This is a genomic window from Achromobacter sp. JUb104 (assembly GCF_024806975.1).
GTDB lineage: Bacteria > Pseudomonadota > Gammaproteobacteria > Burkholderiales > Burkholderiaceae_B > Achromobacter > Achromobacter spanius.
In genome coordinates this window covers 340368-398038 of record NZ_JANUEY010000003.1, presented here as the reverse complement: position 1 = coordinate 398038, position 57671 = coordinate 340368, and the positions used below count along the sequence as shown (strand labels likewise).

General features: G+C 64.4%; 45 protein-coding genes (2 of these 45 cut by a window edge). 26 read left to right on the top strand and 19 right to left on the bottom strand.

Annotation, left to right across the window (positions count from 1 at the left end):
* The 9 genes from M2361_RS22300 to M2361_RS22260 form a co-directional block, all read left to right on the top strand.
* Positions 1-623, top strand: partial view of a GntR family transcriptional regulator gene (locus M2361_RS22300; RefSeq protein ID WP_100857264.1) — the 3' portion only. 157 nt of this gene lie to the left of the window's left edge; only the last 623 of its 780 coding nucleotides appear in the window; its start codon lies beyond the left edge, outside the window; it ends in the stop codon at positions 621-623.
* Between the two features lie 121 nt (positions 624-744).
* Positions 745-1161 (top strand): succinate dehydrogenase, cytochrome b556 subunit, encoded by a 417-nt coding sequence (sdhC, locus tag M2361_RS22295; protein ID WP_259251832.1) that lies wholly within the window; start codon positions 745-747, stop codon positions 1159-1161.
* The gene (gene sdhD / locus M2361_RS22290) at positions 1162-1545 is read left to right on the top strand and encodes a succinate dehydrogenase, hydrophobic membrane anchor protein (protein ID WP_100857262.1); all 384 of its coding nucleotides are present in this window, start codon (positions 1162-1164) and stop codon (positions 1543-1545) included.
* 3 nt (positions 1546-1548) lie between these two features.
* Complete coding sequence (sdhA, locus tag M2361_RS22285) at positions 1549-3327, top strand: succinate dehydrogenase flavoprotein subunit (RefSeq protein WP_259251831.1); 1779 nt, start codon at positions 1549-1551, stop codon at positions 3325-3327.
* An 18-nt stretch (positions 3328-3345) separates the two neighbouring features.
* The gene (locus M2361_RS22280; protein ID WP_006218127.1) at positions 3346-4062 is read left to right on the top strand and encodes a succinate dehydrogenase iron-sulfur subunit; all 717 of its coding nucleotides are present in this window, start codon (positions 3346-3348) and stop codon (positions 4060-4062) included.
* A gap of 37 nt (positions 4063-4099) precedes the next feature.
* The gene (locus tag M2361_RS22275) at positions 4100-4360 is read left to right on the top strand and encodes a succinate dehydrogenase assembly factor 2 (protein WP_006218128.1); all 261 of its coding nucleotides are present in this window, start codon (positions 4100-4102) and stop codon (positions 4358-4360) included.
* Between the two features lie 20 nt (positions 4361-4380).
* The gene (gene gltA, locus M2361_RS22270; RefSeq protein WP_050449832.1) at positions 4381-5691 is read left to right on the top strand and encodes a citrate synthase; all 1311 of its coding nucleotides are present in this window, start codon (positions 4381-4383) and stop codon (positions 5689-5691) included.
* A gap of 110 nt (positions 5692-5801) precedes the next feature.
* Positions 5802-6914: a hypothetical protein gene (locus M2361_RS22265; RefSeq protein ID WP_259251829.1), complete on the top strand. Its 1113-nt coding sequence runs from the start codon at positions 5802-5804 to the stop codon at positions 6912-6914.
* A gap of 159 nt (positions 6915-7073) precedes the next feature.
* Positions 7074-7973, top strand: coding sequence for a LysR family transcriptional regulator (locus M2361_RS22260; RefSeq protein ID WP_259252648.1), 900 nt, complete (start codon positions 7074-7076; stop codon positions 7971-7973).
* Between the two features lie 23 nt (positions 7974-7996).
* Here M2361_RS22260 and M2361_RS22255 read toward each other — a convergent pair whose 3' ends face one another.
* From M2361_RS22255 to mdeB, 3 genes are all read right to left on the bottom strand, one after another.
* The gene (locus M2361_RS22255; protein ID WP_259252647.1) at positions 7997-8449 is read right to left on the bottom strand and encodes a DUF2214 family protein; all 453 of its coding nucleotides are present in this window, start codon (positions 8447-8449) and stop codon (positions 7997-7999) included.
* A 153-nt stretch (positions 8450-8602) separates the two neighbouring features.
* The gene (locus M2361_RS22250) at positions 8603-10900 is read right to left on the bottom strand and encodes an NADP-dependent malic enzyme (protein WP_100857258.1); all 2298 of its coding nucleotides are present in this window, start codon (positions 10898-10900) and stop codon (positions 8603-8605) included.
* 491 nt (positions 10901-11391) lie between these two features.
* Positions 11392-14079 carry an alpha-ketoglutarate dehydrogenase gene (mdeB, locus tag M2361_RS22245; RefSeq protein WP_259251828.1) on the bottom strand — a complete coding sequence of 896 codons (2688 nt, stop codon included), beginning with the start codon at positions 14077-14079 and terminating at the stop codon, positions 11392-11394.
* Between the two features lie 218 nt (positions 14080-14297).
* Between mdeB and M2361_RS22240 the strand changes: the two genes are divergently transcribed.
* Entirely contained in the window at positions 14298-16355 is a 2058-nt protein-coding gene (locus M2361_RS22240) for an OPT family oligopeptide transporter (RefSeq protein WP_259251827.1), read from the top strand.
* A gap of 129 nt (positions 16356-16484) precedes the next feature.
* Here the strand turns inward: M2361_RS22240 and M2361_RS22235 are convergent, their stop codons facing one another.
* From M2361_RS22235 to puuE, 4 genes are all read right to left on the bottom strand, one after another.
* A complete protein-coding gene (locus M2361_RS22235; RefSeq protein WP_259251826.1) occupies positions 16485-17990 on the bottom strand; it encodes a nucleobase:cation symporter-2 family protein in 1506 nt (501 codons plus the stop codon).
* A gap of 230 nt (positions 17991-18220) precedes the next feature.
* Positions 18221-19450, bottom strand: coding sequence for a M20/M25/M40 family metallo-hydrolase (locus M2361_RS22230; protein WP_259251825.1), 1230 nt, complete (start codon positions 19448-19450; stop codon positions 18221-18223).
* Positions 19451-19455: 5 nt separating this feature from the next.
* Positions 19456-21234, bottom strand: coding sequence for a 2-oxo-4-hydroxy-4-carboxy-5-ureidoimidazoline decarboxylase (gene uraD / locus M2361_RS22225; RefSeq protein WP_259251823.1), 1779 nt, complete (start codon positions 21232-21234; stop codon positions 19456-19458).
* 11 nt (positions 21235-21245) lie between these two features.
* On the bottom strand, positions 21246-22190 hold the full coding sequence (gene puuE / locus M2361_RS22220) for an allantoinase PuuE (protein WP_259251822.1): 945 nt from the start codon (positions 22188-22190) through the stop codon (positions 21246-21248).
* Between the two features lie 197 nt (positions 22191-22387).
* On the opposite strand from puuE, the gene uraH reads away from it, so the two are divergent.
* Together uraH and M2361_RS22210 are read left to right on the top strand one after the other, a co-directional pair.
* Entirely contained in the window at positions 22388-22750 is a 363-nt protein-coding gene (gene uraH, locus M2361_RS22215; RefSeq protein WP_259251820.1) for a hydroxyisourate hydrolase, read from the top strand.
* Between the two features lie 215 nt (positions 22751-22965).
* A complete protein-coding gene (locus M2361_RS22210) occupies positions 22966-24171 on the top strand; it encodes a urate hydroxylase PuuD (RefSeq protein ID WP_259251819.1) in 1206 nt (401 codons plus the stop codon).
* Positions 24172-24250: 79 nt separating this feature from the next.
* On the opposite strand, the gene M2361_RS22205 is transcribed toward M2361_RS22210, so the two are convergent.
* A complete protein-coding gene (locus M2361_RS22205) occupies positions 24251-25267 on the bottom strand; it encodes a 1-aminocyclopropane-1-carboxylate deaminase (RefSeq protein WP_259251817.1) in 1017 nt (338 codons plus the stop codon).
* A gap of 194 nt (positions 25268-25461) precedes the next feature.
* Here M2361_RS22205 and M2361_RS22200 point away from each other — a divergent pair, with 194 nt between their 5' ends.
* The 8 genes from M2361_RS22200 to M2361_RS22165 all read left to right on the top strand — a co-directional run bounded on the left by M2361_RS22200 (position 25462) and on the right by M2361_RS22165 (position 37447).
* Positions 25462-25932: an Lrp/AsnC family transcriptional regulator gene (locus M2361_RS22200; protein WP_100857249.1), complete on the top strand. Its 471-nt coding sequence runs from the start codon at positions 25462-25464 to the stop codon at positions 25930-25932.
* A gap of 331 nt (positions 25933-26263) precedes the next feature.
* Complete coding sequence (locus tag M2361_RS22195) at positions 26264-29131, top strand: 2-oxoglutarate dehydrogenase E1 component (RefSeq protein ID WP_259251816.1); 2868 nt, start codon at positions 26264-26266, stop codon at positions 29129-29131.
* A gap of 103 nt (positions 29132-29234) precedes the next feature.
* Entirely contained in the window at positions 29235-30467 is a 1233-nt protein-coding gene (gene odhB, locus M2361_RS22190; RefSeq protein WP_259251815.1) for a 2-oxoglutarate dehydrogenase complex dihydrolipoyllysine-residue succinyltransferase, read from the top strand.
* A gap of 129 nt (positions 30468-30596) precedes the next feature.
* Positions 30597-32024 carry a dihydrolipoyl dehydrogenase gene (gene lpdA / locus M2361_RS22185; protein WP_259251814.1) on the top strand — a complete coding sequence of 476 codons (1428 nt, stop codon included), beginning with the start codon at positions 30597-30599 and terminating at the stop codon, positions 32022-32024.
* Positions 32025-32105: 81 nt separating this feature from the next.
* On the top strand, positions 32106-33197 hold the full coding sequence (gene zapE / locus M2361_RS22180; RefSeq protein WP_259251813.1) for a cell division protein ZapE: 1092 nt from the start codon (positions 32106-32108) through the stop codon (positions 33195-33197).
* A gap of 159 nt (positions 33198-33356) precedes the next feature.
* A complete protein-coding gene (locus M2361_RS22175) occupies positions 33357-33890 on the top strand; it encodes a sigma-70 family RNA polymerase sigma factor (RefSeq protein WP_404976449.1) in 534 nt (177 codons plus the stop codon).
* The gene (locus M2361_RS22170; RefSeq protein WP_259251812.1) at positions 33883-34842 is read left to right on the top strand and encodes a FecR domain-containing protein; all 960 of its coding nucleotides are present in this window, start codon (positions 33883-33885) and stop codon (positions 34840-34842) included. Before M2361_RS22175 ends, M2361_RS22170 begins: the two co-directional genes overlap by 8 nt.
* A gap of 112 nt (positions 34843-34954) precedes the next feature.
* Positions 34955-37447 (top strand): TonB-dependent siderophore receptor, encoded by a 2493-nt coding sequence (locus M2361_RS22165; protein WP_404976448.1) that lies wholly within the window; start codon positions 34955-34957, stop codon positions 37445-37447.
* Between the two features lie 4 nt (positions 37448-37451).
* Here the strand turns inward: M2361_RS22165 and M2361_RS22160 are convergent, their stop codons facing one another.
* The 8 genes from M2361_RS22160 to M2361_RS22125 all read right to left on the bottom strand — a co-directional run bounded on the left by M2361_RS22160 (position 37452) and on the right by M2361_RS22125 (position 46899).
* The gene (locus M2361_RS22160; protein ID WP_259251810.1) at positions 37452-38471 is read right to left on the bottom strand and encodes an extracellular solute-binding protein; all 1020 of its coding nucleotides are present in this window, start codon (positions 38469-38471) and stop codon (positions 37452-37454) included.
* A gap of 36 nt (positions 38472-38507) precedes the next feature.
* Positions 38508-40160: an iron ABC transporter permease gene (locus tag M2361_RS22155; RefSeq protein WP_259251808.1), complete on the bottom strand. Its 1653-nt coding sequence runs from the start codon at positions 40158-40160 to the stop codon at positions 38508-38510.
* Positions 40157-41206 (bottom strand): ABC transporter ATP-binding protein, encoded by a 1050-nt coding sequence (locus tag M2361_RS22150; RefSeq protein ID WP_259251807.1) that lies wholly within the window; start codon positions 41204-41206, stop codon positions 40157-40159. The genes M2361_RS22155 and M2361_RS22150 overlap by 4 nt, the downstream gene beginning before the upstream one ends.
* Before the next feature lie 43 nt (positions 41207-41249).
* Complete coding sequence (locus M2361_RS22145) at positions 41250-42074, bottom strand: inositol monophosphatase family protein (protein WP_259251805.1); 825 nt, start codon at positions 42072-42074, stop codon at positions 41250-41252.
* A gap of 9 nt (positions 42075-42083) precedes the next feature.
* A complete protein-coding gene (locus M2361_RS22140) occupies positions 42084-43661 on the bottom strand; it encodes an FAD-dependent oxidoreductase (protein ID WP_259251804.1) in 1578 nt (525 codons plus the stop codon).
* A complete protein-coding gene (locus M2361_RS22135) occupies positions 43658-44782 on the bottom strand; it encodes an FAD-binding oxidoreductase (RefSeq protein ID WP_259251803.1) in 1125 nt (374 codons plus the stop codon). The genes M2361_RS22140 and M2361_RS22135 overlap by 4 nt, the downstream gene beginning before the upstream one ends.
* 27 nt (positions 44783-44809) lie before the next feature.
* Entirely contained in the window at positions 44810-45742 is a 933-nt protein-coding gene (locus M2361_RS22130; protein WP_259251802.1) for a 4-hydroxyproline epimerase, read from the bottom strand.
* Positions 45743-45984: 242 nt separating this feature from the next.
* Positions 45985-46899, bottom strand: a complete 915-nt coding sequence (locus M2361_RS22125; protein WP_100857234.1) for a dihydrodipicolinate synthase family protein — start codon at positions 46897-46899, stop codon at positions 45985-45987.
* Positions 46900-47121: 222 nt separating this feature from the next.
* On the opposite strand from M2361_RS22125, the gene M2361_RS22120 reads away from it, so the two are divergent.
* The 5 genes from M2361_RS22120 (at position 47122) to M2361_RS22100 (ending at position 51505) form a co-directional block, all read left to right on the top strand.
* The gene (locus tag M2361_RS22120) at positions 47122-47754 is read left to right on the top strand and encodes a DUF4198 domain-containing protein (RefSeq protein ID WP_259251801.1); all 633 of its coding nucleotides are present in this window, start codon (positions 47122-47124) and stop codon (positions 47752-47754) included.
* 23 nt (positions 47755-47777) lie between these two features.
* Complete coding sequence (locus tag M2361_RS22115; protein ID WP_259252644.1) at positions 47778-48059, top strand: DUF3649 domain-containing protein; 282 nt, start codon at positions 47778-47780, stop codon at positions 48057-48059.
* Positions 48056-49672: a PepSY domain-containing protein gene (locus tag M2361_RS22110; protein ID WP_259251800.1), complete on the top strand. Its 1617-nt coding sequence runs from the start codon at positions 48056-48058 to the stop codon at positions 49670-49672. Before M2361_RS22115 ends, M2361_RS22110 begins: the two co-directional genes overlap by 4 nt.
* On the top strand, positions 49669-49992 hold the full coding sequence (locus tag M2361_RS22105; protein ID WP_100857230.1) for a DUF3325 domain-containing protein: 324 nt from the start codon (positions 49669-49671) through the stop codon (positions 49990-49992). The genes M2361_RS22110 and M2361_RS22105 overlap by 4 nt, the downstream gene beginning before the upstream one ends.
* A gap of 160 nt (positions 49993-50152) precedes the next feature.
* Positions 50153-51505, top strand: a complete 1353-nt coding sequence (locus M2361_RS22100) for a tryptophan--tRNA ligase (protein WP_259251799.1) — start codon at positions 50153-50155, stop codon at positions 51503-51505.
* Between the two features lie 89 nt (positions 51506-51594).
* Here the strand turns inward: M2361_RS22100 and M2361_RS22095 are convergent, their stop codons facing one another.
* Both M2361_RS22095 and tex read right to left on the bottom strand, forming a co-directional pair.
* Positions 51595-52101, bottom strand: a complete 507-nt coding sequence (locus M2361_RS22095) for a hypothetical protein (protein ID WP_259251798.1) — start codon at positions 52099-52101, stop codon at positions 51595-51597.
* A 318-nt stretch (positions 52102-52419) separates the two neighbouring features.
* Entirely contained in the window at positions 52420-54798 is a 2379-nt protein-coding gene (gene tex, locus M2361_RS22090) for an RNA-binding transcriptional accessory protein Tex (RefSeq protein WP_259251797.1), read from the bottom strand.
* Positions 54799-55012: 214 nt separating this feature from the next.
* Between tex and M2361_RS22085 the strand changes: the two genes are divergently transcribed.
* On the top strand, positions 55013-57151 hold the full coding sequence (locus M2361_RS22085; protein WP_259251796.1) for an ATP-dependent DNA helicase: 2139 nt from the start codon (positions 55013-55015) through the stop codon (positions 57149-57151).
* A gap of 105 nt (positions 57152-57256) precedes the next feature.
* On the opposite strand, the gene M2361_RS22080 is transcribed toward M2361_RS22085, so the two are convergent.
* Positions 57257-57671 carry the 3' portion of an outer membrane protein assembly factor BamD gene (locus M2361_RS22080; RefSeq protein WP_259252643.1) on the bottom strand. It continues 374 nt past the right edge of the window, so only the last 415 of its 789 coding nucleotides appear in the window; its start codon lies off the right edge, out of view — the gene reads right to left on this strand; the stop codon is at positions 57257-57259.

Sequence of the window (57671 nt, the reverse complement as noted above, 5' to 3'; positions counted from 1 at the left end):
AAATCGATCTGGCTGCCCGTTTTCAGGTCAGCCAGGGTACGGTGCGCAAGGCGGTTGATGAGTTGGCCGCCGAGCACATGCTGCTGCGTCGCCAAGGCAAGGGCACCTTTGTCGCCACCCACCACGAAGCCCGCGTGCGCTACCGTTTTCTGCGCCTGGCCGCCGATGAAGAAGGCGAGGCCGGCCGCGCCGAAAGCCGCATCCTGGAATGCCGGCGCCTGCGCGCGCCCGCCGAGATCGCCCGCGCCCTGGACCTTCGGGCCGGCGAAACAGTCGTGATGATCCGCCGCCTGCTGTCCATGGGGCAGACACCCACCGTGGTGGACGACATCTGGCTGCCTGGTTCCATTTTCCGTGGTCTCACCCTCGAGCTGCTGACCGCCAACAAGGCGCCGCTCTATGGTTTGTTTGAATCCGAGTTCGGCGTGAGCATGGTGCGCGCGGACGAGAAGCTGCGCGCGGTGATCGCGCCGGCCGAAGTCTGTCCGCTGCTTAATGTTTCCGCCGGCACGCCGTTGTTGCAGGTAGATCGGGTGTCTTACACCTATGGTGACCGCCCCATGGAAATCCGCCGGGGTTTGTACTTGACCGATCGATACCACTACCGCAATAGTCTGAATTGATGAGCTTTTACACTACGATTTGATACCAACCCAATCTCTGGGCGAAAATAGCGTGTTTGCCCGAAAGGGCCACGGCACTTTCGCCGTCACGATTCCCTAGTTCAGAAACACCGAGGCCGTCATGTCCGACACCGCTGCCAAGCCACGTCCGCAGTTTCGCAATATTGGGCTTGCCCAAGTTGCGTTCTCCTATCGCCTGCCCCTGGCCGGCAAGCTGTCCATCCTGCACCGCATCAGCGGCATTTTGCTGTTCCTCTGTTTGCCCTTGGTCATCGTGCCGCTGTTCGCAGCAAGCGTGGCCGCTCCGCAAACGTTCGCCTGGATCGCCTCCATCGCGGCCAACCCGATCGTCAAGCTTGTCTTCCTGGTCCTCGTCTGGGGCTACCTGCATCACTTCTGTGCCGGCATCCGCTACCTGCTGCTTGACCTGCACATCGGTATCGACAAGCTGTCGGCCAAGAAAAGCGCCGGCGTGGTCTTCGGTGTCAGCCTGGCGCTGACGCTGGTGTTCGCCCTCAAACTGTTCGGAGTGCTGTAAATGGCCGCCGCTAAAAACTACGGACCCAAGCGCTTGGTCGTCGGCGCGCACTATGGCGTCATGGATTTCATCATTCAGCGCATCACCGCCGTCATCATGGCCGTGTATACGCTGGTGCTGCTCGTTGGCATCTTGATGATGCCTGCCTTCACGTATGAACACTGGGTCAAGCTGTTCAATTTCTACGTGGGCTTCATTCCGGTTGGCCAGATCCTGGCCTCCCTTGCATTCATTGCGTTGGCCTGGCATGCCTGGATTGGCGTGCGCGACATCTGGATGGACTACGTCAAGCCGGTAGGCCTGCGCCTGCTGTTGCAAGTGCTGACGATCCTCTGGCTGATCGGTACGGTCGTTTACTTCGCGCAAATCCTCTGGAGCATTTAAGCCGTGGTCTCTGTCATGAAATCCTTGCCGCGCCGCCAGTTTGATGTGGTGGTCGTTGGCGCCGGTGGAGCCGGCATGCGTTGTTCGCTGCAACTGTCCCAAGCGGGGCTGTCCGTTGCCGTGCTGTCCAAAGTGTTCCCCACGCGTTCGCACACCGTTGCCGCACAGGGCGGCGTGAGCGCCTCGCTGGGCAACATGAGCGAAGACAACTGGTACTGGCACATGTACGACACCGTCAAGGGGTCGGATTGGCTGGGCGACCAGGACGCCATCGAATTCATGTGCCGTGAAGCGCCGAACGCCGTGTACGAGCTCGAGCACTTCGGCATGCCGTTCGACCGCAACCCCGACGGCACGATCTACCAGCGTCCGTTCGGCGGCCACACTGCCAACTTCGGTGAAAAGCCGGTGCAGCGCGCCTGTGCCGCCGCCGACCGCACCGGCCACGCGCTGTTGCACACGCTCTACCAGCGCAACGTTGCCGCGCGCACCCAGTTCTTCGTCGAATGGATGGCGCTGGACCTGCTGCGCAACGAAGCCGGCGACGTTGTCGGCGTGACCGCCCTGGAAATGGAAACGGGCGAAATCTACATCCTGGAAGCCAAGACCACGGTGCTGGCCACCGGTGGCGCCGGCCGTATCTGGGCCGCTTCCACCAACGCCTTCATCAACACCGGTGACGGCCTGGGCATGGCGGCGCGCGCGGGCATCCCGCTGCAAGACATGGAATTCTGGCAGTTCCACCCGACCGGCGTGGCCGGCGCGGGCGTGCTGATCACCGAAGGCGTGCGTGGCGAAGGCGGCATCCTGTTGAACAAGGATGGCGAACGCTTCATGGAGCGCTATGCGCCCACGCTGAAAGACTTGGCCCCGCGTGACTTCGTGTCGCGTTCGATGGACCAGGAAATCAAGGAAGGCCGCGGTTGCGGTCCGGATGGCAGCTACGTCGTCCTGAAGCTGGATCACCTGGGCGCCGACGTCATCAACAAGCGTCTGCCCTCGATCCGCGAAATCGCCATCAAGTTCGGTAACGTCGACCCGATCAAGGAACCGATCCCCGTCGTCCCGACCATTCACTACCAGATGGGCGGCATTCCGGCCAACTATCACGGCCAGGTGCTCTCGCGCGAAAATGGCGAGAACAAGGTCGTCAACGGCCTGTACGCCATCGGCGAATGCGCCGCGGTGTCGGTGCACGGCGCCAACCGCCTGGGCACGAACTCGCTGCTGGACCTGATCGTGTTCGGTCGCGCCACCGGCAACCACATCGTGAATTCGCACCCGGAGCGCCAGCGCGCGCACCAGGAACTGCCGAAGCAAGCCGTGGAATTCTCGCTGGACCGCGTGAACAAGCTGGAATCGCGTACTTCGGGCGAAAAGACGCAAGACATCGGCAACGCCATCCGCTTCTCGATGCAGCGCCACTGCGGCGTGTTCCGCACGCTGGAACTGCTGAACGAAGGCGTGGCCCAGATCGAAGATCTGGCCAAAACCGCCGACAACATCTACTTCAAGGACAAGTCCAAGGTGTTCAACACCGCGCGCGTCGAAGCGCTGGAACTGGCCAACATGACCGAAGTGGCCCGCGCCACGATCAAGTCGGCCGCTGCCCGTACGGAAAGCCGCGGCGCTCACGCGCTGGACGACCACCCGACGCGCGACGACGAGAACTGGCTGAAGCACACGCTGTGGTATTCCGAAGGCAGCCGCCTGGATTACAAGCCTGTGCAGATGAAGCCGCTCACCGTTGAGTCCTTCCCGCCCAAGGCGCGTACCTTCTAAGTCCGGATAGAGCCCATTATGAGCACCAAGAGAATCGTCAAGTTCGAAATCTACCGCTACGATCCGGACAAGGACGAGCGCCCGTACATGCAGAAGCTGGACGTTGAACTCCAGCCCACCGACAAGATGCTGCTTGATGCGCTGGTGCGCATCAAGAACGACGTCGATGACAGCCTGGCCCTGCGCCGTTCGTGCCGTGAAGGCGTGTGCGGTTCGGACGCCATGAACATCAACGGCAAGAACGGCCTGGCCTGCACGACTAACCTGCGCGAATTGAAGGAACCCATCGTTCTGCGTCCGCTGCCGGGCCTGCCCGTCATCCGCGACCTGATCGTGGACATGACGCACTTCTTCAACCAGTACCACTCGATTCGTCCGTACCTCATCAACGACGCGCCGCCGCCCGAAAAAGAGCGCCTGCAGTCGCCCGAGGCACGCGAAGAATTGGACGGCCTGTACGAGTGCATCCTGTGCGCGTGCTGTTCCACTTCCTGCCCGTCTTTCTGGTGGAACCCGGACAAGTTCGTCGGCCCGGCCGGCCTGCTGCAAGCCTACCGTTTCATCGCGGACAGCCGCGACGAAGCCACCGGCGAGCGTCTGGACAACCTGGAAGATCCGTACCGCTTGTTCCGTTGCCACACCATCATGAACTGCGTCGACGTCTGTCCCAAGGGGCTGAACCCGACCAAGGCAATCGGCAAGATCAAGGAACTGATGGTTCGCCGCACGGTCTAGTTTCTAGTGTGAAGACTTTTGTTTTTATGGTGTAACGATGAGCAGGCTAACTGAACTGGAGCGGGCGCGTCTGCGTTGGCGGGCGCGCCGCGGCCTGCTCGAAAACGACTTGATCATCACTCGGTATCTTGACGCTTACGAGGCCGAACTTACCGATGATGATGTGGCCGCATTGACCCAGCTTTTCGAGATGGGAGACAACGATCTTCTCGACCTGCTGCTGGCCCGCAAGGAACTCGAAGGCGACCTGGACACCCCCAGGCTTCGGGGCATTATTGGCCAGATGCGCGCACTCTGATTAATGTGAGAGGAATAAACATGAACCTGTCTGACAAAAAAGCCACTCTATCCTTCTCGGATGGCAGCGCACCCATTGAGTTCCCTGTCTACAAGGGCACGGTCGGTCCGGATGTGATCGACATCCGCAAGCTGTATGGCCAGACGGGCATGTTTACGTTTGACCCCGGCTTCATGTCCACCGCGGCTTGCGAGTCGGGCATCACGTACATCGACGGCGACAAGGGCGAACTGCTGTACCGCGGCTTCCCCATCGAGCAATTGGCCGTCAACTGCGACTTCATGGACATCTGCTACCTGATCCTGAACGGCGATCTGCCGAACCAGGAACAGAAGGCCGACTTCGACTCGCAAGTGACCCATCACACGATGGTCAACGAGCAGCTGCACTTCTTCCTGCGTGGCTTCCGCCGCGACGCGCACCCGATGGCCGTGCTGACGGGTCTGGTTGGCGCGCTGTCCGCGTTCTACCACGACTCCACCGACATCACGAACCCGCAGCATCGCCACATCTCGGCCATCCGCTTGATCGCCAAGATGCCGACGCTGGTTGCGATGGCGTACAAGTACTCGCAAGGCCAACCGTTCATCTACCCGCAGAACGACCTGTCCTACACGGGCAACTTCCTGCGCATGATGTTCGCCACGCCGTGCGAAGACTACAAGGTCAACGAAGTCGTTGAACGCGCGCTGGACCGCATCTTCATCCTGCACGCCGACCACGAGCAAAACGCGTCGACCTCCACCGTGCGCCTGTGCGGTTCGTCGGGCACCAACCCGTTCGCCGCCATCTCGGCCGGCGTGGCTTGCCTGTGGGGCCCGGCTCACGGCGGCGCCAACGAAGCTTGCCTGCAAATGCTGGAAGAGCTGCAAGCCAATGGCGGCATCGACAAGGTCGGTGAGTTCATGGAGAAGGTCAAGGACAAGAACTCGGGCGTGCGCCTGATGGGCTTTGGCCACCGCGTCTACAAGAACTACGACCCGCGCGCCAAGCTGATGCAGGAAACCTGCAAGGAAGTGCTCTCTGCCCTGGGCCTGGAAAACGACCCGCTGTTCAAGCTGGCCATGGAATTGGAACGCATCGCCCTGTCGGATCCGTACTTCGTCCAGCGCAAGCTGTACCCGAACGTGGACTTCTACTCGGGTATCGTCCAGCGCGCCATCGGCATCCCGACCTCGCTGTTCACGGCCATCTTCGCGCTGGCCCGCACGGTGGGCTGGATTGCCCAGTGGAACGAAATGCTGTCGGATCCCGACTACAAGATCGGCCGTCCGCGCCAGCTCTTCACGGGTTCGGTCACCCGCGACGTGCCCCCGATGGACAAGCGTTAATCCGCTTTTCCTTTCGGCAAGTGAATGACAAGAAACCGCCTTCGGGCGGTTTTTTGTTGCCTGCGCAAGGGCAGCCATGAGTCGGCGGCAATGCGGATATCATGCTGGCCATGATTCCCGTCTCACTGCCATCAGCCAATTTCTACCTGTTGCTTTCGCTGGGCTTGCTTGCCGGCGTCGTGCTGGCCGCCTGGGGCCTGGTGCTGGCCGTCAGCGCCGGCCATCGCCGCACGGTCCGCAAGTATTGGAAGACGTCGGCCGCGCTGTTCGTGGTGTTGGCGGCGCCCTTTGCCTTCTTCGTGTGGGTGCACACCATCGTCTGGCAGGTTGAGCGCGAGAGCGAGCGGGCCGAGGCGGCGCGCAACGTGACGCTGGAACAAGCAAGCACCGTGGGCGGAGTGGCCTTGCCCGCCGGCACACGGTTGAAGTTGCAAGACGAAGGGCAGTTGGAAACGTATGTTGAGGCCGAATTTCCGGCGCCCGTTCCCGTTTTCGGCGTGCAGGCCATGCGGGTACGCCGCTATCTGGACACCGAATACGAAAAGGACACGTACGCGCTCATTGGCCGGTATCCGCGTAGCGTCATCCTGACAGGGCAGGGCGACCAGGCGGTGCAGGGGTGGCGCTGCGACAGCGCGCATGACATCGAATTCGATACCGAACCCGACGGCGCGATGAAGGCCTTGAGCCAGTGTCGGCTGGGTAGCGGCAACGAGATCGACGGCGTTGCGATCCATGCGGGCTCGGTGCTGTACGGCTCGAACGGCACGGTCTATGTGGACGGCTCGACCGACCCGGACCGCTGGCGCGTCGACGTCAAGGATCCCGTGGCGGTGCCGGTGTTCGGGCTGATGTTGAGCGAGCCCCGGCTATACCTGGATGCCGAACGGCGCTTGCTGCGAGTCAGCGACGCCGAGCTTGCCTGCCGCGTGCGGCGGGGCGGCTTTGACTATGCCGAGGGCACGCAGGTCAAGACCATCAGGCGCGTGATCGATGGGCAACGCGAACCCTTTCCCGGCGTGCTGGTGTTCAGCCCGGCGGCGGGGCAGGTGGCCAGGCATGAAGGCCATGCCGACGTGCCAGAGGGTATGTCGGTCATGCAGGCATTCGATGGCACGCTGGCCGGCATCGTGACGAACGAGGAAGTCGGCGTCTTTAAATTTGCGACCTTCTCCGTCGGCGACGAGGAGTCCAAGCCGCCCACGCGGGCGCGCTGTCCGTAGCGGCATGATGCCCTTGCGTATGCATGTGCGCTTGCGGCGCGCGTTAAGAAATTCTTAAAAGTCTGTTCCGACAATGCGGGGTGCCGGAGGCGGTGTTGCGCCGGTCAAGCCGTTAACGGAGTGACGCCGGATGAGAGTGTCGTGAGAAGCCTGCACAGCATGGAGCTGTTTGCAGAAGTAGCCAAGGCCCGCAGCTTCAGTCGCGCGGCGGCCGTGCTGGGGTTGCCGAAATCAACGCTGTCGCGCCGCGTAGCGCAATTGGAGCGTTCGGTAGGCCTGAGCCTGCTGAACCGCAGCACCCGCAAGGTTGAACTGACTGGCGCGGGCGAACTGTATCTGGAGCGCTGCCTGCGCATCGTGCAAGAGGCCGAGGTGGCGCATGAAGAACTGCAAGCCTTGACCGCGACGCCGTCCGGGCTGCTGCGCGTGAACATGCCGGCCGCCTTTGCCACCGATGTCATGGCGGATATTTTCCTGAGGTTCTCGCGTCGATATCCGGATGTGGCTTTCCACGTGAACCTGGCGAGCCTCGAACATGTGGATCGCGTGGCGGACCCGTGCGACCTGACGATCAAGATTGGTGAACTGCCGGATTCGTCGCGCATCGCGCGTTGCCTGGGCGCCCTGAACGTTCATCTATACGCGTCCGAGGCCTATCTGGCGGCGCATGGCACGCCCGAGCATCCCGTGGAATTGTCGGCGCACGAGTGCATCGGGTTTCGCGCCCAGGCAACTGGCGCGCCCACCCGTTGGCCGCTGGCTCGCGGGAGCGAGCAGATCAGCGTCGTGCCCGCTAGCCGGTTTTCCGTCAACGAAGCCGGCATGGCGCGTCGCTTGGCGATGTTGGGCGCGGGCATTGCCGCGCTGGGCGGAGACCAGGCCGAGCTGCTGCAATCAGGCGCTTTGCGCCGCGTGTTGCCCGATTGGACGGTAGGACCGTTTCCCGTGCATGTCGTGACCGAAACGCGCTTGCTGCCGGCCAGGGCCAGGGCATTCGTCGATTATCTGATTGAATGCCTGGCGCAAGGCTGGCAGGCGCCCGTGTTGAACGGTGGCTAGCACCGTTGAACGGTGCGCCGGCGCTACACGCGGATGTGGCGCGCCATCAGCACGGCGAAGAGCGGCAGGAAAATGAACAGGTGCGCTTCGATCATCACCCAGCGGCGCACGCGCTTGATCTCGGGCAACGTGGGCACGAAGCCGGCTTGCTGACGCGCCTGCTTTGCCCAGCGGAAGACGGCCAGCGTGGGCGGGATCGAACAGAGCGCGATGATGACGAACAGCGTGATCTTGGCGTGAAACCACGGGCTGCTCATGTAAAAGGCCGCGCCCTTCGCGCCCTGCGTCAGCCGCAGTAATCCGGTGATCAGCACCAGCACGGCGCTGACGCCATACAGGCGGTCGTAGATCACCAGGCGCTTCACGCCACTGGCGCTCAGGTCGGGGCGCAGCAGCACGGCTTCGGCGGTCAGCACCACCACCATTACAAAGATCGCCAGGTAGTGAAACCAGGCATATAGCGCATCGGCCAACATGTCGTCTCCAGGGAAAAGGTCAAGCATGGTTTTACCACCGGCCCGAGGCGCGGCGTCGATCAGGCAGCATGAAAATGCGGCTTCGGCGATAAAAAATGCGCCATGAAAAAAGGCGCCCCGAAGGGCGACTTTGGCGTCAAGACTAGCGCGTGATCAACGGCGCTTCTTGGCGGCGTCGGCGGCTTCCTGCTGCGCGTCCACCACGGCCAGGGCCGTCATGTTGATGATGCGGCGCACGGTGGCGCTGGTCGTCAGGATGTGCACGGGGCGCGCGGCGCCCAGCAGGATGGGACCCATCGCGACGCCATTGCTGCCCGTCATCTTCAGCATGTTGTACGTGATGTTGCCGGTGTCCAGGTTCGGCATGACCAGCAGGTTGGCGCGACCCTTGAGCGTGCTGTCCGGGTAGGCCAGCACACGGATCTTTTCCGACAAGGCGGCGTCGGCGTGCATTTCGCCGTCCACTTCCAGGTCGGGCGCGCGTTCCTGCACCAGCTTGCTGGCGGCGGCCATTTTCTTGGACGATTCCGTGACGCGGCTGCCGAAGTTCGAATGCGACAGCAGGGCAATCTTCGGCACCACGCCAAAGCGCAGCATTTCATCGGCGGCCTGGATGGTGATGTTGGCCACTTCTTCCGACGTCGGATTTTCATTGACGTGGGTGTCGGTGACGAACAGCGTCTGGTCAGGCAGCATCAGCACGTTCAGGGCGGCGTAGGTCTGGCCTTCCTTCTTGCCGATGATTTCGTCGACATACTTGAGCTGGTTGTCGTACTTGCTGGCCACGCCGCACAGCAGCGCGTCGGCGTCGCCGCGACGCAGCAGCATCGCGCCGATCAGCGTGTTGTGCTTGCGGATCATCGCCTTGGCGATGGCCGGCGTCACGCCTTCGCGGCCCTTCAACTGGTAGTACGCGGTCCAGGTTTCGTTGAAGCGTTCGTCGTCTTCCGGATCCACGATTTCGAAATGCTCGCCGGCCACCAGGCGCAGGCCGGCCTTGGTGATGCGCATTTCGATAACCGACGGACGGCCGATCAGGATCGGGCGGGCCAGCTTTTCGTCAACCACGGTCTGCACGGCGCGCAGCACGCGCTCGTCTTCGCCGTCGGCATAGATGACGCGCTTGGGCGCCTTCTTGGCCTGGGCGAACAGCGGACGCATCAGTTGGCCCGAGTGGTACACAAAGCCCATCAGCTTCTGGCGATAGGCTTCGATGTCTTCGATGGGGCGGGCAGCCACGCCGGAATCAGCAGCGGCTTGGGCCACGGCCGGCGCAATCTGGAAGATCAGGCGCGGGTCGAAGGGCTTGGGGATGATGTAGTCGGGGCCGAACGACAGTTCCTGGCCGGCGTAGGCGCGGGCCACTTCATCGTTCTGCTCGGCTTGCGCCAGTTCGGCGATGGCTTTCACGCAAGCCAGCTTCATTTCTTCCGTGATGCGCGAAGCGCCGGCATCCATGGCGCCGCGGAAGATAAAGGGGAAGCACAGCACGTTGTTGACCTGGTTCGGGTAGTCCGAACGGCCGGTGGCGATGATGCAATCCGGGCGGGCGGCCTTGGCCACTTCGGGGCGGATTTCCGGTTCCGGGTTGGCCAGCGCCAGGATCAGCGGGCGGTCGGCCATGGTCTTGACCATGTCGCCTGTCAGCACGCCAGAGGTCGAGCAGCCCAGGAACACGTCGGCGCCGTTGACCACGTCGGCCAGCGTGCGCGCATCGGTCTTTTGCGCGTAGCGCTTCTTGTTGGCTTCCATGTTTTCATCGCGGCCGTCCCAGATGACGCCACGCGAATCCACCACGAAGATGTTCTCGCGCTTGACGCCCAGGTGAACCAGCAGGTCCAGGCAGGCGATGGCGGCAGCGCCGGCGCCCGAGCACGCCAGCTTGACCGAGCCGATGTCCTTGTTCACGACCTTCAGGCCATTCAGGATGGCGGCCGACGAAATGATGGCGGTGCCGTGCTGGTCGTCATGGAAGACGGGGATCTTCATGCGCTCGCGCAGCTTCTTTTCAATGTAGAAGCACTCGGGCGCCTTGATGTCTTCCAGGTTGACGCCGCCCAGCGTGGGCTCCAGCGCCGCGATGATGTCGACCAGCTTGTCGGGGTCGTTCTCGGCCAGTTCGATGTCGAACACGTCGATGCCGGCAAACTTCTTGAACAGGCAGCCCTTGCCTTCCATGACCGGCTTGGCGGCCAGCGGCCCGATGTTGCCCAGGCCCAGGACGGCGGTGCCGTTGGTGATCACGCCCACCAGGTTGCCGCGCGAGGTGTACTTGGACGCGGCGTCATCGCCCTGGTCGAAGATGGCCATGCAAGCGGCCGCCACGCCGGGGGAGTAGGCCAAGGACAGGTCGTCCTGGTTGGCCAAGGTCTTGGTCGGGACGACCGAGATTTTGCCGGGAGTGGGATAGGCGTGGTAATCCAACGCCATTTTGGTAAGAGTTTCGTCCATGGGATCGGGGCCTCTGAGGCACTAACTGAGAAAGAAAACGGGATGAAAAACGAATGACAAGCGGCGGGCTCGCGGCCCGCCGGTTTCTTTGCGAAATGCTTAGGGAACACCCGTATTTCACCAGAAAGCGCGGGCGCTTGGTTGTTGCAGTGCAGCGATCAGGCGCGTTTGATCAAGAACGGGTCGGATTATGTTTAGGTGGCGACGGGTTGGGTGATCGGCTCCCGGGGGATGGGCGATCGGTTCCCATCGGTCGGGTGATCGGCGCCCATCGAATCGTAGGATGGGTGTAGCGCGCGATGGCCGGCACAAGAACACGGTGCGGACCGCGCGAAACCCATCAAGCAGCGGCTGAACGACAGACGCGATAGGCAAGAAAGCTGTGGCTGCGGGTTTGTGGCTGCTCTATTTAAGAATTCCGCCGTTGCTTGATGGGTTTCGCGCGATCTTTGGTGGGGTTCTTGTGACCGGTCTTTCGCGCTACACCCATCCTACGAGGTCCATGGTGGGGTTTTGCGGGCGCGGGTGTTCAGCTTGTTGCGCAGCTTGTCGGCGTCTGTTTGTCGGCCCAGGCTGTCCAGCGCGTAGAGCGTGATCCAGTCGGCGCTGACTTCGAAGAAGTCGCGCAGTTGCGCGCGGGTGTCGCTGCGGCCAAAGCCATCGGTGCCCAAGGTGCGATACGGGGCCGGGACCCAGGCGCGGATCTGTTCGGGCACGGCGCGCACGTAGTCGGTGGCGGCGATGACCGGGGCGTCGCTGTCGCCCAGGCAGGTGCGAACCCAGTCCGCGTCGCTGGCGGGGTCCAGGCCCAGCACGCGGGCGCGTTCGGCTTCGCGGCCGTCGCGGGCCAGCTCGGAAAAGCTGGTGACGCTCCAGACCTCGGCGTCCACGCCGTATTGCTCGCGCAGCCGCTCGGCGGCCATTTCGGCCTCGCGCAGCATGGGGCCCGCGCCCAGCAAGCGGACGTCTGCCTGCTTGCGCGCAGGCCGCAGGCGGTACATGCCGCGCAGGATGCCTGCGCTGACGCCGTCGTCGGCGGGCATGTCGGGCTGCGCCAGGTTTTCGTTGGTGACGGTCAGGTAGAAGAATTCGTCGTGCTGCTCGTCCAGCATGCGGCGCATGCCGTGTTCGACGATGACGGCAACCTCGTAGGCGTAGGCAGGATCGTAAGCGCGGCAGTTCGGCACGGCGGCGGCCATGATGTGGCTGGAGCCGTCCTGGTGTTGCAGCCCTTCGCCGCCCAACGTCGTGCGCCCGGAGGTGGCGCCGATCAAGAAGCCACGGGTGCGCTGGTCGGCGGCGGCCCAGATCAGGTCGCCGATGCGTTGGAAGCCGAACATCGAGTAATAGATATAGAACGGCAGCATCGGCAGGCCATTGACCGAATAGCTGGTGCCGGCCGCCGTCCACGACGAAATCGCCCCGGCTTCGGTAATGCCTTCTTCCAGGATCTGCCCGTCGCGCGCTTCCCGGTAGTACAGCACCGAGCCGATGTCCTCGGGCTCATACAACTGGCCTTGCGCCGAATAGATGCCGATCTGGCGGAACAGGTTGGCCATGCCGAAGGTGCGGGCCTCGTCGGCCACGATGGGCACAATGCGCGGGCCCACGGTGCCGTCCTTGAGCAGCGCGGTAAGCATGCGCACGATGGCCATGGTCGACGACATTTCCTTGCCGCTGGCCGTCAGGGCGAAGCGCGCCCAGTGTTCGGCGGGGGGCGGCGTCAGGCGCGGGGCTTCGGTGCGGCGGCGGGGAATGTGGCCGCCCAGCGCGGCGCGGCGCGCTTGCAGGTGGCGCAGTTCGGCGCTGTCTTCGGCGGGTCGGTAGAACTTCAGCGCCAGGCAGTCGGCGTCCGAGATCGGCAGGGCGAAACGGTCGCGAAAGGCCAGCAAGGCTTCGTCGTCCAGCTTCTTTTGCTGGTGCGTCGTCATCTTGCCCTGGCCCGCCGCGCCCATGCCGAAGCCCTTTTTCGTTTGCGCCAGGATCACGGTGGGCTGGCCGCTGTGCTTGGCCGCACGGTGATAGGCGGCATGGATCTTCACCATGTCGTGGCCGCCTCGGTGCAGGCGATCGATGGCCTCGTCGGTCCAGTCCGCCACCAGCGCGGCCAGCTCGGGGTGCTGATTGAAAAAATGCGCGCGATTGAACGCGCCGTCGTTGGCGGCGAAAGTCTGGAACTGGCCGTCGACGGTGTTTGAGAAGGCGCGGGCCAGCGCGCCATTGGCGTCGCGGGCAAGCAGGGCGTCCCAGTCGCTGCCCCATACCAGCTTGATCACGTTCCAGCCGGCGCCCGCGTACAGCGTTTCCAGCTCGTCGATGATGCGGCCGTTGCCGCGCACCGGGCCGTCCAGCCGTTGCAGGTTGCAGTTGACGACGAACACCAGGTTGTCGAGCTTCTCGCGCGCGGCAAGCGTCAGGGCGGCGATGGATTCCGGCTCGTCCATTTCGCCGTCGCCAAAAATGCCCCAGACCTTGCGGTCGCTGGCGGGCGCAAGCGAGCGGTGCTCCAGGTAGCGCATGAAGCGCGCCTGATAAATCGCGTTGATGGGGCCGATGCCCATGGACCCCGTCGGGAACTGCCAGAAATCGGGCATCAACCAGGGATGGGGGTAGGACGACAGCCCGCGCAGGCCGCGCGCGGTGGCGTTGATTTCCTGGCGGAAATGCGCCAGGTCGTCTTCGCCCAGGAAGCCTTCAAGAAAGGCGCGGGCGTAAACGCCGGGTGCGGAGTGCGGCTGCATGTAGACCAGGTCGCCCGGGCCATCGGCCGATTGCGCGCGGAAGAAGTGGTTGAAGCCCACTTCAAACAGGTCGGCCGCCGAGGCATAGCTGGCGATGTGGCCGCCCAGCTCGCCGTGCGCCTGGTTGGCGCGCACCACCATGGCCAAGGCATTCCAGCGGTTGATGCGGGCGATGCGTTCTTCCACGGCCAGGTTGCCCGGAAACGGCGGCTCCTGGCTGGCGGGAATCGTGTTCAGGTAGGCGGTGCGCGTTTGGCTGTTGGCGCGCAGCCCCAGGGACGCGGCGTGCCCCAGCACGCTATCCAGCACATAGCCCGCGCGCTCGGCGCCGTCGGCCTCAAGCAGCGACTGCAAGGCGTCGCGCCATTCGGCGGTTTCCGTGGGATCGGCGTCAGACCCGGTGTGATGGCCGGGGGCGGGGTGGCTCGCGTCGCGCATGGGTGTTGTCTCCTGTTATCGCTCAATCCTAGACCTGTGTGGGTGGCATGAGTCATCAAATTCACAGGGAGATGCCGGGGATTTCAGCATAATCTTTTGCCGATGTTCCCCTTGCCGGCAGCTTCTGCGGCCTGGCGGCGCTTACTCGTGGTGACCACTGGGTGGACGCCTAAGCGCTAGAATGCGCGGTTTATTCGCATTCACAACGGGAGACTTCAATGACTCAACCCGTCAGCGTCCCTGCAAACGTCACGCTACCGGAACTGACGTTCCGGGGCATTTTGCTGGGCGCCCTGATTACCGTGATCTTCACGGCCTCGAACGTCTTCCTGGGGCTGAAGGTGGGCCTGACGTTTTCGTCCGCCATTCCGGCGGCGGTCATCTCGATGTCGGTGCTGCGCCTGTTCAAGGACGCCAACATCCTCGAAAACAATATGGTGCAGACGCAGGCCTCGGCGGCCGGCACGCTGTCGGCCATCATCTTCATCCTGCCGGCGCTGGTCATGATGGGCCACTGGCAGGGCTTCCCGTTCTGGCAGACGCTGGGCATTTGCGCGGCCGGCGGCATGTTGGGCGTGATGTTCACCATTCCGCTGCGCCACGTGATGGTGGTGCAGAGCAACCTGCCGTACCCGGAAGGCGTGGCCGCGGCCGAGATCCTGCGCGTGGGCAGCGCCGAACGGGCGCAGGATGCGGCCGAGGGCGATGCCGCGGGCAAGGCGGCGGGCAAACCCGTCGCGACCGGCATGGGCGATATCGTCGCGGGCGGCGTGGTGGCCGCGGTGGTCAGCTTTGCGGCCAACGGCTTGCGGGTGCTGGGCGATAGCGTCAGCGGTTGGTTCGCGCTGGGCGGCGCGGTGTTCCGGCTGCCCATGGGCTTTTCGCTGGCGTTGCTGGGGGCGGGCTACCTGATCGGCATCGTGGCGGGGCTGGCCATGCTGACCGGCCTGATCATTTCCTGGGGCATTGCGGTACCGGTGCTGACCGCCATGGGCGACATGCCGGCCGGGCAATCCCTGGCGCAGTACGCCACCGGCCTGTGGTCGTCGCAAGTGCGCTTCATTGGCGCGGGCGTGATCGGCGTGGGCGCAATCTGGACGCTGGCGACTCTGTTCGTGCCGATGGCGCGCGGCGTCAAGGCCTCGTTCTCGGCATTGACCAAAGCGGGCGCGGCGCGTGCGGGCCAGGCGCCGCGTACGGAACGCGACTTGTCGGCGGGCTGGATTTCGATCGTGACGCTGGTGCTGGTGGCGGTCTTGGTCATCACCTTCCAGGTGTTCCTGGCGGGCGCGCCCGTGTCGGCCGGCGCCATCTGGAAACTGGTGGCCTATGCCGTGCTGTTTGCCTTTGTGTTCGGCTTCCTGGTGGCCGCGGCCTGCGGCTACATGGCGGGCTTGGTGGGGTCGTCGACCAGCCCGATTTCGGGCGTGGGCATCGTGGCCATCGTGCTGGTGTCGCTGTTGATGCTGGCCCTGGGCGGCGAATTGCTTCAGGCGCAAAACGGCGTGCAGATGGCGATTGCGCTGTCCATCTTCAGTACCTCGGCGGTGGTGGCGGTGGCGTCCATTTCCAACGACAACCTGCAGGACTTGAAGACGGGTTGGTTGGTCGGGGCAACGCCGTGGCGCCAGCAGGTGGCGCTGCTGATTGGCTGCGTGGTGGGCGCGGCGGTGATTTCACCCGTGCTGGATCTGCTTTACAACGCCTACGGTTTCGCGGATGCGATGCCGCGCGAAGGCATGGACCCCACGCAAGCGCTGTCGGCGCCGCAGGCCACGCTGATGCTGGCAATTACGCGCGGCATTTTTACGCATCAACTGAATTGGACGATGATCCTGATCGGCATGGCCGTGGGGGTTGCGCTGATCGTGGTGGACGAAATCCTCAAGCGTACCTGCCGCGTGGCGCGCATTCCGGTGTTGGCCGTTGGCATCGGCATCTACCTGCCGCCGACCGTGGCGGCGCCGATTGTGGCGGGCGCGGTCCTGGCGTGGTTGCTGGAGCGCGCGTTGCGCCGCCGTGCCGCCGCCGCCGGAACCCCGTATGAGCAATTCGCCGATGCGCCGAACCGGCGTGGCGTGCTGATCGCCTCGGGCCTGATCGTGGGCGAGAGCCTGGTTGGCGTGCTGATGGCGGGGATTATCGGCGCGGCCGGTACTGATGCGCCATTGGCGATCGCGGGCGAGGATTTCTCGGTCGCGGCGTCTTACCTGGGGCTGGCCGTCTTTATCTTGGTGGCGGTCATGTTCTGGCGTCGGGTGATGCGCCTGGCATAAAGGGCCGGTGACGGAGGGGGCTGTGAACTAGGCGGACTGGTGAACAGATGAGGGCTGTGAACGGACGGACCTCGTGAACACATCGCGGCCTGCCCCGACGGGGCCCGGCCGCGATGCTCCACAACCCGATCAGTGTTCCTCGGCCTGCAGTGCCGCGGTGATGATGGCGCGTTCGTCATGCGTGGCGCCGTTAAGGAACAGGTTCAGCAGCACGGCCGACAGCGACGCCAGCAGAATGCCGGACTCGATCAGCGTGTGCAGCGAGTGCGGCATCCATTGTTTGAAATTGGGCGCGATCAGCGGCACCATGCCGATGCCGATCGACACCGCCACGATCATGGAATTGTGGCGGTTGCCCTTGAAGTCCACCCCCGACAGGATGCGGATGCCGGTGGCGGTCACCATGCCGAACATGACGATGCCGGCGCCGCCCAGCACCACGGTGGGCAGCGATTCCACCAACGCGGCCATCTTGGGCAGCAGGCCCAGCACCAGCAGGATGATGCCGCCCGCCACGCAGACAAAGCGGCTTTTCACGCCGGTCACCGCGACCAGGCCCACGTTCTGCGAAAAGCTGGTGTACGGGAATGTGTTGAAGATGCCGCCGATGAGCGTGCCCAGGCCGTCCGTGCGCAGCCCGCGCGCCATGTTCTCCTGGCTGATCTCGCGCTCGGTCATTTCGCCCAGCGCCAGGAACATGCCGGCGGATTCGATCATCACCACCACCATGATCAGCGCCATGCTCAGAATCAACATGGGGTCGAACCTTGGCATGCCGAAATGGAAGGGCAGGACGATGTCGAACCAGTCTGCCTGGCCGATTTTCTCGAACGTCATGATGCCGGTGGCCGAGGCCACGATGGCGCCGATCACGATGCCCAGCAACACCGAGATGTTGGCAATGAAGCCGCGCGTGAATTTGACGATCAGCAGGATGGACGTCAGCACCAGCACGGCGATGCCGAAGCCGGTCAGGTCCGCATAACGCGGGTTGGGCATCGACGGCATGATGGCAAAACCCTGGGGCACGGGCGGAATGGCGCTGCCCGGCGAGGTGACGTCGGCCAACCACTTTGCGTAGATGGGGTCCACGATAACGGGCGCGGTGGGGCCGGACGGGTTGCCGAACACCCAGTTGATGCCGACCCGCATCAAGGTGATGCCGATGACCGTGATGATGGTGCCCGTTACCACGGGCGGAAAGTAGCGCAGCATGCGGCTGATCATCGGGGCGACCAGGATGGAGATGATGCCCGCCCCGATGATGGTCCCGAATAGCAGTTGCGCCCCGCCCGGGCCGGGGTTGGCATTGGCCATTGCCACCATGGGGGCCACCGCCGCGAACGTGACGCCCATCATCACGGGCAGTTTGATGCCGAACCACTGCGTGGCGCCCAAGGTCTGGATCAAGGTCACCAGGCCGCAACAGAACAGGTCCGCCGAGATCAGCATGGCGACTTCGTCGGGCGTCAGGTTCAGGGCGCGGCCGACGATCAGCGGTACGGCCACCGCGCCGGCATACATCACCAACACGTGTTGCAGGCCCAGCGCCGCCAGCTTGCCCGAGGGCAGACGCTGGTCAACGGGGTGGATGTCTTGAGACGCGCTGGAAGGCGCGGGCGATGCAGCCTGCATGGGAAAGTCTCCTGGCGGAGTGAAATGTCGGTCGGGAAAATCCTGAAAAGCAGTTCTTGTGTACGAGGAATGTATACAGCTAGGAGGGGTTCTCGAAATAGAGGAAAACCCGAATCAAATAGACATTATTAGTTACGTTATGTAGGAAAATTCGGGGTGTACGGCAGTGGGTGAGACATGACGCCGCGTATGGGCGGCGTCATGGGTTGCCGTAACTCGGGTTGCCGAACTCAGACCGGTTGAAGCAGGTCCGACAAGGTGCGCGCGATGACCTTGGTGGCCCGGCGCAAGTCTTCCAGCACGACGCGTTCGTCGTTGCGTTTGGCGTGGGATTCCAGCACGGTGCGCGGGCCGGCGCCGTAGATCACGCCGGGAATGCCGGCCTCGCCGTACAGGCGCACATCGGTATAGAGCGGCGTGCCCATGGCGGGTATGGGTTCGCCAAACAGCGCTTCACCGTGCTTCTGGATGGCGTCCACCAGCGGCTGGTTGCCCGGCAGGGGGCGCATCGAATTGGCCAGCAGCAGGCGCTTGATGTCGATCGAGATCCCGGGCGTGGCGGCCGCCGCTTCCTGGATGATCCGGCGGATGTCCGCTTCCACTTCAACGGCGTTTTCTTCGGGGATCATGCGACGGTCCAGCTTGAAGCTGACCTTGCCGGGCACCACGTTCGTGTTGGTACCGCCTTCAATGCGTCCGACATTCAGGTAGGGATGGCTGATGCCGGGCACGTCCGACGTAATGTCCTGGTAGCGCGCGTTTTGTGCGTACAGCGCATTCAGGATCTTGACCGCGCCTTGCAGCGCGTCCACGCCGGTGGAAGGAATGGCGGCATGCGCCATCTTGCCGTGCACCGTCACTTCCATTTGCAGGCAGCCGTTGTGCGCGGTGACCACTTCATAGCTGAACCCGGCGGCGATCATCAGGTCGGGCTTGGTCAGGCCTTGCGACAGCAGCCAGCCGGGGCCCAGCAAGCCGCCGAATTCTTCGTCATACGTAAAGTGCAGTTCAACGGCGCCATGGCTGGGTTTGGCCACGGCTTCCAATGCGCGCACGGCATAGGTGAAGCTGGCGAAGTCGCTTTTGCTGACGGCGGCGGCGCGGCCATACAGGCTGCCGTTTTCAATTTCAGCGCCATAGGGGTCGTGCTGCCAGCCGTCTCCGGGGGGCACCACGTCGCCGTGGGCGTTCAGCGCCACGCGCCTGCCGGGGCCGTATTCGCGCCGCACGATCAGGTTGGTAATGGATTCCATGCCGTAGTCCCGCACCTGTTGCGTGGGGACGGCGTGCGCTTCGGCTTCAAGGCCCATTTCCTTGAGCAGTTCGGCGGTGCGGACCGCGTGCGGGGCGTTGTTGCCGGGTGGTGTGTCGGTGGGTACGCGCACCAGCGATTGCAGGAAGCGCACCTGCTCGTCGAAGTGGGCGTCGATCCAGGCGTCTAGTCGTGCGTAGTCAGTCATGGCGTTTAGCGTTTGATGTCGTTGGCAAGATCATCCAGCAGGCCTTGCATGGCTTGCGCGGCCAGTTGGATGTCGTCTCGGGTGGTGGATTCGCGGGGGTTGTGGCTGATGCCATGGTTCTGGCCACGCACGAAAAGCATGGCTTGGGGCATGACTTCGTGCAGCTTCATGGCGTCGTGCCCGGCGCCGCTGGGCATGCGATGCACCGGCACGCCCAGCGCGTCGACGGCGCGTTCCCAGCGCTGTTGCCATGCGGGGGCGCTGGGCGCGGCCGCGGCGCGCATGGTTTCTTCCAGCGCATAGCGCAGGCCACGGCGTTGGCAGATGGCGTCAAGTTCGGCCAGCACGTCGTTCACCAGCGCGTCGCGTTGCGGATCGCTGGGGGCGCGCAGGTCCAGGCTGAAGCGGCATTCGCCCGGCACCACGTTGATGGACCCGTTGGGCACTTCCAGCATGCCGATGGTGCCGACCGAATCGCCGTCACGCGCCGCGCGCTGTTCCACATACAAGGCCAGCTCGGCCGTGGCGGTGGCCGCATCGCGGCGCCGGTTCATGGGCGTGGTGCCCGCATGGCAGGCCATGCCGAAGATCTGCGCCTGGTAGCGCACGCTACCGTTGATGGACGTGACGATGCCCAGGGGCAGGCCCATTTCGTACAGCACCGGCCCTTGTTCGATGTGGACTTCCACAAACCCCAGATAGCGCGACGGGTCGCGGCGCAGCTTGGGGATGTCATCAATGCACAGGCCGGCATGCAGCATGGCGTCGCGCATGGTGACGCCCTGGGCGTCTTGCTGGTCCAGCCATTCGGGTTTGAAGTGGCCGATCAGTGCACCGGATCCCAGGAAGGTGGCGCGGTAGCGCTGGCCTTCTTCTTCGGCAAAGCCGATTACTTCAAGGTGGTAGGGCAGGCGGCGGCCCTGGCGGTGGAGTTCGCGCACGCAGGCCATGGGCACGAAGATGCCCAGGCGGCCATCGTATTTGCCGCCGTTGCGTACGGTGTCGTAATGGCTGCCGGTCATGAGCGTGGGGGCGTCGGCGTGGGCGGCGCGGTAGCGGCCCACCACGTTGCCCACCGCGTCGATTTCCACTTCGTCAAAGCCGCAGTCGCGCATCCAGTGCGATATGCGTTGCGCGCACGCACGGTGCGCCTCGGTCAGATAGGTGACGGTAAGCTGGCCCTTCTCGGCGTAGCCGGGGTCGCTATGGATGCTGAGGCGTTCCTGCCAGTCCCAGATGTCGTTACCCAGGCTCAGGTCCACGCCGAATTTATCCGCCAGGCGGATCTCGACGATGCGGTGGATGTTGCGCAGCGCTTCCTGGCGTTCAACGTCGGGCGGGTTGTCGAGCCGGCGCGCGAATTCATCGATGATCTGCTGGCGGTTCAGACCCGTGCCGCGCGCGCCGCGTACGGCCAGGATGAAGGGAAAGCCGAAGCGCGCGTTGTAGTCGGTGTTCAGTTGCTGCAAGCGCGCCAGTTCGTCGGGCGAGCAATGCGTGAGCCCCGCTTGGTCCTGTTCGTTGGTGGATTCCGCGGTCAGGCTGTTTTGCAGCATGGCGCGGCCGGCCAGTTCCGGGTGCGCGCGGATCAATGCCAACTGCGCTTCGATATCGGCCTGGTCCAGCACCTGCCGCATCTGGTCTTGCAGATGCGCCAAGGACCGGAAAGGGCGCGCCGCCAACGCTTGCCGCGCGATCCACGGCGAATGTTCGTACAGGCCGTCAAGGATGGCTAGCGCCGCCTCGGGCGGGGCGGCATTGAGTTGTTCCAGCGTGTGGGCCATGGTTGTCGCGCTCAACGGTTGGGAAGGTAGGGATGGGTGGCTTTCCAGTGCCGGGCGATATCCAGGCGGCGGCACACCCAGACGCGGTCGTGGCTGGCGATGTGGTCCAGAAACCGTTGCAACGCCGTGATGCGGCCCGGGCGCCCCAGCAGCCGGCAATGCATGCCGATGCTGAGCATCTTGGGCGCTTCGTCGCCTTCGGCGTAGAGCACGTCGAAACTGTCTTTCAGGTACTGGAAGAACGGGTCGGCGTGCGAGTAACCCTGGGGCAGGGCAAAGCGCATGTCGTTGCAGTCCAGCGTGTAGGGCACGATCAATTGCGGCACGACGGCGCCGTCGCTTTTTTGTACCTGCATCCAGAAGGGCAGGTCGTCGCCGTAGTAGTCGCTGTCGTATTCAAAGCCGCCGTAGTCCGCCACCAGGCGGCGCGTGCGGGGGCTGTCGCGCCCGGTGTACCAGCCCAGCGGCCGCGTGCCCGTCAACTGCGTGATGGCGTCCATCCCTAGGCGCATGTGTTCGCGCTCGGTGGCTTCGTCCACGTTCTGGTAGTGCACCCATCGCCAGCCATGGCAGGCGATTTCGTGGCCCAGTTCGGTGAATGCTGCCGTCAGTTCGGGATGGCGCTGCAAGGCCATGCCCACGCCGAATACCGTCAGCGGCAGTTGCCGTTTTTCGAATTCGCGCAGGATGCGCCACACGCCGGTACGCGACCCATATTCATAGATGCCTTCCATGCTGAGATGGCGGTCGGGGTAGCTGGCCGGGTTGAACATTTCCGACAGGAATTGTTCGGAGCCAGGGTCGCCATGCAGCACGCTGTTTTCGCCGCCTTCTTCGTAATTCAAAACGAATTGCACAGCGATGCGAGCCCGGCCCGGCCATTGCGCGTGGGGCGGATTGCGGCCATAGCCGACGAGGTCGCGGGGATACGGAAGCGTGGAATCGTAGGTGTTCATGAAGGAATGGGCACAGAGCGGTGGGGCACAGAGCCGTGGGGCACAAAGCCGATAAGCGCGGCAGGGCGCGGGTGGGCGGACGGTTTCATGATGGGCTAAACAATAGCTGGAAAGCAATTAGCTGTATACAATTTATGTACATCATTAAGGATAACCATAAGATCGCCGGGCACACCGCCCGACGCACAGGAGACATCATGGGATTGACCACGCACGTACTCGACACCATGCACGGGTGCCCGGCCGAGGGCATGGCGGTTGCGCTGTATGCCACCCAGGCTTCCCCCGACGGCGCTTCGGCCACGTTGCTCAGCCGGTTCACCTTGAACCACGACGGCCGCAGCGCCAAACCACTATTCAACGACGCAGAACTGAAGGTAGGCACCTATCGGCTAGTGTTCGATGTGGCCGGTTATTTCAAGGCGCGCGGCGTGGCCTTGCCCGAGCCCAATTTCCTGAACCAGGTCAGCCTGGATTTTGGCGTGGCACATGCCGATCAGCACTATCACGTGCCCTTGCTGGTCAGCCCCTGGAGCTATTCCACCTATCGTGGGTCATGATGGCCCTATCCCGGCATCAGGGTATTCCTGATGCCAGGACGGCCAGCCTTCCGTAGCTTTGTAAACAAAACCTGCATACAATTTCGCGGATCTTGATCGCAGCGGTGCGGGGCTTATCAACCAGGCCTTGTGCGCGATCTATCTCTGCTTACAGCGCCCGCGGTGGTAGGCAGTGCGGCGGAGCCTATCAAGGCCCGCCCACTGCGGGGGCGTGAATGGAAAGCTACTACCTGGATTGGGTCAACCTGTTGCTGCGTTGGGCCCACATCATTACCGGCATCGCGTGGATCGGCACCTCGTTCTACTTTGTGATGCTGGACAACAGCCTGGAAAAGCCGCAAGACGCCGAGTCGCTCGACAAGGGCGTGGGCGGCGAGCAATGGGCGGTACACGGCGGCGGGTTCTACAACATGCAGAAGTACGTGGTGCAGCCCAAGAAGCTGCCCGAACATCTGCATTGGTCATTCTGGGAAAGCTACAGCACCTGGCTGACCGGCTTCGCGCTGTTCACCGTGTCGTACCTGTGGAATGCCAGCACCTATCTGATTGACCGGTCGAAAATGGATTGGCAGCCCGGCACCGCCGTGGCGGTGGCGCTGGCGTTCTTCGTCGTGTTCTGGATTGTTTACGACGGCATCTGTCGTTTGTTCGGCCGAGGCAAGCATGGCGACACCATCGTGGGCGTGCTGGTCGCGGTGTTCATCGCCCTGGCGTCCTGGCTGGCCTGCCATTGGTTCGCGGGCCGCGCCGCGTTCCTGCTGGTTGGCGCGATGATGGCCACCACCATGAGCGGCAACGTGTTCTTCTGGATCATCCCCGGCCAGCGCAAGAACGTGGCGGCGATGCGGGCGGGCAAGCCGGTCGACCCGGTCCATGGCCAGCGCGGCAAACAGCGCAGCGTGCACAACACCTACTTCACGCTGCCGGTGGTGTTCACCATGATGAGCAACCACTACAGCTTTACCTACACCCATCAGTACAACTGGATCGTGCTGCTGCTGATCATGCTGGGCGGCGCGGCGATACGCCAGTTCTTCGTGGTGCGCCATCGCTTCAAGCTGGGCAACGCGCGCAACCCGCTGCCGTATGTGCTGTTGGGCGTGGCGGTGCTGGGCTTGACGATTGTGGGGATGCGGCCCGCGCCCGTGGGGGCGTCAGCGGCGGTGGCCGCGCCCGCCGAGGTGGCGTTTGCCAAGGTGCGCCATGTATTCGACCAGCGCTGCCTGCTTTGCCACGGCGAGCAGGTGCAGATGAAGAACGTGCGCCTGGATTCCGTTGAGCAGATCGCGGTTCACGCCCAGGCCGTGTACCAGCAAGTGGTGGTGTCGAAAATCATGCCGATGGCCAATTCCACCGGCATGACCGACGACGAACGCGCGTTGATCGGCGCGTGGTTTCAAGCCGGCGCAAAGACCCGGTAGCCGGGGCGGCGGGGCCGGTCAGCGCAAGTCGCCGGCTGGCCAGCCCATGGCCCCGAAGCCGGTGGGCGGGCCGTCGGCTTCAGCCGTTGCGGTACAGAAAGCTGTAGGCGTTGATCGCCGGCACCCCTCCCAGGTGCGCATACAGAACCTTCGACCCAGCCGGAATCTCGCCTCGGCGAACCAGATCCATCATGCCCTGCATCGACTTCCCCTCGTACACGGGGTCGGTCATCATGCCCTCCAGCCGCGCGCAGGTGCGAATGGCGTCGTTGGTTTCGGCCGACGGCAAGCCGTACGCGGGATAGGCGTAGCGCGTATCCAGCACCACGTCGCTGTCGGCAATGCCTGCTTCCAGCCCCACCATATCCGCCGTGCGGCGAGCGATGCGCAGGATCTGCGCGCGGGTTTGTTCCGGTGTGGCCGATGCGTCGATGCCGATGACGCGGTTGGCCCGGCCGTCTGCTGCAAAGCCCACCACCATGCCGGCCTGCGTGCTGCCGGTGACGGCGCAGACCACGATGTAGTCAAACTTGAAGCCTAGCTCGGCTTCCTGGCGCCGCACCTCTTCGGCAAAGCCCACATAGCCCAGCCCGCCCAGTTCGTGATCGGACGCGCCGGCGGGAATGGCGTAAGGCTTGCCGCCCCGCTTGCGCACGTCTTCCAGCGCCTCTTCCCAACTGCGGCGAAAGCCGATGTCAAAGCCTTGATCCACCAGGCGCACGTCGGCGCCCATCAGGCGGCTCATCATGATGTTGCCGACGCGGTCATACACGGCGTCGGAATAGTCCACCCAGTTTTCCTGCACCAGCACGCAGGCCAGGCCCAGCTTGGCGGCCACCGCGGCCACCATGCGGGTGTGGTTGGATTGAATGCCGCCGATGGTGACCAGCGTGTCGCAACCTTGTTCCAGCGCCTGCGGGATCAGGTATTCCAGCTTGCGCAGCTTGTTGCCGCCAAAGGCCAGGCCGCTATTGCAGTCTTCGCGCTTGGCGTAGATGTCGACCTTGCCGCCCAGGTGCGCGGACAGGCGTTCAAGTTTTTCGATGGGGGTGTCGCCAAAGGTCAGGCGATGTCGGGGAAAACGTTGCAGATCCATGCGGACTCCTGATGAGGGCATTCCGGCCGGCGAGTGAGGCTCGGATGGGAAAAATCATAGGAATCGCGGGTGGAAGTGGTCAATTGCGTATTGAAGGCCAGATGAAATATAAAAATCGATGAGTAATCAGATTTTCGATTTAATATTTTTTCAAATCCGACATTAACCAGATAATATTTTTGGGGACGTATTAAATGGCCGCGCTTTCTGGACTGGACCGTATCGACCGGCACATTCTTCGCGTCTTGCAGGACGACGCGCAGATCACCAACCTGGATCTGAGCGCGCGCGTTCACCTGAGTCCCGCAGCGTGTTTACGGCGCGTGGAAAAGCTGAAGGCCGAAGGCATCATCAAAAAGACGGTGGCACTGCTTGAGCCGGCCGAGGTCGACATGGCCACGCTGGTCATCGTCGGGGTGGTGCTGGACCGGTCCACGCCGGATTCCTTCACCGACTTCGAGGAAGCGGCGCGCGGCATCAGCGGCTGCCTGGAATGCCACCTGGTGGCGGGCGAGTTCGACTACTTCTTGATGCTGCGCATACGCGACCTGGAACGCTTCAACAAGCTGCATGCGGGCGAGATCATCAAGCTGCCCGGCGTACGCCAGATTCGCACCTTTTTTGTGTTGAAAGAGATCTTGTCGACGACGGCCTTGCCGGTGTGACGCGGCTAATGCACAACACTCACGCATCGAAGTGCTCAGCAATGACGCACTGCGGCATTTTGGAATGGCAGAAATTGATGGCGCGTAGACGTCGCAATGTCAGGGGTTGGCCGGACATTCCACGGCCGCATGCAGGCATTCCGAAAGGGCTTTTTGCGCCACAAAAATGTCTCAAGACGCCCGTAAACTCAAAGGGTTATACTGCTCGGCATACGGCTTTCAAGGCTTGTACGCGCCTTCTGCCCCCTGCGATCCGCTAAACGGGAAGCCCGTGTCGCGGAAGGTTTTTCCTGCATCGTGTCGAGTGAAGCACTCGTAAAGGTGAAGCGATATGTCTTCGGAAATAGAATCTCTATCCACGTCTTATCTCTTTGGCGGTAACGCGCCATATGTTGAGGAGCTTTACGAAGCCTACCTCGACAATCCCGGTTCGGTTCCTGATAACTGGCGCGAATATTTCGACCAGTTGCAGCACGCTCCCGCTACCGACGGCCAAGAGTCCACTCGTGACCAGGCCCACGCTCCCATCGTCGAATCGTTCGCCCAGCGCGCCAAGGCCAATGCCTTTGTGCAACGCTCTGCTGAACCCGATCTGAGCGTCGCCAGCAAGCAGGTGTCGGTGCAATCGCTGATTGCCGCCTACCGCTCGCTGGGCTCGCGCTGGGCTGACCTGGATCCGCTCAAGCGCCAAGAGCGCCCGCCGATCCCCGAACTGGATCCGGCCTTCTACGGCCTGACCGAAGCCGACCTGGATCAAACCTACTCGGCCACCAACACCTACTTCACGACCGCCAGCACCATGACGCTGCGCGACATCCTGAAGGCGCTGCGCGACACGTATTGCCGCAGCATCGGTGCTGAATTCACGCACATCTCCGACCCCGCCGCCAAGCGCTGGATCCAGGAACGCCTGGAAACCACGCTGGGCGCGCCGGCCTACTCGGCCGAAGAAAAGCGCCACATCCTGCAGCAGCTGACCGAGTCCGAAGGGCTCGAGCGCTTCCTGCACACCAAGTACGTCGGCCAGAAGCGCTTCTCGCTGGAAGGCGGCGAAAGCTTCATCGCCTCGATGGACGAAGTGGTGAACCACGCCGGTGAAAACGGCGTCCAGGAAATCGTGGTCGGCATGGCCCACCGTGGCCGCCTGAACCTGCTTGTGAACATCATGGGCAAGATGCCCGGCGACCTGTTCGCCGAGTTCGAAGGCAAGCACGCTGAAGGCCTGACCGACGGCGACGTGAAGTACCACAACGGCTTCTCGTCCGACCTGTCCACCCGTGGCGGCCCGGTCCACCTGTCGTTGGCGTTCAACCCGTCCCACCTTGAAATCGTCAACCCCGTGGTCGAAGGCAGCGCGCGCGCTCGCCAGGAACGCCGCGGCGACGCCGAAGGCAAGACCGTGCTGCCGGTGCTGGTGCACGGCGACGCGGCTTTCGCCGGCCAAGGCGTGGTGATGGAAACGCTGAACCTGGCCCAAACCCGCGGCTACGGCACGGGCGGCACGCTGCACATCGTCATCAACAACCAGATCGGCTTCACCACCTCCGACCCGCGTGACTCGCGTTCGACGTTGTATTGCACCGACGTGGTCAAGATGATTGAAGCCCCGGTGTTCCACGTCAACGGCGACGACCCCGAAGCCGTGGTGTTCGTCACCAAGCTGGCCCTGGACTACCGCCTGCAATTCCGTCACGACATCGTCGTGGACATCGTTTGCTTCCGCAAGCTGGGCCACAACGAGCAAGACACCCCGTCGCTGACGCAGCCCCTGATGTACAAGCGCATCGGCCATCACCCCGGCACGCGCAAGCTGTACGCCGACAAGCTGACCACGCAAGGCGTGCTGGCTGAAGGCGAAGCCGATCAACTGGTCAAGGACTACCGTCAACTGATGGAAGACGGCCAGCGCACGATCGAACCCGTGCTGACCGACTACAAGAGCAAGTACGCCATCGACTGGTCGCCGTTCCTGGGCGCCAAGTGGACCGACCAGGCCGACACCGCCGTGCCGCTGGCCGAACTCAAGCGCATCGGCGAACGCATCACGACGGTTCCGGAAGGCTTCACGGTGCACCCGCTGGTCGCCAAGCTGCTGAACGACCGCCGCACGATGGCCAAGGGCGAACTGAACCTGGACTGGGGCATGGGCGAACACCTCGCCTTCGCCACCCTGGTGTCCTCGGGCTACGCCATCCGCATCACCGGCCAGGATTCGGGCCGTGGCACGTTCACGCACCGCCACGCCGTGCTGCACGACCAGAACCGCGAACGCTGGAACGACGGCACCTACATTCCGCTGCAGAACGTGTCGGACGGCCAGGCTCCGTTCACCGTCATCGACTCCGTGCTGTCCGAAGAGGCGGTGCTGGGCTTTGAATACGGCTACTCCAGCGCTGAACCGAACACGCTGACCATCTGGGAAGGCCAGTTTGGCGACTTCGTCAACGGCGCCCAGGTCGTGATCGACCAGTTCATCAGCTCCGGCGAAGCCAAGTGGGGCCGCCAGTCGGGCCTGACCCTGATGCTGCCGCACGGCTACGAAGGCCAAGGCCCCGAGCACTCGTCGGGCCGCATCGAGCGCTTCCTGCAACTCTGCGCCGACAACAACATGCAAGTGGTCCAGCCGACCTCTGCCTCGCAGATCTTCCACGTTCTGCGCCGCCAGATGATCCGCCCGTTCCGCAAGCCGCTGGTGCTGTTCACGCCGAAGTCGCTGCTGCGCAACAAGGACGCGGGTTCGCCCCTGACCGACCTGGCCGGCGGCAGCTTCCAGCCGGTCATCGGTGAAGTCGACGAAGCCATCGACGCCAGCAAGGTCAAGCGCGTTCTGGCTTGCTCGGGCAAGGTGTACTACGACCTGGTCAACGCCCGCCGCGAGCGTGGCGCCGACCACGTCGCTATCGTCCGCGTCGAGCAGCTGTACCCGTTTGCGCACAAGTCGTTCGAGACCGAACTGCGCAAGTACCCGAAGGCCACCGAAGTGATCTGGGTTCAGGACGAACCGCAGAACCAAGGCGCCTGGTTCTACGTTCAGCATCACGTGTACGAGAACATGGTGGAAGGCCAGAAGCTGGGCTACGCCGGCCGCGCCGCGTCGGCATCGCCGGCCGTGGGCTACCTGGCCAAGCACCAGGAGCAGCAGAAGGCCCTGATCGAAACGGCTTTCGCGCCCAAGTTCAAGGTCATGTTGACGAAGTAACCCTGACTTGATGCACGCGCCGCGCGCGGCAAGCGATTTGGAACCCGGTTTCGAACCTTGCCGCGCAGCGTGACCAGAACACAAACTTTACGGAACAAACAAAATGGCTATTACCGACGTCGTTGTCCCCCAACTTTCCGAATCCGTCTCCGAAGCGACCCTGCTGACCTGGAAGAAGCAGCCGGGCGCTGCCGTTGAAGCGGACGAAATCCTGATCGAAGTCGAAACCGACAAGGTTGTGCTGGAAGTGCCGGCTCCCGCTTCGGGCGTGCTGGCTGAAATCGTCAAGGGCGATGGCAGCACCGTGACCTCGGGCGAAGTGCTGGCCCGTATCGACACCGCCGCCAAGGCCGCCGCCGCCGCGACCGCGCCGGCCGAAGCCCCCAAGGCTGCTGAACAAGCCCCCGCTGCTCCCGCCGCTGCCCCGGCCTCGTCGGCCGCTGCCGGCGTGGCATCGCCCGCCGCCGCCAAGATCCTGGCCGAGAAGGGCGTTGACGCCGCTTCCGTGTCGGGCACCGGCCGCGACGGCCGCGTGACCAAGGGCGACGCCTTGGCCGCTGGCGCCGCGCCCGCCGCCAAGGCTGCTCCGGCCAAGGCCCCGGCCGCTCCGGCTCCGACCACACTGTCCCTGGACGGCCGTCCGGAACAGCGCGTACCGATGAGCCGCCTGCGCGCCCGCATCGCCGAGCGCCTGCTGCAGTCGCAACAAGAAAACGCAATCCTGACCACGTTCAACGAAGTGAACATGCAAGCGGTCATCGATCTGCGCAGCAAGTACAAGGACAAGTTCGAAAAGGAACACGGCATCAAGCTGGGCTTCATGTCGTTCTTCGTCAAGGCCGCTGTGGCCGCGCTGAAGAAGTACCCGCTGATCAACGCGTCGATCGACGGCAAGGACATCATCTATCACGGCTACTTCGACATCGGTATCGCTGTCGGCAGCCCGCGTGGCCTGGTGGTGCCGATCTTGCGCAACGCCGACCAACTGTCCATCGCTGAAATCGAAAAGACCATCGCCGACTTCGGTCGCCGCGCCGCTGACGGCAAGCTGGGCATTGAAGAAATGACCGGTGGCACGTTCTCGATCTCCAACGGTGGCGTGTTCGGTTCGATGCTGTCGACCCCGATCATCAACCCGCCGCAATCGGCCATCCTGGGCGTGCACGCCACGAAGGATCGCGCTGTTGTCGAAAATGGCCAGATCGTCATCCGTCCGATGAACTACTTGGCCCTGTCCTATGACCACCGCATCATTGACGGCCGCGAAGCCGTGCTGGGCCTGGTCGCCATGAAGGACGCCCTGGAAGATCCGCAGCGCCTGTTGCTGGACCTGTAATCTCGACGCCCCGCGCGGCGCCGCACCGGGCCTTCCGGATCGCGGCGCCCCGGCCGGCCCACGGCTGGCCTCCGGCTCGCAAACACCGGGCGGGGCGTGTTCCACCCCACACTCAATCGCGAGAACACTATGTCCAAACAATTTGACGTCGTCGTGATCGGCGCAGGCCCTGGCGGCTACATCGCCGCCATTCGCGCAGCCCAACTGGGCATGTCGGTCGCTTGCATCGACGCCTGGCAAAACGGCCAAGGCGGCCCGGCTCCCGGCGGCACCTGCACCAACGTCGGTTGCATCCCGTCCAAGGCGCTGCTGCAATCGTCCGAGCACTTTGAACAAGCCAACCACCACTTCGCCGAGCACGGCATCGAAGTCAAGGGCGTCAGCCTGAAGCTCGACACGCTGATCGGCCGCAAGAACACGGTGGTCAAGCAGAACAACGACGGCATCCTGTACCTGTTCAAGAAGAACAAGGTCACCTTCTTCCACGGCAAGGGCCAGTTCAGCGGCCAAGTGGAAGGCGGCTGGGCCATCAAGGTCACCGGCACCGCCGAAGAAGACCTGATCGCCAAGCACGTGGTGGTGGCGACGGGTTCGTCGGCGCGTGAACTGCCCGGCCTGCCGTTCGACGAAAAGGTCGTGCTGTCCAACGACGGCGCACTGAACATCGGCGCCGTGCCGAAGACGCTGGGCGTGATCGGCGCCGGCGTGATCGGCCTGGAAATGGGCAGCGTGTGGCGCCGCCTGGGTTCGGAAGTGACCATCCTGGAAGCGATGCCGGAATTCCTGGCAGCCGCTGACGGCCAAGTGGCCAAGGAAGCGCTGAAGGCGTTCACCAAGCAAGGCCTGAACATCCAGATGGGCGTGAAGATCGGCGAGATCAAGGCCACCGCCAAGTCGGTGACCGTGCCCTACGTCGACGCCAAGGGCGCCGAGCAGAAGCTGGTGGTCGACAAGCTGATCGTCTCGATCGGCCGCGTGCCCTACACCGGCGGCCTGAACGCCGACGCCGTGGGCCTGAAGCTGGACGAACGCGGCTTCGTGGCCGTGGACGGCGACTGCAAGACCAATCTGCAAAACGTCTGGGCAGTGGGTGACGTGGTGCGCGGCCCGATGCTGGCGCACAAGGCCGAGGAAGAAGGCGTGGCGGTTGCCGAGCGCATCGCCGGTCAGCATGGCCACGTCAACTTCGACACCGTGCCGTGGGTCATCTACACGTCGCCGGAAATTGCCTGGGTCGGCAAGACCGAGCAGCAACTCAAGGCCGAAGGCCGCGAGTACAAGGCCGGCAGCTTCCCGTTCCTGGCCAACGGCCGCGCCCGCGCGCTGGGTGACACCACCGGCTTTGCCAAGGTGATTGCCGATGCCAAGACCGACGAAGTCCTGGGCGTGCACATCGTGGGCCCGATGGCCTCGGAACTGATCTCGGAAGCCGTGACCATCATGGAATTCCGTGGCGCCGCCGAAGACATCGCCCGCATCTGCCACGCGCACCCGACGCTGTCGGAAGCCGTGAAGGAAGCCGCTCTGGCCGTGGACAAGCGCGCGCTGAACTTCTAAGCGTGCTTGACCGGAGCTAGACAGGGGGCGGGTTCAAGGACCCGCCCTTTTTTCATTTTGCTTGGTTGAACTAAGTCCCCCATGAACGTCCGCGAATACTACGAACACGCCTTGGCCGAACGTGGCTACAAGCCCGATGCCGCGCAAAAGCAGGCCATCGACCGCTTGCAGCGCTATTACGACGAATGGGTCAAGTTCAAGTCGATGCGCTCGAACGCGCTGAAGAAGCTGCTGAACCGCCCCGATGTGCCGCGCGGCGTGTATCTGTGGGGCGGGGTGGGGCGCGGCAAGAGCTTCCTGATGGATGCCTTCTATGCCACCGTGCCGGTCGTGCGCAAGGCGCGGCTGCACTTCCATGAATTCATGCGGGGCGTGCATCGCGAGCTGGAAGAAGTGAAGGGCATGCAGGACCCGCTGGACGAGGTGGCCAAGCGGGTCGCCAAGCGTTATCGCCTGATCTGCTTTGACGAGTTCCATGTGTCGGACGTGGCGGACGCCATGATCCTGCACCGGCTGCTGTTGAAGCTGTTCGAGTACGGTACGTCGTTCGTCATGACGTCCAACTACGAGCCGTCCACGCTGTACACCGACGGCCTGCACCGCGACCGCGTGCTGCCGGCGATCAAGTTGATCCAGTCGCGCATGGACGTGCTGAACGTGGACGCCGGCGTGGACTACCGCCGCCGTTCGCTCGAGCAGGTGCAGTGCTATCACACGCCGCTGGACGAGCGCGCGCAAGCCGCGCTGCAAAAGGCCTTCGACAGCCTGGCCGATACGCCGCCGCAAGAACCCCTGCTGCACATCGAGCACCGCGAAATTCGCGCGGTGGCGCTGGCGGGCGCGGTGGTGTGGTTCGACTTCGCCACGCTGTGCGGCGGCCCGCGTTCGCAGAATGATTATCTGGAACTGGCCAGCCGCTTCCATGCCGTGATCTTGTCCGGCGTGCCGAAGATGGGGCCGCGCCAGGCGTCCGAAGCGCGTCGCTTCACATGGTTGATCGACGTGTTCTACGACCACCGCGTCAAGCTCATCATGTCGGCCGAGTGCGAACCTGAAGAGATCTACACGGAAGGCGCGCTGGCCAATGAATTCCATCGCACCGTGTCGCGCATTCTGGAAATGCAGTCGCGCGAATACCTGGAATCCGAACGCCGGTTGGCCGCGACGTTGTAGTAATGCCGCAAGCGGCCCGCATGGCGCGGGCCGCCTGAAGATAGCATTGGTAATGCAAGTCATTATCACTTAACATTTTGAGACTTCAGGTCCCGCACCGCAGTCTCAATCGTGCCTTCCCCCTTTCTTTCCTCATCGGCCCCGTGTGCCGACGCCGCCATCGCGGCCATTGATGGCCTCGTCGATGGTCGCGTCGATAGCCGCGTTGATAGTCGCGTCGATAGTCTCTATCGCGAGCATCGCCCCTGGCTGTTCGGCTGGCTGCGCCGCAAGCTGGGCTGCGACCACCGCGCGGAAGACCTGGCGCAAGATGTGTTCGTCAGGGTGATCCAGGGGCGCAAGGCCGTCCGCGCCCATGACGCGCGCGCCTTGTTGACCACGATTGCAAAGGGGCTGGTGGTGGACCACCAGCGCCACGCCGCGCTGGAATACGCCTACCTTGGCTATCTTTCCACGCTGCCACAGGCCTATGCGCCGTCGCCCGAGACGCAGGCCGAACAACTGCAGGCGCTAATGCGGCTGGATCACTTGCTGGACGGCTTGCCTCCCAAGGCCCGCGCCGCGTTCTTGATGTCGCAGCTGGATGGCCTGACCTATCCCGACATCGCACAACGCCTGGGCGTCTCCCTGAGTTCCGTACAACAGTACATGGTGCGCGCGATGACCGCGTGCTATGCGGCGTTCTATGAATAACGCCGCGCACGGCATGCCGCCGGACCCGGTCGTGCGCCAGGCCATTGCCTGGTGGGCCAAGCTGCAAAGCGGCGTGGCCGACGCGCACGACCGGGAATCCTGTCGCGCCTGGTTGGAAGCGGATGCCACGCATCGGCAGGCTTGGGAACGCCTGGAAGCGATCGGCCGCGACGCGCGGCGGGTGCCTTCGCCGTTGGCGCATGCAGCGCTGAATGCCCCGGCGTCTTCGGGGCGCCGCGCGGTATTGCGGTCGCTGCTCGGGGTTAGCGCAATTTCCGCAATGGGGTGGGCGGGCTATCGGCACACGCCCTGGCAGCGCCTGGCGGCCGACTTGAGCACGCGCGTGGGCGAACGCCGCAGCGTGGCGTTGGCCGACGGTTTGCGCATCACCTTGAACAGCGACAGCGCGGTGCGCGTGCGCGTATCGGGCAGCGAGCGTGGCATAGCCCTGTTGCGCGGCGAGATGCTGGTCGACACCGAGCCGCGTTCTGGCGTCGATGCCTTGCGCGTGGACTCGGGCCACGGCGAACTGCGAGCCGAGCGCGCCCGCTTTGACCTGCGCCGCACAGATACGGATTCGCGCTTGGGCGTGTATGAGGGCAGCGTCGCGTTGCTGCGCGACGGGGCCTGGACCCAAGCCAGCGCGGGCGAACGGCTGGCTTTCTCAGACGCGCCTGAAGTTGTGCGCAAGGCCTCGGACCCGGACCGCCTGGCCTGGGTGGACGGCTTGGTGGTCGCCAAGGAATGGCGTCTGGATGACTTCGCGCGCCATCTGGCGCGCCAGCGCGTGGGCGTGATTCGGGTGGACCCGGCCGTCGCAGGGCTGAGGCTATCAGGCGTCTTTCCCCTGGACGATGCCGAACGCGCGCTCAAGGCGCTTGAACCCGCGCTACCCATTAGCGTCAGTCGGCACACCCAGTACTGGTTGCAGGTCGGACCGCGTCAGGTCTGACCGTTACAAACTTTTTTGCCCGACGCATTGCAGGTTTTCGTTTCCCGTACGGAAAGGCAGAGATAGATCACCGTACAGGGAGAGTTTCGTGTCTGCTTCATCTCAACCGCGCATGCGCACCACATTGACGGCTGGCCGCAAGGCCGTGCTGACCGCCACCTGCGCGGGCGCCTTTGCCGTCGGCATGCCGGCCGTGTGGGCGCAATCCGCGCCCGCCGCCGCCCCAGTCTCCGTCAACGCGCAGCGCGGCTACCAGATTCCCGCCGGCGCCTTGGCCGACGCGCTGACGCAGTTCGCGCGCACGGCGGGCGTGGTGCTGTCGTTCGACCCGGCATTGGTGCGCGGCCGTCATTCTGATGGGCTGAACGGCACCTATTCGGTCGGTGCGGGCTTTGCGCGGATTCTGTCGGGCAGCGGCCTGCAGGCGCGTGCGCAGTCGGGCAATACCTGGACGCTGGCGCCCGCGCCGGTCTCGGGCGACGCGCATGTGCTGGCGCCGGTGACGGTGTCGGACATGTCGGAAAGCGCGTTGGCGCCCACCGTGGGCTATGTGGCCAGCGCCAGCGTCAGCGCCACCAAGACCGACACGCCGCTGATCGAAACGCCGCAATCGGTGTCGGTGATCACGCGCGAACAGATCAAGGAGCAAGGCGCGCAAACGCTGAACCAGGTCTTGCGATATACGGCGGGCGTGGCCACTGAATCGCGCGGCGCCACCGCCACGCGCCTGGACCAGTTCAGCGTGCGTGGCTTTTCGGCGTCGTCCTATCTGGACGGCTTGCGCGTGTTCGGCGGCCGTGACGCCTTGCCGCAAGTGGACGCCTACCGCCTGGAGCGCGTGGACGTGTTGAAGGGACCTGCCTCGGTCATGTATGGCCAGGGCGGCCCGGGCGGCGTGGTGAACCAGGTCAGCAAGCGTCCGTTGGAAGAGACGCTACGCGAAGTCGAGGTGCAGGTCGGCAACTACGATTACCGCCGCGCCAACTTTGACTTTGGCGGCCCCATGGACGAGGAAGGCAAGTACCTGTACCGCCTGGTCGGCGCGGGCTATATGTCGGACGGCCAGGTCAAGGACACCAAGGAACGGCGCTATTTCGTGTCGCCGGCCTTTACGTGGAAGCCCAATGGCGACACCTCGCTGACGGTGCTGACCAACTTCCAACGCGATCCGGACATGGGCTCTTACGGCACCGTGCCCGCCATGCGCACGCTGCTGTCGGCGCCGGACGGCATCCGCCTGCCGGCCAACTACTACGACGGCGACGCCAATTTCGAAAAGAGCGATCGCAAGAGCTATTCGCTGGGTTATGTGCTGGACCACCGCTTCAACGACACGTTCAAGGCCACGCAAAGCCTGCGCTGGACGCGGTCCGAGGCTCAGTACCGCAGCGTCTATGGCGCCATGACGAACAACTACGGCTACACGGACAAGCGCTACCTGTACCAGCAGCGCGCATCCATTGCCACGGACGTGGACGTGGGCGCGCTGACCATCGATAACAATCTGCAGGCGCGTTTCAATACCGGCCGCTTCGGCCACACGGCGTTGCTGGGCTTTGACTATCAGCACGTGAAGACCGACACGCTGGCGGGCTATGGCAGCGCGCCGCCGCTGTATGTACTGAACCCGGACAATCACCAGCGCATCGCCACCCCCGCGTTCTCGACGGACGCCACCTCCACGCAGTACCAGGCGGGCCTGTACTTCCAGGACCAGATCAAGATTGATCGCTTGTCGGTGCTGCTGGGCGGACGCTACGACTGGTCTCGCAACGTGGGTGAGACCACGACGATTGCCACCGGCCGCGTCGCGCCGTCTTCCTTGAACGCCGAGAAGTTCACGGGCCGCCTGGGCGTGATTTACAACTTCGACAACGGCGTCGCCCCTTACTTCAGCTACTCGGAATCGTTCGAGCCGCAGTCGGGCACGGGCTGGCAGAACACGCCGTTCAAGCCCATCGAGGGCAATCAGTACGAGGTCGGCATCAAGTACCAGCCGCCTGGCAGCGCAACCCTGCTGTCGTTCGCGGCGTTCGACATCCGTCGCGAGAACATGACCACGACCGATCCCGATCCCACGCACATCTGCGGCACGGCGGGCGGGCGTTGCTCGATCCAGGCGGGTGAACTGCGCACGCAGGGCATCGAACTGGAAGCCAAGAGCGAACCGATGCGTGGCCTGACGGTGGTGGCCGCGTATTCCTTGATGAACAACGAGTACTCCAAGGCCAACCCCAACCTGGCGGGCTTGAACCTGAAGGGCAAATCGCCGGCCGGCGTGCCGTCGCAGCAGGCGTCCGCCTGGGCGCGCTACCAATTGCAGGACGGACCGTTGGCGGGCATGGGCGTGGGCGGCGGCGTGCGCTACATCGGCTCGTCGTTTGTCAATGAGGCCAACACCATGAAGGTGCCGTCCGTGACGCTGGTGGACCTGATGCTGGACTATGACCTGGGCCGTGTGTCGCCGTCGTTGAAGGGCATGCAGGTGGCCTTGAACGTCCAGAACCTGTTCGACAAGGAATACATCGCGTCTTGCTCGGGGGATTCCTGGTGCTGGTATGGCTATCAGCGTTCGGTCAAGGCCAGCCTGCGTTATCGCTGGTAAGAAGTCAGGTGCTGCGCGCCTGGGCGAGGTAGGCGCGCCACCGTGCAAGAAAGGCTTCGCGGCCAGTTGCCGCTTCGGCTTCGTCCACCGACACGATCTTGATGTCGGCAAGCGGCGGCATGTCCAGGTGCTTGCTGACGTCGATGTCGTTGCGGCTGGGGCGGCGGTAGGCGTTTTGCAGCAAGGCCAATTGCATCTCGCGCGACAGCAGCAGGTCGTACATGCGCTTGGCGGCTTCCGGGTTGGGCGCGTTCTTTACCATGGCCATGTTGTCGGCCACGGTAAAGGTGCCGTCCGTGGGGTACATGATGCCGATCTCTTTCTGGCCGCCCGCCACATAGGGGTAGGCCGTGGACTCGAAAGTGATGCCCACCGCGTATTCGCCCTGGCCCACGCTGCGCACCACATGCGATGCCGCGCTGGACACGGTGACGTTGCGCGCCAGCGCTCTCAAGCCTTCGGTGCCCAGTACGCGCTCGATGCCCCACAAGGCGGTGAAGGCGGTGGAACTGTTGCCGGGGTCGCCAATGATGACCTTGCCTTTGAAGCGACGGTCGGTCAGGTCCGCCCACGACGTCGGCGCGGCGCCGGGCACGTGCCGCGCGTTGATCATGCCGACCACGATATGAAGGTTGGCGGCCATCCAGAGATCGTCGGGGCCGTGCAGATCGTCGGGAATGGCGGCGGTATGTTCAGAACGGTAAGGCTCGAACAGGGCGCGGTAGCCATGCATGACGTTGGCGCTGGATGTCCAGAAAAGGTCGCCCTTGGGCTGGCCGGCTTCGGCTTCGATCCGCTTGAGCAACTGGCTGCTGCCGCCCGCAACGGTGCTGGGTTTGATATGGGGCAGCACGTCGCGCGCGATGTCGCTGGCGGTCTCGACGGACTGCGCGTTCAGCGTGGTGTACAGGACGACCTTTTCGGCACGCTGGGCCAGCGCCTGGGTGGGCAGGGCGCCGATGCCGCCGGTGACGGCCAGCATCTTGAGCATCTGGCGTCGGTTGAAAGCGGGAAGCTGGATCATGGCGATTCCTTTGATGGGAAGGTGAGTAAGCTGGTCTCAGGCAAAGAGCCGGATGTTGAAGACGCGGGTGGCCAGCAGCACGGGCGCCAGGATCACCGTGATCAGCACCAGGCCGTAGGCCGATGCCTGCGCCATCAGGCCGCTGTCGATCAAGCGGAAAATCTGGATGGGCAGCGTTTCATGCCCGGGCGAATACACAATGACCGAGGCGCTCAGTTCCGAGACGCTGGTGGTCCAGGTCAGCACGGCGGCAGCCGCGATGGCGGGCGCCATCAAGGGCAGCACCACCTTGATGAAGGACGCCAATGGCGGCACCCCCAGGCTGATGGACGCCTCTTCAATGGAGTCGGGCAGGTTGAACAGCGTGGACGAAGCGTTGCGCACGCCAAAGGGAAGCCGCCGCACGATGTAGGCCAGCACGATCAGTGAAGCGGTGCCGGACAGGTCGAACGCGCCATGGCCGAAGGTCATCAACAGGCCAATGCCGATCACCGTGCCGGACAGCGCCAGCGGAATGGAGCTGAGGTAGTCCAGCCAGGGCGTCAACACGTTGCGCTTCTTGACGATCAGGTAGCTGGCCAGCGTGCTGAAGGCGATGGCGATCAGCGTGGCGGCGCCTGCGAACAAAACGGAGTTGAGTACCGGGCCCGGGGCGTTGATCAGCACCCGTTCCAGATGCGCAACCGTCCATTCGCCCCAGCGCATGACGGGACCGTGCGCGCGGGTGAACGCGCCGACGGCCAGCGTGCCCAGCGGCAACATGGACAGCGCCATCACGGCCAGCGCCGCGCCCGCCATCGCCAGCCCGCCCGGCCCCCGTATCGGCGTCTCGGGCGCGGTGCGCCCCTGGGTGATTTCATAACGGCCGCGCGACACGATCCAGCGTTGCAGGAACAGGGCCAGCATCACCAGGCCAATCGACGTGGTGGCAAGCGTGCTTTGCATGACCGGGTCACTGCCTGTTTCGGACACGGACGCCTGATAGGTCAACACCGACAGCAGTTCGACACGGTGCCCAAGAATCATCGACGTGGCGAAGTTGCCCACGACCATGGTGAAGACAAGCAGGGCGCTGGCCAGCACGGCGGGCATCACCACCGGCGCCATGACCTTCAGGCGCGAAACGGGCGGCGACGTGCCCAGGCTTTGGGCGGCCTCTTCAAGCTGCGCGTCGAAGCCTCGGATGGCGGCCAGCGTACCGATGTAGATGTACGCGTAATACGTGAAGGTCATGACCGTCAGCAACCCGGGCCAGCCATAGAAAGAGGGCGGGTCCAGCCCCAGCCCATCGCGCAGCGCGCGTGTCAGCACGCCGTTATTGCCCAAGATCATCAGCCAGGTCTGCGCGCCGATGACTTCGGGAATGATGAGCGTGATCAACGGCAGGATCGACACCAGCGCTTTACCGGGATAGCGGTGGCGCGCCGTCAGGTATGCAAGCGGCACACCGATGGCGACGGCCAGCAGCGTCACGCCCGCGCCCAGCAGCAAGGTGTTGCCGATGGCGCGCGGGTAACGCGGATCCGACAGCATGATCTGCCAGCCGGACAGGCCTTCGTCGCTGCGCGCCAGCACACTGGCCGACAAGATGTTCAGCACGGGCCAGACCAGGAACACCAGCAGCACCGCCAGCACCGCCAGTGACAACCAAGTCCAGGGCGACCGCAGGATGGGGGCCAGGCGCTTCATGATGCCAACACCAGGGTTTTTTGCGGGTTGAATACCAGATCGACCTTGGTTCCTCTAGCAAGCGAGGCGATCGGGTCGCCGTGCACATCCACATTCATATGGCGGCCGCTGGGCAGTTCGACGCGGTAGTTTGTCTTGATGCCCAGGTACTGCTGCGCCAGGATCCGCGCGGGCACTCCGGCGCCCGGCGTGGTGGAAAGCATGATGTCTTCGGGACGCGCCACCAGCACGGCCTGGCCCGCCACGGGCACCGGGGCATGCGCGGCCACGGCGTGCCCGTCCACCTGTAATTGCACCGGCCCGGTTTCAAGCGCGTGGCACTGCACGGGCAGCAGATTGGCCGCGCCGATGAAGTCCGCCACATAGCCGCTGGCAGGCGCGCTGTAGATGTCGCGTGGTGTGCCGAGCTGCGCCACGCGGCCCTGCTGCATGACGGCGATCTGGTCGGATAGCGCCAGCGCTTCTTCCTGGTCGTGGGTGACGAAGACGGTGGTGATGCCGGCCTCGCGCTGGAGTTCGGCGATGGTCTGGCGCACCTGGATCCGCAGCTTGGCATCCAGGTTCGACAGCGGTTCGTCCATCAGCAGTACTTGAGGCTGAATGACCAGCGCGCGGGCAAGCGCCACGCGTTGCCGTTGGCCGCCGGATAGTTCGGCCGGCAGCCTTGCCGCATATTGCCCCAGGCCCACCCGGTCCAACGCCGAGGCCACCCGTTGCTGGATCAGGGCGGGCGCCACTTTTCTTGCGCGTAGCCCGTACGCGGCGTTGTCGTACACGCTGCGGTTGGGAAACAGGGCGTAGTCCTGGAACACCATGCCGATGTTGCGCTGGTGCGCCGGCAGGCGGGTCACGTCGCGCCCGCCGAACAGCAGATGGCCGGACGCAATGGGCGTAAAGCCCGCGATGGCGCGCAGCAGGGTGGTCTTGCCGCAGCCACTGGGGCCCAGCAAAGTAAAGAAGGCGCCGGGGGCAATATCCAGGCTCAGGCTGTCGATGACGCGCTGGTTGCCATACGAAATGCAGAGTTTCTCGATGCGGATGTCCATGCCCGGGGGCTCCTGGTGCTTGCGGGGTGTTTGAGGGGAAGCATCAATCCATTGCCTGGCGCACCAGATGCAAGGCTTCCCCATGGCGCGCCGGGTCGCCCGCGGCGAGGATGCGCGATGCCGGGTTGTCCAGCCCGAGCGCACGGCCGTTCCAGTCGGTAATGACGCCGCCCGCGCCCTGGATGACGGGGATGAAGGGCGCGTAGTCGTAAAGCGCCAGCCGGGCGTCGATGGCGATGTCGGTGCGGCCGGCGGCCAGCAGGCCATACGCCAGGCAGCAACCGCCATAGATGCGCCAGCGCGTGCGTTCCCGCAGCGCCTGGAACGCCGGCAGTTCGTCGGGCGCGTAGAAATCCGGGTTGCTGGTGCTGAGCATGGCGTCGCCCAGTTGATCGCAAGCGCGCGTGTGGCAGGGGGCGCCGTGATGCAGCGTCGGGCGTCCGGCGGCGCCCACCCAGCGATCTCCGGTGACGGGAAAGTCCATGATGCCCAGCACGGGTGTGCCGCGCTGCAAAAGCGCGATCAAGGTGCCAAAGACCGGGACGCCGGCAAGAAAGGGCGCGGTGCCGTCGATGGGGTCCAGTACCCAGATGTGCTCGGCGTCCAGCCGGACCGTGCCGCCTTCTTCTCCGTAGATGCCGTGCTGGGGATAGGCGTCTTCGATGCGCGCGCGCAGGTGCGCTTCGATGGCGTGGTCCAGCGCGGTGACAAGGCTGCGGTCCGGCTTGATATCGGTCTGTGGCAAGTGGGACGTTGCGACGTTTGTGTCCACGCCCACGACGTGGCGCAGATAGGGCGCGTACATTTGCCGCGCCTCTTGTGCCAAGCCTTGCGCGAACGCGATATGAGCGTCCAGAGTGTTCATCATGAGGATTCCTTAGTCGAACGATTTGCCGGATGTGGATGCGATGGCCGCCAGCGTGTCGATGCGGGCCGGCGCAAGCAGGTGCCGGGGGGGCGAGGGCTGCCAGCCATAGAGCGCCTGGGTGGCGGCGCCGCAGATGCGGCCCTGGCAGGCGCCCATGCCGCAACGCGTGTGCAGCTTGGCGTCGGTCCAGTTGCCGTGTGGGGCCAACGCGGATTGCGGCACGTCTTCGCAACGGCAGATCAAGGTGTCGGGGCGGGCCAGGGACAACAGCGGCGCCCGCAGCGCGAAGGGTTCGCGCAGCGCGTCGGCGAAGTTCTGCCAACGGGCAAGATCTTTGGATAGGCGCGCGGCCTGGGTCAGTTCGCCCGCCGCCGCATGCCCGGCTCGCGTGCCCTGTACCCGCGCGCGTTCGTTGCCGCCAATGCCCGTGCATTCGCCTGCCGCGAAGATGCCGGGCACGGTGGTTTGCTGCATGTCGTCCACTTGCAGGCCGCCGTGCGCATCCAGCGCGCAGCCCAGCATCTGGCCCAGCTTGATATTGGGCACCAGCCCAAAGCCGCAGGCCAGCCGATGGCAGGCGATTTCTTCTTCGCCATCGGCGCGGCGCAGCCGCACGTGTTGCACGCGTCCGTCGCCGGAGGCTTCCATGACGTGGCTGGCCGTACGGTATTGCGGGCTGAACAGTGCGGCGGCTTGCACGGCCTTGGCGGGCCAACGGTGCAAGCGATAGGCAAAGCGCAGCAGCGCGCGCCAGTCGGCCTGCTCGGCGATACGCACGACGCGTGCGCCCGCTTGATGCGCGGCGCGTGCGGCGGCAAGCAATAGCGGCCCCGTGCCGGCGATGACGATGCGCTTGCCGCGCAGCGGCACGCCGGCCTTCACCAAGGCTTGCAGCCCACCGGCGCCGGTCACGCCGGGCAGCGTCCAGCCGGGAAAGGGCAGCAGGAGTTCGCGAGCACCGGTGCACAGGATCAGCGTGCCATAGCGCTGGGCCCAGCCGTGGCGCGCGTTTTCAAGCATCAGCGCCGGCTGGCCTGGCACCCCGGCCATGCCGACGACGCGGGTGTCGCAGAGCAGCGTGATATTCGAGTACCGCGCCAGTTGTTCACGCAGGTGGCGGGCCGGGGTGGGCAATGAGACATTCGGGCCATCGCGCCAGATCTGGCCGCCCGGAGCGGCGTTGTCGTCTACCAGCACGATGGCGCGGCCACTGGGCGCGGCCGCCAGCGCGGCGGACATGCCCGCGGGTCCGGCGCCGATGATCAGCAGGTCGCAGGCCGGATGTGGGACGTCTTGCGCGGGGGCGTTGCAGGCGGGGCCGGCGTGTTCCAACACCGTGTCCACGCGCATGCCTTCCTGGCAGCGCGTCTGGCAAGCCAGGCGCAGGTGGCCGTCGACAAGGACCCGGCATTCATGGCAGACGCCCATGCCGCAGAATGCCGCGCGCTTCTCGCCGGATACCGATATGCGCGAGTTGCCGGGCGACCTTGTGGCCAGCGCGGCGGCGACGCTGCTGCCGGTTGCCACGCGCATCGGCTGACCGTCGACGTGGATGCGCAGGCGGGCGGTGTTTCGCGGAAACGTCATGGCGCTACCTCGTCAAATGAACGGGACGGTGCAAAGGGCTCGGCCGCCAGCGGCGGGGTTGCGTTGGTCATCAGGGCGGTCAGCAAGGCGGCGGTGGCTGGCGCGGTGGTGACGCCAAGCCCCTCATGGCCCAACGCCAGCCAAAGCCCGGGGCGGGCAGGGTGCGGACCGATCAAGGGCAAGCCGTCGGGTGTGGCGGCCCGGATGCCGGTCCAGGTGCGGATGAGGTTCATGCCGGACAGGCCCGGCAGGAAGTCGATGGCCCGCTTGACCATGCGAGACAGCAACACGGGATCAATGTCGGAATCGGCTTGTCCGACTTGGCGGGACGAGCCGATCAGCAGTTGCCCGGTGGGCCGGGGCTGCACATTGAATGCGACGGCGGCGCCGTCGCGCTGCTGGGTGCTGGCCATATAGCCAAGCTCGACCAGTTGATGGCGGATGCCCGTCGGGTAGCGGTCGGTGATGGCCAGATGGCCTTTTTTGGGGGTGAGCGGCAGGTCGTCGCAAAGGCGGGTGGCCGACATGCCCGCCGCCAGCACGACGGCCCCGGCATCGCGGCGCGAGCCATCGGCCAGCACGACGCCTTGGCCGTCGATCTTGCCGACGTGCGCGGCCTCGAACGACACGCCCGGTGGCGCATGTGTCAGTAGCCAGCGGGCCGCGTTTGGGGCATACACCAGACCGTCGCCGGGGACGTGCATGGCGCCAGCCAGGCCGGCGCGCAAGAAGGGTTCGGCAGCGGCCAGTTGCTGGGCGTCAAGCAGCGTGGCCGCGACCCCGTGCTGGCGCAGCCGTGCCTGCTTGCGTTCGGCTTCGGCCATGTCGTTGCTATCGGCGGCGACCCACAGGGTGCCGCATTCGGTATAGGCGCAGGCCGGGTCCGCCGCGTTCATGCGCGGACCCCACTGCCGCCACGTGTTCATCGACAAACTGCTCAGTGCCAGTTCGGCGGGGCAACCATCCATGACGACCAGATGCCCCATGCCGGCCTGCGTGGCGCCTTTCAGGCTGGCGTCCACGACATGCACCGACAGGCCCGCGCCCGCCAGATGGTGCGCGCAGGCGGCGCCGATAATGCCCGCGCCGACGATCAGGACGTCTCTCGAAGGGTGTGGCATGTGTGGGCTTCCGTTGGCGGTCAGCACTTAGAGCCGGATGCCCCAGCCGAAGGGGTCGTCGGGCTGGATCAGCAGGGTGGACTCGGCGCAGACGTGTGCGCGCCCGCGGATGGTGGGGATGATTTGCGCGCCGTCCATTTCATAGCTGGCCTGGAAGGTGCTGCCGATGACGCTGGCCTGCCGCCAGACCTGCCCCGGCGCCAGCTTGCCGTCCGCCGCAAGACAGGCGAGCTTGGCGCTGGTGCCGGTGCCGCAAGGCGAACGGTCATAGGCCTTGCCGGGGCACAGCACGAAATTGCGGCTGTCGGCGTTGGGATCGGGCGCGAACAGCTCGATGTGATCGATTGGCTCGCCGTCGCGGCCCGTGATGCCCGACGCTTGCAAGGCCTGGCGGATGGCCCAGGCGTACTGGGTCAAGGCGTCAAGGTTGTCGGGCGCGACGCGTTGCGTGTGCTGGCTGACAAGGAAGAACCAGTTGCCGCCCCACGCCACATCGCCAACCACCGTGCCGTACCCGGGCACGTCGACGCCTACGGCTTCGCGCAGCCGGTAGGCGGGCACGTTGCGCACGCTGACCGATTCGTCTTCGTGCAGGGTGGCGCGGATGGTGCCCACCGGGGTTTCGATGCCGTGCACGCCGGGCTGGATACGGCGCAGGTAGGCCAAGGTGGCGACCAGGCCGATGGTGCCGTGGCCGCACATGCCCAGGTACCCGGCATTGTTGAAGAAGATCACGCCGGCGGCGTTGGCCGGATTCTGCGGCGGGCAAAGCAAGGCGCCCACCATGACGTCGCTGCCGCGGGGCTCCAGGACGGTTGCCGCGCGCCATGCGTCGTGTTTGTCGGCCAGGCGGCGTTGCCGTTCGGCCATGTCGCCCGTGCCCAGATCGGGAAAGCCGGAGACGACAAGCCGGGTGGGTTCACCGCCGGTATGGGAGTCGATGACACGGATCTGATTCATTGACGCGCCTTGTGCAGAAGTTGTGGACGTGCAGCGGGCAAACGGCCTGACAACGCGTGGCTTGCCGGCGGACGAACGAGAATCGAACGGGCTAGTCTAGGCAATTAAACGCGTGGCGTCGTGTCGTAGAGACCGCAACGCCACGCATTTTTTTGGTCGAACGAGTCAGCGATAACTCCATGACATTGCAGGCAATTTCTGGGGGTTATCAATGCCGGCCATCGCCCGGGCGGGCGTCGCGATCAGGGCACCGACTGGTACTGCGCGGGGCGGGTCGCCAGGGCGTGTGCCACCACGCGCTCGATCAGGGCGCGTTCTTCGCCGATTACCGGCAGGCGCGGGCGACGCACGTGCTCGGTGCCCACGCCGACCAAGGCGTCGATCAGCTTCAGGTTCTGGACCAGCTTGGTGGATACGTCCAGATGCAGCAGCGGCGTCATCCATTGATAGAGCGCCAGCGCTTCGGCGAATTTGCCCGCCTTCATCAGGTCGTACAGGGCGACGGTTTCACGAGGAAACGCGCAGCCCACGCCGGCAAGCAGGCCATCGCAACCCAGCGCCAGGCCTTCATAGGCCAGGTCGTCCACACCCAGGAAGATCTGGTAGCGATCGCCCACGGCGTTGCGCAGATCGGTCACGCGGCGGGTGTCGCCCGAACTGTCCTTGACGGCGGCGAGCCACTTGCAGTCGGCCAGCTCGGCCATGTGGGCGGGGGTGAGGTCCACGCGATAGGCCAGCGGGTTGTTGTAGACCATGATGGGTTGCTGCGCGGCTTCGGCCATGGTGCGCACGTTCAGCATGGCCTCGCGGGCGTCCGCTACGTAGATCAGCGACGGCATGACCATGAAGCCCGCCACCCCCAGCTTGTTGGCGCCTTCGATGTACCGCAGCGCTTCGCGCGTGCTGGTCTCGGACACGTTGGCCAGCACCGGCACGCGGCCGCCCGACGCTTCCAGCGCGATCTTGGCGACCTGAAGCTTTTCTTCCAGCGTCAGCGTGCTGGCTTCGCCCAGGGAGCCGCAGGTAACGACGCCATGGATGCCGTTGCGGATCTGGAAATCGATGTGCTTGGCGGTGCCTTCGGCGTCGATCCGTTCGTCGGCGTGGAATTTCGTGGTGATGGCGGGGAAGATGCCTGTCCAGCGAGGGTGCGTCATGAGGAACTCCAGGGTTCACGTGCGGTGGGTGGCTTCAGATATATCGTTAATATATTTAATTCGCTGCTTAAAAGAATGGGGGTTTACCAGCGCTTGGCGTTCCGGCCCAAATTTCGATGGCTGTCGTAGTGAGAATGGTTATAATTCAGGCCGATAAAAAACAGGCATCGGCCGCGGGGCTTGCCTGTTGTCTTTATCAGACTAAAAACCAGAGGAACCAGAATGACTTTTGCTAGGACTTTGGCCGCCATTGCCCTGATGGGCAGCGCGGGCGCCGCGCAGGCGCACTTTGTTTGGCTGGAACGCGGGGCCGAGGGCCCGGCCAAGGCGTACTTTGGCGAATGGGCCGACGACGTGCGCGAGAAGCAGGATGGCCTGCTGGGCAAGATCATGGTGTCGCCGGTGGTGACGGCCGCCGACGGCACCGTGTTGAAGGCCTCGGGCAAGGGCGCGGATTTCGTTGAATTCGCAGCCACCGGAAAGGGCGATGTGCGTCTGGCTCAGCCGATGCAGTTCAAGGAAACGCTGGTCAAGTACGGCGCCAAGGTCGGCCGCACCGACACGCAGGCCAAGCTGGACCTGGAACTGGTGCCCACCGCCGCCGGCGCCAACAGCTTTGTCCTGAATTTCGAAGGCAAGCCGCTGGCCAAGACGGAAGTGACCGTCTTCGGCCCTCCGAAATGGGAAAAGCGCTTCTGGACCGATGAGAACGGCCGCATCGAAATCACGACGCCGTGGCCGGGCCAGTACGTGCTGGAAGCCGCGCACGTCCAAGAGAAGGCGGGCGAGGCGGACGGCAAGTCCTACGCCAAGATCCGCTACGTTTCCACCACGACCTTCAATGTGAACAAGTGAAAGCTCCCGCAGCCGGCGCAGGCATGATGCGCTATCGCATGGCCGTATTTTCCAGGGCGGTTGCCGCCATTCTGGGCGGCTATGCCCTGGCCTCGGCGGCTGCGGCCTGCCTGGCGGTCTGGCTGCCCATGGGGCGGGCAGACGCCGTTACCACGGCCCAGATGCTGTCCTTCGTGGTCTACGCCTGCGGCGTGATCTGGGTGTTCGCCACGCGCAACGCCTGGCGCGCCTGGGCCGGGATCCTGGTGCCGACCTTGCTGCTGGGCGGCTTGTTCCTGGCAGGTCGCTCGATGGGGGCGGCATGAAGGCAGGGAAGGTCAAAGCGCAGGGTGAAGAGGGCCTGCGCCAGTCGATGTCCTGGCTGCATACCTGGGCCGGGCTGATTTTCGGCTGGGTGTTGTTTGCGATGTTCCTGACCGGGTCGCTGGCGTTTTTCCGGCCCGAGATCACGCACTGGATGCAGCCTGAGATCCAGGTGAAGTCGGCGCCCGCCGTGCAGTCGGTCGAGGTGGCGCAGCGCTATCTGGCCGAGCATGCGCCGGACGCCAAGCGTTGGTTCATCACGCCGCCGTCGAATCGCGAGCCCTTGATCCTGCTGCTGTATCAAGTGCCCAAGCCCAAGCCGGGCGAGCGCGGATTCGTGCGCGTGAAGCTGGACCCGGCCAACGGCCAGGCCGTCACCGGCCGCGAAACGCGCGGCGGCGAATTCTTCTACCGCTTCCATTTCGAACTGGAGACCGCGTTCCCATGGGGGCGTTGGCTGGCCAGCATTGCGGGCATGTTCATGCTGGTGGCGATCATCAGCGGCATCATCACGCACAAAAAAATATTCACGGATTTCTTCACCTTTCGCCCCAAGAAGGGCGGACAGCGCGCCTGGATGGACGGCCACAATGTGCTGTCGGTCCTGGGCCTGCCGTTCCATCTGATGATCACCTTCAGCGGCCTGGTGCTGTTCATGGTGATGCTGATGCCGGCAGGCATCAAGGCCGTCTATGAAAACCCGCGCCAGTACACGGACGATGTCTTCAAGTCATTCAAGGTGACGCCGCCGCTGAACCAGCCCGCGCCCCTGATACAGATCGCGCCGCTGGTCGAGCAGGCGCAGCAGCAGTGGCACGGGCGCGTGGGCCGCATCACGGTCAACAACCCCGGCGATGCCGGCGCCACCGTAACGCTGACGCGCGCCGCCGCCGATGGGGTGTCGTTTGGCTTGATGGCGCCCTGGAAGCGTTTTGATGGCGTGACGGGCCAGTTGCTTGAAGGCCAGGACACGCTCGGCGCGACCGCAAGAACCGCCGGCACCATTACCGGCCTGCACCTGGGCCTTTTCGCCGAACCACTGCTGCGTTGGTTCTATTTCCTGGTCAGCCTGGCGGGCACCGGCATGGTGGGCACGGGGCTGGTGTTGTGGATTGCCAAGCGGCGCCAGAAGGCGCGTCCGCAAGATACGCGCGAAGCGTTTTCCCTGCGGCTGGTTGATGGCTTGAACGCCGGCACCATCGCGGGCGTGGTATTTGGCGTGGCTGCGTTTTTCCTGGCCAACCGGCTGCTGCCCGTGGATCTGCCGGGGCGGCAGTTCTGGGAGTCACGCGCGTTCTTCTCGGCCTGGGCCTTGTCGCTGGTCTACGCCTTTCTTTTTCAGCACCGCAAGTGGCAAGACCTGCTGGCCATCGCCGCCGCCGCGCTGGCCTTGGTGCCGGTGGTCAACGCATTGACCACGTCGCGCCACCTGGGGGTGTCCTTGCCCGAAGGGGATTGGGTCATGGCCGGTTTCGACCTGACCTGCTTGGCCAGCGCCGTGCTGTTTGCCTGGATGTCGCGCAAGGCGGCGCGGGCCCGGCGGTTACCCGCCAAGGCACCAGTCAAGGCCTCTGCCAAGGCCGCCGTTTACGAACCGCGAGGTGATACGCCATGACGCTTGCCGCTTTTTGCCTGGCCTACGCGGGCTTTTCCGCCTTGTGCCTGGGCATGGATCGTCACTACGAAGACCTGTTCGACCGCGCCATGCCGCGCCGCCACCGCGTGCCATTGCGCGTGTTCGGCTGGATCGCGTTGGCCCTGTCGCTCTATGCGTCCGCCACGGTGTGGGGCTGGAGCTACGGCACGGTCGAATGGATCGGCATTCTCAGCATCGCCGGCCTGCTGCTGATCTGGTTCCTGACCTTCCGTCCGCGCGCGGCGTTGACGGCGGGTGGGGTTTGCGCGCTGGCGGCTCCGCTGCTGGCGGTCTGGTAGGCAAGGCAATCTTTGGGGGCTTGCGCCGTCATGCCGAGCCATGCCCAGGCATGCCGGGTATTCACGGCCTGACCCGGCAAGTGCGGCGCTGAACCGCCAAGCCACCGTGGCTGCGGCAAGTTACACTGCTCGTTTCCCCTCGCACACGCCTCTTCGCCCCATGAATACCCGCGTCCTTACCGGCATCACCACCACTGGCACCCCCCACCTTGGCAACTACGCCGGAGCCATCCGGCCCGCGGTAGAGGCCAGCACGCAGCCGGGTGTGGACGCATTTTTCTTCCTGGCCGATTACCACGCACTCATCAAGTGCGATGACCCGGCCCGCGTGGCGCGTTCCCGCCTTGAAATCGCCGCGACCTGGCTGGCAGTCGGCCTGGATCACGAACGGGTCACGTTCTACCGCCAATCCGACATCCCGGAAATTCCCGAGCTGTGCTGGTTGCTGACCTGCGTCACCGCCAAGGGCATGATGAACCGCGCGCACGCCTACAAGGCGTCGGTGGACCAGAACGTGGCCAAGGGCGTGGACCCGGACGACGGCGTCACGATGGGCTTGTTCTCGTATCCCGTGCTGATGGCGGCGGACATCCTGATGTTCAACGCGAACCGCGTGCCGGTCGGCCGCGACCAGATCCAGCACCTGGAGATGGCCCGCGACATCGCCCAACGCTTCAACCATCTGTACGGACGCGACTATTTCACGCTGCCTGAAGTGGCTATCGAGGAAGACGTTGCAACCTTGCCGGGCCTGGATGGCCGCAAGATGTCCAAGAGCTACAACAACACCATCCCGCTGTTCGAAGGCGGCGCCAAGGCGCTGCGCGCGTCGGTGATGCGTATCGTGACCGATTCCCGCGCGCCCGGCGAAGCCAAGGATGCCGAAAGCTCGCACCTGTACACGCTGTACCGCGCGTTCGCCACACAGGCGGAATCGGCGGTGTTTCGCAAGCAGTTGGAAGACGGCATGGGCTGGGGTGACGCCAAGCAGGCGCTTTACGAGCACCTGGAAAATCGCTTGGCGCCGATGCGCGAAAAGTATGTGGAGCTGATCGCCAACCCGGGCCGCATCGAAGACATCCTGCAAGCGGGCGCCGACAAGGCGCGCAAGCAGGCGCTGCCGTTGATGCAGGAACTGCGTGTGGCGGTGGGCCTGCGCAATCTGAACGCGGGCGCCGTGTCCGGCAAGCCGCAAGGCAAGAAGGACAAGGAGAAGGGCGCGCGTTTCGTCAGCTTCCGTGACGACACGGGCGGTTTCCGCTTCCGCCTGTTGGGCGCTGACGGTGAAGAACTGCTGTTGTCGCAGCGTTTTGCCGACCCCAAGCAAGCGGGCGCCTTGATGCGCCGCCTGCAATCGGAATCGGCCGATCAGGTGCTGCAAGTGGCGGGTGAGGGCTACACGGTCGTCATTGACGGCGTGGCGGTTGCCGAAGCGCCCGAGGGTGTGCAGGGTGATGCGGATGCGCGCCTGACGCGTGTGCGCGAAGCGCTGGCGTCGTTGGCGCAAGAGTAGTAGGTGCTTGCCGGATGGCGGCGCATTGCGTTGCCATCCATGCTGCTGTGCCCGCTGCTACTCCCGCCGCAGCCGCTTTCCGTAAAGGCTCAGGCCGACCGCGCGCCCGCCACGATGCGGCCGTCGCGCACCTGGAAACGCTGCGCGCTGCCTTGGCCTGCGATCTCAAGCAGGTCGCCTTCCGAATAGCCGGTGACGTTGGGGCAGTCCAGCCATTCCGGGTTGATGAAGGGAAAGTACTTCAGCGCGCCGCTGCCTTGGCTGGCGAAATCAAAGGTGGTGTTGGCGACCACTTCGGGGTCCCACTGGCTGGCGTCGAAGGTCAGTGCGCAGCCCACGCCGATGCGGTACACGATGCTGGCGCCCATGCTGGCAAAGCCCAGCGCGCCCACTTGTAGCTGGGCGCCATTGCGCAATTCAATCACCCGGCTGCCCAGGCGTTCCAACGTGATGTGCTTGAAGGCGACTTCAGCGCCGTCAATGATCAGATGCGCGTATTGGCCCAGCGTGACTTCGGCGTAGGTGCCGCTATGGCCGGCTTCTTTTTCGGTAATGGTTGCCGCTTCATTGGCGGCAAGCGTAATGGTAGTGCGCATGACGAATGGCTCTCCGGGGCTTTCTACGGGATGGGGGCGCTTTTTCTTTTGCTTCTTGCCTGATAGACGGTTCGCGCCGCGGTTCGCCTGATCATGGATGTTTGTGTCTGCTGTGTTCCCCAATGCCACCAGCTTTTATTATTCGGACACAATTCGATATTTTCCCTTATTTTTAGAATCGTTGATTGAGCGCGCGCAAGAAAATGGGCCCATCTAGGGGAAAGTCCTAGGGGCTCGACGGGCAAGTAAAAAGCCCGTGCCCAACGAAAAAGCCAGGACCGTGTGGCCCTGGCTTTGTGGTCAACAGACGCGAAAGAATCAGCGCTTGAGCTTGGCGAAGGCGTCCGCCATGGCGCTGTTCATGCCGCTGGCGCCACCGGCTGCGTTGCCACGGCCGCCGTCGCCTTGTGCGCGGCGGGGGCGGTCACCGCCCTTGGGGGCGTCGCCGCTGCGGCGCGCGGGGGCGGCGGTGTCGTTCAGGCGCATGGTCAGCGCGACGCGCTTGCGGGCGGCATCCACTTCCAGCACCTTCACGCTGACCGTCTGGCCAACGCGCACGACGTCGCGCGGGTCCTTCACGAATTTTTCGGCCAGCGCCGAAATGTGGACCAAGCCGTCCTGGTGCACGCCTATGTCGACGAACGCGCCGAAATTGGCCACGTTGGTCACCACGCCTTCCAGCACCATGCCCGGGTACAGGTCGTTCAAGGTTTCAACGCCTTCCTTGAATTGGGCCGTCTTGAACTCGGGGCGCGGGTCGCGGCCGGGCTTTTCCAGTTCGGCGAAGATGTCGCGCACCGTGGGCAAGCCAAAGCGCTCGTCCGTGAAGTCGGACGGTGATACGCCTTTCAGGGCGTCGCGCTGGCCGATGATCTGTTTGACCTCGGCCTTGATCTTCGCAACGATGCGCTCGACCACGGGATAGGCTTCCGGGTGCACCGACGAGGCGTCCAGCGGGTTGTCACCGTTGGGAATGCGCAAAAAGCCCGCGGCCTGTTCAAAGGCCTTTTCGCCAAAGCGCGGCACCTTGCGCAGTACGTCGCGCGTGGGGAACGCGCCGTTCTCGTCGCGCCAGGAAACGATGTTCTTGGCCAAGAGCGAGTTCAAGCCGGACACGCGGGCCAGCAATGCGGCCGACGCGGTGTTCACGTCCACGCCCACGGCGTTCACGCAATCTTCAACCACGGCATCCAGCGAACGCGCCAGCTCGCGCTGGTTGACGTCGTGCTGGTACTGGCCCACGCCAATAGCCTTGGGATCGATCTTGACCAGTTCCGCCAGCGGGTCCTGCAAGCGGCGGGCGATGGACACGGCGCCGCGCAGCGTCACGTCCAGGTCGGGGAATTCCAGCGCGGCGGTTTCCGACGCGGAATAGACGGACGCGCCGGCTTCAGAGACCACCACGCGGGTGACTTTCAGGTCAGGAAAGCGTTCCATCATGTCGCCCACCAGCTTTTCGCTTTCGCGCGAGGCGGTGCCGTTGCCGATGGCGATAAGGTCGACCTTGTGGCGTGCCACCAGCGCGGCCAGCGTGTTGATCGTGCCTTCGCGGTCGCGGCGCGGCTCAAACGGGTAGACAGTGGTGGTGTCGACGACCTTGCCGGTCTGGTCGATGACGGCGATCTTGCAGCCCGTGCGAATGCCGGGGTCCAGCCCCAACACGGCCTTGGGGCCGGCGGGAGCCGCCAGCAGCAGGTCTTTCAGGTTGGCGGCGAACACGCGGATGGCTTCGGCCTCACCGCTTTCACGCAGGCGGCCGATCAGCTCGCTTTCGAATGCCGTCAGCAGCTTCACGCGCCAGGTCCAGCGGCAGACTTCACCCAGCCAGCGCGCACGCGGCGTGGCGTCCAGCGCGAACAGGCCATTGCCCAGTTTCAGGAAATTGGCGATGCGCGCCACGCAGGGGTGCGGTACTTGCGCTTCAAGCTCGGCTTCCAGCCCCAGGCGCAGTTCCAGCACGCCTTGCTGACGGCCGCGCAGCAGCGCCAGGATGCGGTGCGAGGGCAGCGTGCGCAAAGGCTCGTTGAAGTCGAACCAGTCGCGGAAGTTGGCGCCTTCGGTTTCCTTGCCGTCGATCATCTTGGAATAGATCAGGCCGGTGGACCACAGGTGCTCGCGCATGTCGGCCAGCAGGTCCGCGTTTTCCGCGTAGCGCTCGGCCAGGATGTCGCGCGCGCCGTCCAGTGCCGCCTTGGCGTCGTTGATGGACGCTTCGGGGTTCAGGTACTGCGCGGCCAGCGCGGCTGGGTCGCAGGCGGTGTCGGCCAGGATGGCGTCGGCCAGGGGCTCAAGACCGGCCTCGCGGGCGATCTGGGCGCGCGTGCGGCGCTTGGGCTTGTACGGCGCGTACAAGTCTTCCAGGCGCTGCTTGGTGTCGGCGGCGGCAATTTCCTGCTGCAGCTCGGGCGTCAGCTTGCCCTGCTGCGAGATGGATTCAAGAATGGAGCCACGGCGCTCTTCGAGCTCGCGCAGATAGCCCAGGCGCACCTCAAGGTTGCGCAGCACGGTATCGTCCAGGCCGCCGGTGGCTTCCTTGCGATAGCGCGAAATAAAGGGCACGGTGGCGCCGTCATCCAGCAGTTCCACCGCGGCAGCGATTTGGGAGACGCGCGCGCCGAGTTCGGTGGCAAGCTGCGCGACGATGCGGGCGTTGTCGACGCCGGCGGCGACGTTCGTGATAGCGGAAGTTTCAGACATCTCTATACGACGACAAAAAGGAAAAACGAGGGGCGGATTGTGCCATAAGCCGCTGTTACAGAACGTGCCAGGGTGGATGGATCCGTCCCTGGTCCGCACCGAAAGCCGGCCTGGCAAAGGGTATCATTTGGTCCTTTCCCACATCAGTGTCTGGCGCCCGAACCGTTACCGGTACCGGTTCACCATAGACTCCGACCGACACTAGGCTGCCGTAATGCTGGACCTGGATATTTCCGAATTTTTTGATGAAGACGGGCCCTTGGCCACGGCCATGCCCGGCTACAAGCCACGCCCGTCGCAGGTGGAGCTGTCGCAAGCTATCGGCGACGCCATCCAGGACCGCGCCACGCTCGTGGCTGAAGCGGGCACCGGCATTGGCAAGACCTGGGCCTATCTGGTGCCCGCGTTCATCCAGGGCGGCAAGGTACTGATTTCCACCGGCACGCGCACGCTGCAAGACCAGTTGTTCGCGCGCGATCTGCCGCGCGTGCGCGCCGCGCTGGCCGCGCCCGTCACCGCCGCCTTGCTTAAAGGGCGCGGCAACTACGTTTGCCACTATCACCTTGAACGCTTGCAGGGCGACGAACGCGCGCTGAAATCGCGCACCGAAATCCAGCAACTGCGCCAGATCCAGGTGTTCGCGGGCATTAGCAAAACGGGTGACCGCAGCGATCTTGCCCAGGTGCCTGAAGACGCCGACATCTGGCAGCGCGTGACGTCCACGCGTGAAAATTGCCTGGGCCAGGAATGCCCGCGCATCCGCGACTGCTTTGTCGTGAAGGCGCGCCGTCAGGCGCAAGAGGCTGACGTCGTGGTGGTCAACCACGCGCTCTTCATGGCCGACCTGGTGCTGCGCGAAGAGGGCGTGACCGACCTGCTTCCCGAAGCCGATACCGTCATCTTCGACGAAGCCCATCAACTGCCCGACACCGCCACCCGCTTCCTGGGCAACAGCGTGTCCACGCACCAGCTCATGGACTTCGGCCGCGCGCTGGAAGTGGCCGGCCTGGCCTATGCACGCGAGGCCGCCAAATGGAGCGACGTCAGCCGTCATCTTGAAACCGCCGCACGCGAATTGCGCTTGGTCTGTGCGCCGCTGGACCGCATGCCCGGCCGTAAGGCCACGTTCGAAGCCATCCCCAACCCCGAAGAATTCGACGAGGCATTGGCCACCTTGCGCGAGGCCGTGGACAGCGCCACCAAGGCGCTGGGCGCGGTGGCTGAAAAGCACCCCGACCTGATGGCGGCCGCCCGCAGCGGCGCCGAGATCTCGGTGCGGCTCAAGCGCTGGGCAACGCCGGGGCGCGCAGGAAGCGGCTTCGAGGACGAAGGCTGGGGCCGGGATGACCAGGCGCCAGAGCCCGCGCCTTTTTCCGCCGTTGAACCCGCATCAGCACCCACGTCAGAATCCGCCCTGGGCGACGGGCCGCCCACGCCCGCCGCCATCCTGGAAGGCGTGGCCGCGGCCGCCGAGCAATGGACGGGGCCGGCCGTGCGCTGGGTCGAACACGGCCAACACCATGTGCGCCTGCATTCCGCGCCGCTGTCCGTGGCGCAGGCGTTCTCCAAGTACCGCAAGCCCGGCCAGGCCTGGATCATGACCTCGGCCACGCTGTCGGTGAACGGCGAGTTCACGCACTTCACCAGCCAGCTGGGGCTGGAGCGGGCACGCACAGGCAAGTGGGAATCGCCCTTCAACTACCCCGAGCAGGCGCTGCTGTTCGTGCCGCGCGGCATGCCCGAGCCGCAATCGCCGCAGTTCCTGGACCGCTTCGTCGACACGCTGATGCCGCTGTTGGAAGCCAGCCCCGGCGGCACGCTGGTGCTGTGCACGACGCTACGCGCCGTGGAAAAAGTGGCCACCTTGCTGGCCGATGCTTTTGATGACGCCGGCCATGACTGGCCGCTCCTGAAACAAGGCGAGGGCACGCGCCGCGATCTGCTGGACCGCTTTTGCAAGTTGAAGCACCCGGTGCTGGTGGGTAGCGCCAGTTTCTGGGAAGGCATCGACTTGCCGGGCGACGTGCTGACCTTGGTCGCCATCGACAAGCTGCCGTTCGCGCCGCCTGACGACCCGGTCATTGAAGCGCGCCTGCGTGCGTGCCGCGCCCAAGGCGGTAACCCGTTCTCGGAATACCAATTGCCGGAAGCCGCCATTTCGCTCAAGCAGGGCGCGGGCCGCCTGATCCGCACGGAATCAGACTGGGGCGTGCTGATGGTGGGCGACGCCCGCCTGGTCGAAAAACCCTACGGCAAGCGCCTGTGGCGCGGCCTGCCGCCGTTTGCCCGCACGCGCGAACTGGACGAAGTGCTGGCCTTCTATCAGCGCAAGCAGGCCGGCGCGGACGCCTAGCGCGGCGACGCCCACACGCCCCGCGCGCAAGAAAAAAGCCCCTTGGAAAACATCCAAGGGGCTTTTCATTTCCCATGCGGTAAAGCCGGCTGATCGGCGGATCAATCAGTCAAACGGGTTCCACCAACTGCGGTCGGCCTGCAGGCCCTGCGTCTTGAAGGTGCTGTCGGGGAAGTTCTTGTCGTAGACACGCTCCGCGTCGTTCTTCAGGTCGGTCATGCCCAGCTTGTCGTAGGACTCGACCATCAGATAAAGCGCCTCTTCGGTGGCGGGGGCGCCCTCGAAGTCGGTGATGACGGTTTGCGCGCGGTTGGCGGCGGCCACATAGGCGCCCCGCTCGTAGTAGTAACGGGCGACGTGCACTTCGTTCATGGCGATGGTGTTGACCAGCCAGGCGATGCGCTTTTCCGCGTCTACCGAATACTTGCTTTCCGGGTAGCGCTTGACCAGCTCGTTGAAGGCGTCGTAGGACGCACGCAGGCCCTTGGGATCGCGTTCGGCGGGATCCTGGCCCGTGATG

What these genes read in the sequence shown, in the direction of transcription:
- sdhC (WP_259251832.1), top strand. Translation starts at nt 745, where the DNA reads ATGTCCGACACCGCTGCCAAGCCACGTCCGCAGTTTCGCAATATTGGG.
- sdhD (WP_100857262.1), top strand. Translation starts at nt 1,162, where the DNA reads ATGGCCGCCGCTAAAAACTACGGACCCAAGCGCTTGGTCGTCGGCGCG.
- M2361_RS22280 (WP_006218127.1), top strand. Translation starts at nt 3,346, where the DNA reads ATGAGCACCAAGAGAATCGTCAAGTTCGAAATCTACCGCTACGATCCG.
- M2361_RS22275 (WP_006218128.1), top strand. Translation starts at nt 4,100, where the DNA reads ATGAGCAGGCTAACTGAACTGGAGCGGGCGCGTCTGCGTTGGCGGGCG.
- gltA (WP_050449832.1), top strand. Translation starts at nt 4,381, where the DNA reads ATGAACCTGTCTGACAAAAAAGCCACTCTATCCTTCTCGGATGGCAGC.
- M2361_RS22265 (WP_259251829.1), top strand. Translation starts at nt 5,802, where the DNA reads ATGATTCCCGTCTCACTGCCATCAGCCAATTTCTACCTGTTGCTTTCG.
- M2361_RS22260 (WP_259252648.1), top strand. Translation starts at nt 7,074, where the DNA reads ATGGAGCTGTTTGCAGAAGTAGCCAAGGCCCGCAGCTTCAGTCGCGCG.
- M2361_RS22255 (WP_259252647.1), bottom strand. Translation starts at nt 8,449, where the DNA reads ATGTTGGCCGATGCGCTATATGCCTGGTTTCACTACCTGGCGATCTTT.
- M2361_RS22250 (WP_100857258.1), bottom strand. Translation starts at nt 10,900, where the DNA reads ATGGACGAAACTCTTACCAAAATGGCGTTGGATTACCACGCCTATCCC.
- mdeB (WP_259251828.1), bottom strand. Translation starts at nt 14,079, where the DNA reads ATGCGCGACGCGAGCCACCCCGCCCCCGGCCATCACACCGGGTCTGAC.
- M2361_RS22240 (WP_259251827.1), top strand. Translation starts at nt 14,298, where the DNA reads ATGACTCAACCCGTCAGCGTCCCTGCAAACGTCACGCTACCGGAACTG.
- M2361_RS22235 (WP_259251826.1), bottom strand. Translation starts at nt 17,990, where the DNA reads ATGCAGGCTGCATCGCCCGCGCCTTCCAGCGCGTCTCAAGACATCCAC.
- M2361_RS22230 (WP_259251825.1), bottom strand. Translation starts at nt 19,450, where the DNA reads ATGACTGACTACGCACGACTAGACGCCTGGATCGACGCCCACTTCGAC.
- uraD (WP_259251823.1), bottom strand. Translation starts at nt 21,234, where the DNA reads ATGGCCCACACGCTGGAACAACTCAATGCCGCCCCGCCCGAGGCGGCG.
- puuE (WP_259251822.1), bottom strand. Translation starts at nt 22,190, where the DNA reads ATGAACACCTACGATTCCACGCTTCCGTATCCCCGCGACCTCGTCGGC.
- uraH (WP_259251820.1), top strand. Translation starts at nt 22,388, where the DNA reads ATGGGATTGACCACGCACGTACTCGACACCATGCACGGGTGCCCGGCC.
- M2361_RS22210 (WP_259251819.1), top strand. Translation starts at nt 22,966, where the DNA reads ATGGAAAGCTACTACCTGGATTGGGTCAACCTGTTGCTGCGTTGGGCC.
- M2361_RS22205 (WP_259251817.1), bottom strand. Translation starts at nt 25,267, where the DNA reads ATGGATCTGCAACGTTTTCCCCGACATCGCCTGACCTTTGGCGACACC.
- M2361_RS22200 (WP_100857249.1), top strand. Translation starts at nt 25,462, where the DNA reads ATGGCCGCGCTTTCTGGACTGGACCGTATCGACCGGCACATTCTTCGC.
- M2361_RS22195 (WP_259251816.1), top strand. Translation starts at nt 26,264, where the DNA reads ATGTCTTCGGAAATAGAATCTCTATCCACGTCTTATCTCTTTGGCGGT.
- odhB (WP_259251815.1), top strand. Translation starts at nt 29,235, where the DNA reads ATGGCTATTACCGACGTCGTTGTCCCCCAACTTTCCGAATCCGTCTCC.
- lpdA (WP_259251814.1), top strand. Translation starts at nt 30,597, where the DNA reads ATGTCCAAACAATTTGACGTCGTCGTGATCGGCGCAGGCCCTGGCGGC.
- zapE (WP_259251813.1), top strand. Translation starts at nt 32,106, where the DNA reads ATGAACGTCCGCGAATACTACGAACACGCCTTGGCCGAACGTGGCTAC.
- M2361_RS22170 (WP_259251812.1), top strand. Translation starts at nt 33,883, where the DNA reads ATGAATAACGCCGCGCACGGCATGCCGCCGGACCCGGTCGTGCGCCAG.
- M2361_RS22165 (WP_404976448.1), top strand. Translation starts at nt 34,955, where the DNA reads ATGCGCACCACATTGACGGCTGGCCGCAAGGCCGTGCTGACCGCCACC.
- M2361_RS22160 (WP_259251810.1), bottom strand. Translation starts at nt 38,471, where the DNA reads ATGATCCAGCTTCCCGCTTTCAACCGACGCCAGATGCTCAAGATGCTG.
- M2361_RS22155 (WP_259251808.1), bottom strand. Translation starts at nt 40,160, where the DNA reads ATGAAGCGCCTGGCCCCCATCCTGCGGTCGCCCTGGACTTGGTTGTCA.
- M2361_RS22150 (WP_259251807.1), bottom strand. Translation starts at nt 41,206, where the DNA reads ATGGACATCCGCATCGAGAAACTCTGCATTTCGTATGGCAACCAGCGC.
- M2361_RS22145 (WP_259251805.1), bottom strand. Translation starts at nt 42,074, where the DNA reads ATGATGAACACTCTGGACGCTCATATCGCGTTCGCGCAAGGCTTGGCA.
- M2361_RS22140 (WP_259251804.1), bottom strand. Translation starts at nt 43,661, where the DNA reads ATGACGTTTCCGCGAAACACCGCCCGCCTGCGCATCCACGTCGACGGT.
- M2361_RS22135 (WP_259251803.1), bottom strand. Translation starts at nt 44,782, where the DNA reads ATGCCACACCCTTCGAGAGACGTCCTGATCGTCGGCGCGGGCATTATC.
- M2361_RS22130 (WP_259251802.1), bottom strand. Translation starts at nt 45,742, where the DNA reads ATGAATCAGATCCGTGTCATCGACTCCCATACCGGCGGTGAACCCACC.
- M2361_RS22125 (WP_100857234.1), bottom strand. Translation starts at nt 46,899, where the DNA reads ATGACGCACCCTCGCTGGACAGGCATCTTCCCCGCCATCACCACGAAA.
- M2361_RS22120 (WP_259251801.1), top strand. Translation starts at nt 47,122, where the DNA reads ATGACTTTTGCTAGGACTTTGGCCGCCATTGCCCTGATGGGCAGCGCG.
- M2361_RS22115 (WP_259252644.1), top strand. Translation starts at nt 47,778, where the DNA reads ATGATGCGCTATCGCATGGCCGTATTTTCCAGGGCGGTTGCCGCCATT.
- M2361_RS22110 (WP_259251800.1), top strand. Translation starts at nt 48,056, where the DNA reads ATGAAGGCAGGGAAGGTCAAAGCGCAGGGTGAAGAGGGCCTGCGCCAG.
- M2361_RS22105 (WP_100857230.1), top strand. Translation starts at nt 49,669, where the DNA reads ATGACGCTTGCCGCTTTTTGCCTGGCCTACGCGGGCTTTTCCGCCTTG.
- M2361_RS22100 (WP_259251799.1), top strand. Translation starts at nt 50,153, where the DNA reads ATGAATACCCGCGTCCTTACCGGCATCACCACCACTGGCACCCCCCAC.
- M2361_RS22095 (WP_259251798.1), bottom strand. Translation starts at nt 52,101, where the DNA reads ATGCGCACTACCATTACGCTTGCCGCCAATGAAGCGGCAACCATTACC.
- tex (WP_259251797.1), bottom strand. Translation starts at nt 54,798, where the DNA reads ATGTCTGAAACTTCCGCTATCACGAACGTCGCCGCCGGCGTCGACAAC.
- M2361_RS22085 (WP_259251796.1), top strand. Translation starts at nt 55,013, where the DNA reads ATGCTGGACCTGGATATTTCCGAATTTTTTGATGAAGACGGGCCCTTG.